General features: G+C 44.8%; 57 protein-coding genes and 1 other annotated feature (1 of these 58 running past the window's edge). Of the genes, 53 read left to right on the top strand and 4 right to left on the bottom strand.

The annotated features are described in order from the left end of the window. Window positions 1-597: the 5' portion of a LacI family DNA-binding transcriptional regulator gene (locus tag ESE_RS0102920; RefSeq protein ID WP_010370979.1), read on the bottom strand. Its footprint begins 336 nt before the window's first position; 597 of the gene's 933 nt are visible here — the first part of the coding sequence; its start codon is at window positions 595-597; its stop codon lies off the left edge, out of view. 223 nt (window positions 598-820) lie between these two features. On the opposite strand from ESE_RS0102920, the gene ESE_RS0102915 reads away from it, so the two are divergent. From ESE_RS0102915 to pgmB, 3 genes are read left to right on the top strand one after another with little or no spacing between them, the layout of a single operon-like run. Beyond that, window positions 821-2,143, top strand: a complete 1,323-nt coding sequence (locus tag ESE_RS0102915) for an SLC45 family MFS transporter (RefSeq protein ID WP_010370976.1) — start codon at window positions 821-823, stop codon at window positions 2,141-2,143. A gap of 15 nt (window positions 2,144-2,158) precedes the next feature. After that, complete coding sequence (locus ESE_RS0102910) at window positions 2,159-4,423, top strand: glycoside hydrolase family 65 protein (protein ID WP_010370972.1); 2,265 nt, start codon at window positions 2,159-2,161, stop codon at window positions 4,421-4,423. Between the two features lies 1 nt (window position 4,424). Beyond that, window positions 4,425-5,096, top strand: a complete 672-nt coding sequence (gene pgmB / locus ESE_RS0102905) for a beta-phosphoglucomutase (protein ID WP_010370970.1) — start codon at window positions 4,425-4,427, stop codon at window positions 5,094-5,096. 105 nt (window positions 5,097-5,201) lie between these two features. Here pgmB and ESE_RS0102900 read toward each other — a convergent pair whose 3' ends face one another. Further along, window positions 5,202-5,873, bottom strand: coding sequence for a GntR family transcriptional regulator (locus ESE_RS0102900; RefSeq protein ID WP_010370967.1), 672 nt, complete (start codon window positions 5,871-5,873; stop codon window positions 5,202-5,204). Between the two features lie 307 nt (window positions 5,874-6,180). On the opposite strand from ESE_RS0102900, the gene ESE_RS0102895 reads away from it, so the two are divergent. The 13 genes from ESE_RS0102895 to ESE_RS0102830 all read left to right on the top strand — a co-directional run bounded on the left by ESE_RS0102895 (window position 6,181) and on the right by ESE_RS0102830 (window position 20,862). Further along, window positions 6,181-7,731, top strand: coding sequence for an MFS transporter (locus ESE_RS0102895; RefSeq protein ID WP_010370964.1), 1,551 nt, complete (start codon window positions 6,181-6,183; stop codon window positions 7,729-7,731). Then, on the top strand, window positions 7,732-9,393 hold the full coding sequence (locus ESE_RS0102890; RefSeq protein ID WP_029237439.1) for a mannitol dehydrogenase family protein: 1,662 nt from the start codon (window positions 7,732-7,734) through the stop codon (window positions 9,391-9,393). Beyond that, entirely contained in the window at window positions 9,386-10,507 is a 1,122-nt protein-coding gene (gene uxuA, locus ESE_RS0102885) for a mannonate dehydratase (RefSeq protein ID WP_010370958.1), read from the top strand. The genes ESE_RS0102890 and uxuA overlap by 8 nt, the downstream gene beginning before the upstream one ends. Before the next feature lie 2 nt (window positions 10,508-10,509). Next, window positions 10,510-11,916 carry a glucuronate isomerase gene (uxaC, locus tag ESE_RS0102880; protein ID WP_010370955.1) on the top strand — a complete coding sequence of 469 codons (1,407 nt, stop codon included), beginning with the start codon at window positions 10,510-10,512 and terminating at the stop codon, window positions 11,914-11,916. Between the two features lie 25 nt (window positions 11,917-11,941). Continuing rightward, a complete protein-coding gene (locus ESE_RS0102875) occupies window positions 11,942-12,604 on the top strand; it encodes a bifunctional 2-keto-4-hydroxyglutarate aldolase/2-keto-3-deoxy-6-phosphogluconate aldolase (RefSeq protein WP_010370951.1) in 663 nt (220 codons plus the stop codon). A 1-nt stretch (window position 12,605) separates the two neighbouring features. Next, a complete protein-coding gene (locus ESE_RS0102870; RefSeq protein WP_010370949.1) occupies window positions 12,606-13,562 on the top strand; it encodes a sugar kinase in 957 nt (318 codons plus the stop codon). Window positions 13,563-13,686: 124 nt separating this feature from the next. Next, window positions 13,687-13,836, top strand: coding sequence for a hypothetical protein (locus ESE_RS12250; RefSeq protein ID WP_010370945.1), 150 nt, complete (start codon window positions 13,687-13,689; stop codon window positions 13,834-13,836). Window positions 13,837-13,889: 53 nt separating this feature from the next. Next, window positions 13,890-14,160 (top strand) — a binding site (T-box leader). 98 nt (window positions 14,161-14,258) lie between these two features. Continuing rightward, window positions 14,259-15,158: a MetQ/NlpA family ABC transporter substrate-binding protein gene (locus ESE_RS0102860; RefSeq protein ID WP_010370942.1), complete on the top strand. Its 900-nt coding sequence runs from the start codon at window positions 14,259-14,261 to the stop codon at window positions 15,156-15,158. 23 nt (window positions 15,159-15,181) lie between these two features. Further along, on the top strand, window positions 15,182-17,053 hold the full coding sequence (locus ESE_RS0102855; RefSeq protein WP_010370940.1) for a S9 family peptidase: 1,872 nt from the start codon (window positions 15,182-15,184) through the stop codon (window positions 17,051-17,053). Window positions 17,054-17,206: 153 nt separating this feature from the next. Next, entirely contained in the window at window positions 17,207-18,316 is a 1,110-nt protein-coding gene (locus ESE_RS0102850) for an ATP-binding protein (protein ID WP_010370937.1), read from the top strand. 29 nt (window positions 18,317-18,345) lie between these two features. Next, a complete protein-coding gene (locus ESE_RS0102845; RefSeq protein ID WP_137636371.1) occupies window positions 18,346-18,837 on the top strand; it encodes a hypothetical protein in 492 nt (163 codons plus the stop codon). 58 nt (window positions 18,838-18,895) lie between these two features. Beyond that, on the top strand, window positions 18,896-19,705 hold the full coding sequence (locus ESE_RS0102840) for a Cof-type HAD-IIB family hydrolase (RefSeq protein ID WP_010370930.1): 810 nt from the start codon (window positions 18,896-18,898) through the stop codon (window positions 19,703-19,705). A gap of 401 nt (window positions 19,706-20,106) precedes the next feature. Further along, complete coding sequence (locus ESE_RS0102830) at window positions 20,107-20,862, top strand: PspC-like choline-binding domain-containing protein (protein WP_010370924.1); 756 nt, start codon at window positions 20,107-20,109, stop codon at window positions 20,860-20,862. 359 nt (window positions 20,863-21,221) lie between these two features. Here ESE_RS0102830 and ESE_RS0102825 read toward each other — a convergent pair whose 3' ends face one another. Continuing rightward, entirely contained in the window at window positions 21,222-21,521 is a 300-nt protein-coding gene (locus ESE_RS0102825; protein ID WP_010370921.1) for a type II toxin-antitoxin system RelE family toxin, read from the bottom strand. After that, window positions 21,518-21,862 (bottom strand): hypothetical protein, encoded by a 345-nt coding sequence (locus ESE_RS0102820; RefSeq protein ID WP_010370918.1) that lies wholly within the window; start codon window positions 21,860-21,862, stop codon window positions 21,518-21,520. The genes ESE_RS0102825 and ESE_RS0102820 overlap by 4 nt, the downstream gene beginning before the upstream one ends. 573 nt (window positions 21,863-22,435) lie before the next feature. On the opposite strand from ESE_RS0102820, the gene ESE_RS0102815 reads away from it, so the two are divergent. The 37 genes from ESE_RS0102815 to ESE_RS0102630 all read left to right on the top strand — a co-directional run. Next, complete coding sequence (locus ESE_RS0102815) at window positions 22,436-23,278, top strand: hypothetical protein (RefSeq protein ID WP_010370915.1); 843 nt, start codon at window positions 22,436-22,438, stop codon at window positions 23,276-23,278. 554 nt (window positions 23,279-23,832) lie between these two features. Next, a complete protein-coding gene (locus ESE_RS0102810; protein ID WP_010370911.1) occupies window positions 23,833-24,909 on the top strand; it encodes a hypothetical protein in 1,077 nt (358 codons plus the stop codon). Between the two features lie 184 nt (window positions 24,910-25,093). After that, complete coding sequence (locus ESE_RS12245) at window positions 25,094-25,270, top strand: hypothetical protein (RefSeq protein ID WP_010370908.1); 177 nt, start codon at window positions 25,094-25,096, stop codon at window positions 25,268-25,270. Between the two features lie 320 nt (window positions 25,271-25,590). Beyond that, the gene (locus tag ESE_RS0102800; RefSeq protein ID WP_010370905.1) at window positions 25,591-25,839 is read left to right on the top strand and encodes a hypothetical protein; all 249 of its coding nucleotides are present in this window, start codon (window positions 25,591-25,593) and stop codon (window positions 25,837-25,839) included. Window positions 25,840-25,996: 157 nt separating this feature from the next. Further along, entirely contained in the window at window positions 25,997-26,359 is a 363-nt protein-coding gene (gene folB / locus ESE_RS0102795; RefSeq protein ID WP_010370902.1) for a dihydroneopterin aldolase, read from the top strand. 3 nt (window positions 26,360-26,362) lie between these two features. Next, window positions 26,363-26,860 carry a 2-amino-4-hydroxy-6-hydroxymethyldihydropteridine diphosphokinase gene (gene folK, locus ESE_RS0102790; protein ID WP_010370898.1) on the top strand — a complete coding sequence of 166 codons (498 nt, stop codon included), beginning with the start codon at window positions 26,363-26,365 and terminating at the stop codon, window positions 26,858-26,860. After that, complete coding sequence (folE, locus tag ESE_RS0102785; protein ID WP_010370896.1) at window positions 26,847-27,392, top strand: GTP cyclohydrolase I FolE; 546 nt, start codon at window positions 26,847-26,849, stop codon at window positions 27,390-27,392. Before folK ends, folE begins: the two co-directional genes overlap by 14 nt. After that, window positions 27,393-28,640: a bifunctional folylpolyglutamate synthase/dihydrofolate synthase gene (locus tag ESE_RS11350; RefSeq protein ID WP_010370893.1), complete on the top strand. Its 1,248-nt coding sequence runs from the start codon at window positions 27,393-27,395 to the stop codon at window positions 28,638-28,640. Then, the gene (gene folP / locus ESE_RS0102775) at window positions 28,603-29,436 is read left to right on the top strand and encodes a dihydropteroate synthase (protein ID WP_010370889.1); all 834 of its coding nucleotides are present in this window, start codon (window positions 28,603-28,605) and stop codon (window positions 29,434-29,436) included. The genes ESE_RS11350 and folP overlap by 38 nt, the downstream gene beginning before the upstream one ends. Window positions 29,437-29,729: 293 nt before the next feature. Continuing rightward, complete coding sequence (locus ESE_RS0102770) at window positions 29,730-30,518, top strand: ABC transporter permease subunit (RefSeq protein ID WP_010370886.1); 789 nt, start codon at window positions 29,730-29,732, stop codon at window positions 30,516-30,518. Further along, window positions 30,518-31,231 (top strand): ABC transporter ATP-binding protein, encoded by a 714-nt coding sequence (locus tag ESE_RS0102765; protein WP_010370883.1) that lies wholly within the window; start codon window positions 30,518-30,520, stop codon window positions 31,229-31,231. Before ESE_RS0102770 ends, ESE_RS0102765 begins: the two co-directional genes overlap by 1 nt. 14 nt (window positions 31,232-31,245) lie before the next feature. Further along, entirely contained in the window at window positions 31,246-32,214 is a 969-nt protein-coding gene (locus ESE_RS0102760; RefSeq protein WP_010370881.1) for an aliphatic sulfonate ABC transporter substrate-binding protein, read from the top strand. 15 nt (window positions 32,215-32,229) lie between these two features. Continuing rightward, window positions 32,230-33,738 carry an AMP-binding protein gene (locus ESE_RS0102755; RefSeq protein WP_010370879.1) on the top strand — a complete coding sequence of 503 codons (1,509 nt, stop codon included), beginning with the start codon at window positions 32,230-32,232 and terminating at the stop codon, window positions 33,736-33,738. Window positions 33,739-33,742: 4 nt separating this feature from the next. Further along, a complete protein-coding gene (locus ESE_RS0102750) occupies window positions 33,743-34,900 on the top strand; it encodes an acyltransferase family protein (RefSeq protein WP_010370876.1) in 1,158 nt (385 codons plus the stop codon). 152 nt (window positions 34,901-35,052) lie between these two features. Beyond that, window positions 35,053-36,306 carry an OFA family MFS transporter gene (locus ESE_RS0102745; RefSeq protein WP_010370871.1) on the top strand — a complete coding sequence of 418 codons (1,254 nt, stop codon included), beginning with the start codon at window positions 35,053-35,055 and terminating at the stop codon, window positions 36,304-36,306. Window positions 36,307-36,478: 172 nt separating this feature from the next. Continuing rightward, the gene (locus ESE_RS0102740) at window positions 36,479-36,817 is read left to right on the top strand and encodes a PadR family transcriptional regulator (RefSeq protein WP_010370870.1); all 339 of its coding nucleotides are present in this window, start codon (window positions 36,479-36,481) and stop codon (window positions 36,815-36,817) included. Beyond that, complete coding sequence (locus tag ESE_RS0102735; protein ID WP_010370867.1) at window positions 36,818-37,864, top strand: DUF4097 family beta strand repeat-containing protein; 1,047 nt, start codon at window positions 36,818-36,820, stop codon at window positions 37,862-37,864. A gap of 201 nt (window positions 37,865-38,065) precedes the next feature. Continuing rightward, entirely contained in the window at window positions 38,066-38,815 is a 750-nt protein-coding gene (locus ESE_RS0102730; RefSeq protein WP_010370865.1) for a hypothetical protein, read from the top strand. Window positions 38,816-38,877: 62 nt separating this feature from the next. Further along, window positions 38,878-39,048, top strand: a complete 171-nt coding sequence (locus tag ESE_RS12240) for a hypothetical protein (RefSeq protein ID WP_010370863.1) — start codon at window positions 38,878-38,880, stop codon at window positions 39,046-39,048. A gap of 105 nt (window positions 39,049-39,153) precedes the next feature. Beyond that, entirely contained in the window at window positions 39,154-40,137 is a 984-nt protein-coding gene (locus tag ESE_RS0102720; protein WP_010370861.1) for a LacI family DNA-binding transcriptional regulator, read from the top strand. Window positions 40,138-40,368: 231 nt separating this feature from the next. Continuing rightward, entirely contained in the window at window positions 40,369-41,115 is a 747-nt protein-coding gene (locus ESE_RS0102715) for a sugar phosphate isomerase/epimerase family protein (RefSeq protein WP_010370859.1), read from the top strand. 2 nt (window positions 41,116-41,117) lie between these two features. Continuing rightward, on the top strand, window positions 41,118-42,404 hold the full coding sequence (locus ESE_RS0102710) for a hypothetical protein (protein ID WP_010370857.1): 1,287 nt from the start codon (window positions 41,118-41,120) through the stop codon (window positions 42,402-42,404). Window positions 42,405-42,424: 20 nt separating this feature from the next. Beyond that, complete coding sequence (locus ESE_RS0102705) at window positions 42,425-43,390, top strand: sugar kinase (RefSeq protein WP_010370855.1); 966 nt, start codon at window positions 42,425-42,427, stop codon at window positions 43,388-43,390. Further along, window positions 43,390-44,010 carry an orotidine 5'-phosphate decarboxylase / HUMPS family protein gene (locus ESE_RS0102700; RefSeq protein ID WP_010370853.1) on the top strand — a complete coding sequence of 207 codons (621 nt, stop codon included), beginning with the start codon at window positions 43,390-43,392 and terminating at the stop codon, window positions 44,008-44,010. Before ESE_RS0102705 ends, ESE_RS0102700 begins: the two co-directional genes overlap by 1 nt. Next, a complete protein-coding gene (gene hxlB, locus ESE_RS0102695) occupies window positions 44,010-44,552 on the top strand; it encodes a 6-phospho-3-hexuloisomerase (RefSeq protein ID WP_010370852.1) in 543 nt (180 codons plus the stop codon). Before ESE_RS0102700 ends, hxlB begins: the two co-directional genes overlap by 1 nt. A gap of 135 nt (window positions 44,553-44,687) precedes the next feature. After that, on the top strand, window positions 44,688-44,885 hold the full coding sequence (locus ESE_RS0102690) for a hypothetical protein (protein WP_010370851.1): 198 nt from the start codon (window positions 44,688-44,690) through the stop codon (window positions 44,883-44,885). Between the two features lie 103 nt (window positions 44,886-44,988). Next, the gene (rbsR, locus tag ESE_RS0102685) at window positions 44,989-45,981 is read left to right on the top strand and encodes a ribose utilization transcriptional repressor RbsR (RefSeq protein WP_010370849.1); all 993 of its coding nucleotides are present in this window, start codon (window positions 44,989-44,991) and stop codon (window positions 45,979-45,981) included. Between the two features lie 176 nt (window positions 45,982-46,157). Then, on the top strand, window positions 46,158-46,553 hold the full coding sequence (rbsD, locus tag ESE_RS0102680) for a D-ribose pyranase (RefSeq protein WP_010370848.1): 396 nt from the start codon (window positions 46,158-46,160) through the stop codon (window positions 46,551-46,553). Between the two features lie 16 nt (window positions 46,554-46,569). Then, window positions 46,570-47,922: an L-fucose:H+ symporter permease gene (gene fucP, locus ESE_RS0102675; RefSeq protein WP_010370847.1), complete on the top strand. Its 1,353-nt coding sequence runs from the start codon at window positions 46,570-46,572 to the stop codon at window positions 47,920-47,922. 9 nt (window positions 47,923-47,931) lie between these two features. Then, a complete protein-coding gene (gene rbsK / locus ESE_RS0102670) occupies window positions 47,932-48,870 on the top strand; it encodes a ribokinase (RefSeq protein WP_108731115.1) in 939 nt (312 codons plus the stop codon). 14 nt (window positions 48,871-48,884) lie between these two features. Next, window positions 48,885-49,577 carry a ribose-5-phosphate isomerase RpiA gene (rpiA, locus tag ESE_RS0102665; RefSeq protein WP_010370843.1) on the top strand — a complete coding sequence of 231 codons (693 nt, stop codon included), beginning with the start codon at window positions 48,885-48,887 and terminating at the stop codon, window positions 49,575-49,577. A gap of 270 nt (window positions 49,578-49,847) precedes the next feature. Continuing rightward, on the top strand, window positions 49,848-50,669 hold the full coding sequence (locus tag ESE_RS0102655) for a DNA adenine methylase (protein WP_050790581.1): 822 nt from the start codon (window positions 49,848-49,850) through the stop codon (window positions 50,667-50,669). A 5-nt stretch (window positions 50,670-50,674) separates the two neighbouring features. Beyond that, a complete protein-coding gene (locus ESE_RS0102650; RefSeq protein ID WP_010370837.1) occupies window positions 50,675-52,087 on the top strand; it encodes a type II restriction enzyme in 1,413 nt (470 codons plus the stop codon). A gap of 155 nt (window positions 52,088-52,242) precedes the next feature. Continuing rightward, a complete protein-coding gene (locus ESE_RS0102645; protein ID WP_010370835.1) occupies window positions 52,243-53,982 on the top strand; it encodes a DUF262 domain-containing protein in 1,740 nt (579 codons plus the stop codon). Window positions 53,983-53,998: 16 nt separating this feature from the next. Next, window positions 53,999-55,744 carry a DUF262 domain-containing protein gene (locus ESE_RS0102640; RefSeq protein WP_010370833.1) on the top strand — a complete coding sequence of 582 codons (1,746 nt, stop codon included), beginning with the start codon at window positions 53,999-54,001 and terminating at the stop codon, window positions 55,742-55,744. A 201-nt stretch (window positions 55,745-55,945) separates the two neighbouring features. Then, window positions 55,946-56,347, top strand: coding sequence for a (deoxy)nucleoside triphosphate pyrophosphohydrolase (locus tag ESE_RS0102635; protein ID WP_010370830.1), 402 nt, complete (start codon window positions 55,946-55,948; stop codon window positions 56,345-56,347). Continuing rightward, window positions 56,347-57,671: DEAD/DEAH box helicase (locus ESE_RS0102630; protein ID WP_010370828.1), on the top strand; the 1,325-nt coding region annotated here is incomplete at its 3' end. The genes ESE_RS0102635 and ESE_RS0102630, both read left to right, overlap by 1 nt.

The raw sequence follows: 57,671 nt of genomic DNA, 5'->3' as shown, positions 1-57,671 counted from the left end.
ATAAATCTCAGTTGTCCGACCGGCTGTTAACATCGCGTCACGGTAACCAACCTCACGATTAATAGCAAATGGTTCAGACATATCGATGCCAAGATAAATCAGGCGCGCATAACCAGCGTCGAGTAGGGCGTTGGTCGCTAATTGGGTGCCGGCCTTATTGTCGATATCCACTGACGGAATCCCCGGTTCAGTACCATAAATGACGACAGGAACGGTTAAACTCTGTAAGAGTTCAAAATCTGACCCGCGTGCGCCACTGACTAAGAAACCATCCACATTCGTTAAATCAAAATTACGATCGTGCCGCATTTCCAATGTGTAACCCGCGTGCCGTAATTCATCCGTTAAATGCATCAATAAATGCGCATAATATGGTTCGATTTCATTGATATCATCTAACAAGATGAAGGCGATATTATAGTGCCGATTGTTGGCAAGCGCTCGACCAGCCCGGTTTTGGACATATCCCAGTTCGGCAATCACTTGCTGGACATCAGCAATAATCTCGGGTGATACCTGATCAGGGTGGTTGAGAACGCGTGAGACGGTCATTTTCGAAACGTGAGCAGCCCGTGCTACGTCTAATAGTGAAACCATAATGATTCTCCTCAAAAATAATGAAAACGTTTTCAAAACAATCTATTTCAATCATAACACGAAAATATGAACGAGATAAGGTCACTCTGGGAAGGCGAAGATGTTACCGGTAACATCAAGAAAACGCTTTCATTTGATTTTAGGGTCGGCTATAGTTGGATTTGTAAATAAAGCGCTTACATTTGCAAACAAAAACACAATGGATTTTATAAGGGGAACGAAAATGACAAATGAGGGGACTCGTCAAAAGCTACCAACGTTACCATTACATACCATTTGGATGTTGAGTTTCGCATTCTTTGGGGTACAAATGGGGTTCTCATTGCAGAGCTCAAACTTGGGACGACTATTACAAACACTTGGAGCTGATCCGCACTCGCTGGGTTGGTTCTTTATCCTACCACCGGCCGCTGGCTTGTTCGTGCAACCAATTATCGGCCGTTTATCAGATAAGACATGGAATCGATTTGGACGTCGTATGCCATATCTGATTATCGGAACGGTTGTGTCAGCCATCGTGATGTTCTTGCTGCCAAACGCAGGAAACTTGGGCTTCAAAGCAACGATCGCGTTGATCTTTGGTGCCATCACCATCATGTTTATGGACACGTCATTCAACATGGCGATGCAACCAATCAAGATGGTCGTCGGCGACACGGTTAACGAAGAACAAAAAGGTTACGCTTATTCAGTGCAATCATTCTTAGCCAATGCTGGTTCAGTGTTAGCCTCAATTTTCCCGTTCGCATTGACGGCGATGGGGGTGGCCAACACGGCTAAGCCAGGCGTCATTCCAGATTCAGTGGCGATTTCATTCTATGTTGGTGCGATTGTTTTGGTGATTACAACCATCATCGCGTTGATTAACGTCAAGGAATACGATCCAGAAACGTATGCCAAGTATCACGGTATTCAAGAAGAAGGGCCAAAAGAAAGCGTGATGCACTTGTTGACGCACGCACCAAGCATTTTCTGGAAGTTGGCAGTTGTACAATTCTTTAGCTGGGTAGCTTTCCAATATCTTTGGACGTACGGAACTGGGGCGATTGCTGATACGGTTTGGCATGCAACGGATGCGCATTCAGCCGGCTATCAAGCTGCCGGTAACTGGTTCGGTGTGTTAAGTGCCGTGCAATCAATTGGCGCTGTACTTTGGGCTTTGGTTTTGACTAAGGTGAAGCCAGCGCAAGAGTGCTTCGCCTATGGCGGTAGTTTGCTACTCGGGGCGATTGGGTTTGGTTCAATTTTGTTCGTCCACAACCAATGGGCTTTGTTAGTGTCATTCATGTTAATCGGATTTGCCTGGTCAGCAATTTTGGCTTATCCATTCACATTTTTGACGAATGCGTTGGATGGTAAGAACAATGGCACATATTTGGGTCTGTTCAACGGGGCCATTACGATCCCACAAATTGTGGCGTCAGTTGCCTCATTTGGCTTGTTCCCATTGTTGGGTTCATCAATGCCACACATGTTGTTAGTTTCTGCAATTGCTCTGATCATTGCAGCATTGTCAGCGGTGCGTTTGCTCCGTGGTCACGTTTAAAAATAGGGGAATATCATGAAGCGAATTTTTGAAGTTAATCCTTGGACAATTACCTCGCATGAGTTGCAACCAGTGGACAAGCGTTTGCAAGAATCAATGACGTCACTTGGAAATGAGTATATGGGGATGCGGGGCATGTTTGAAGAAACATATTCCGGCGACTCATTGCAAGGCGTTTACATTGGGGGCGTTTGGTTCCCTGACAAGACGCGTGTTGGTTGGTGGAAAATCGGCTACCCAGAGTACTTTGGTAAGGCGATTAACGCGTTGAATTTTGTGAAAGCAATTATTCAAATTGATGGGGTCACGGTTGATTTAGCAACGGTACCTTACACTGATTTTGAAGTCTCTTTGGATATGCAAGCAGGTGTCCTGCACCGTCAATTTACGGTTAACGGTGTGCAGGTGCAAGTCGATCGTTTCATCTCGGTTGCGACGAAGGAATTGGCTGATTTGCGGTGGTCATTCACAGCTATTGATGGGCAGACCCACGATGTGCAGTTGACGGCATTGATTGATGGCGACGTCGTCAATGAGGATTCAAATTATGATGAAAAATTCTGGGACGTGCTTGATGCAGAAGTAACCAACGACACGGCGTTCTTAATGACGCGAACTGTGCCCAATCCATTTGGTGTGCCCCAATTTACCGTGGCGGCCCGGCAACGATTTGTGTCAGATTTGCCAGCAATTGATGTCGTGCAAGAAGACAAACAAGTTGGAAACGTTTTTGCGGGGCAAGTTGGTGCGGCAACACAGCGCATTGAAAAGCGGGTGATTGTCACGACGTCACGTGATTATGCAGATGACACGGATGTTAAGCATGCGACTGACACGATTTTTGCTAGCATTGCATCAGCAACCTATGACGACTTGTATGATGCACATGTGGCTGGTTGGGCGGCACGTTGGGAAAAGGCCGACGTTCAGATTACTGGTGACGAAGCGGCCCAACAAGGTATTCGCTTCAACTTATTCCAATTATTTGCCACGTATTACGGTAACGATGCACGCTTGAACATTGGACCAAAGGGCTTTACCGGTGAAAAGTACGGTGGGGCAACTTATTGGGATACTGAAGCCTTTGCGATTCCGGTTTATTTGGGCGTGACCGATCCAGCCGTAGTGAAGTCATTGTTGCAGTATCGTTATCAACAACTACCTGGGGCCTATCACAATGCCCAACAACAAGATTTAGCCGGTGCTTTGTTCCCAATGGTGACCTTCGATGGTATCGAATCACACAACGAGTGGGAAATTACGTTTGAAGAAATCCACCGTAATTCGACGATTGCCTATGCTATCTACAACTACACCCACTTGACGGGTGACCGTTCATGGTTGGAAAACGAAGGTAGTGAAGTGCTAGTGGGGATTGCCCGCTTCTGGGCCGACCGTGTGCACTATTCAGCGCGCAACGACGCGTACATGATTCACGGGGTCACGGGACCGAACGAGTACGAAAACAACATTAACAACAACTACTACACAAACTGGATGGCCAAGTGGGTGCTGCAATACACGTTGGACAATGCAGACACGTTTACATCAACTTATCAGGAAAAGTTGGCCATTTCGGCAGAAGAAAAGGTGCAATGGCAATTAATTGTCGACAAAATGTATTTGCCTGAAGCTGATGTGAAGGATGTCAATGATGTGGATCGGCATATCTTTGTCGCCCATGACACGTTCCTCGATAAGGAATTAATTCCGGTTCGTGATTTGGATGCCTCACAATTACCAATCAACCAGCACTGGTCATGGGATCGCATCTTGCGCTCACCGTACATCAAGCAATCAGATACATTGCATGCGATGTATTATTTCCCAGATGCCTTCACCGAGCAACAAAAGCGAGATAATTATGAATTCTACGAGCCATTTACGGTGCATGAATCATCATTGTCACCATCGGTTCACGCTATTTTAGCAGCTGACTTGAAGATGCCCGAAAAGAGTGTGGCATTCTATCAACGCACGGCGCGTTTGGATTTGGATAACTACAATAACGATACGTCTGACGGGTTGCACATCACGTCAATGACTGGTGCTTGGTTGTCGATCGTCCAAGGATTTGCTGGTATGCGTGTGCGTGATGAACAATTGCACTTTGACCCATTCTTGCCAGCTGAGTGGGACGGTTATAAGTTCCGCTTCATGTTCCGTGAGCGTTTGCTTGAGGTGGCCGTCGATCACGATGGTGCGCAAGTAACGTTAATTTCTGGTGATCCACTGACGATTGACGTCTCAGGCGAAACCGTCGCATTGGAGGTGCAATAAGATGACTAAATTTGCAGACATTAAGGGGTTTGCGTTTGATTTGGACGGTGTCATTACGGACACGGCTAAATTTCATACGATTGCCTGGCGTCATTTGGCGGAACAACTCCAAGTGACTTGGACGCCGGAGCTGCAAGAATCGTTGAAGGGCATTGACCGCATGGGCAGTCTCGAAATGATTTTGCAAGCTGGCGGTAAGGAAAATGCGTATACGCAAGCAGAAAAAGAAGGCTTTGCCGCTTGGAAGAACGAACACTATGTTGAGCTCATCGCTGATTTAACACCGGATGATATCTTGCCAGGGATTGCCGCGTTTATTCAGGAACTTAACGATAAGGGCTACCGGGCGAGTGTGGCGTCAGCTTCAAAAAACGCACCGTTTATCTTGGATCGACTGGGCTTAACGGATAGTTTTGTCGGGATTGTTGACCCAGCGACGCTACATGCCGGTAAGCCTGATCCAGAAATTTTTGTCCGCGCAGCTGAAATCTTAAACTTGCCACCAGACCAAGTCATTGGCTTAGAAGATGCGGCAGCCGGAATTGCGTCAATCAACGGGGCCGGTGAAGTTTCGTTGGGAATTGGGGATGCGACCGTCCTTGCGGCAGCGGACCTTAATTTTGCTAGCACAGCTGAGGTCACCTTAGCTAACATTGCGGCAAAACTTGATTAACTCACAACGGTTGATAATCTCAAAAAAATAAACCACTCAAATAAGTTTTGCCACTAAAAGGCCGCCAGTTTCCATTGCGGAGACTGACGGCCTTTTACTGTGATGTCAAAAATAATCAGGATAACTAGCAATGACGGCCAGTTGATCAGCAATCATGTGCTGTAAGTGGGTGTGTGCGATGCGGTATGCCGTGTCAGCATCATCATGACGCAACGCGGTTAAGATTGCTTGGTGTTCAGCAATCAACGCTTGCCAATCTAAGCGTTGCGATGCCACTCGTAACCAGCGAAACCGGTCGAGTTGTTTCGATAAATCTTTTAACCAGCGCCACAGTAATTCGTGGCCTGTTCGCTCGTAGAAAAATTGGTGAAACGCCTCGTCCCGGGCAAAAAAGGTCGCGGTTTCGTTTGCATCAGTCGCTTGTTCAACTAATAAGTTATCCAACCAATCTAAATCAGCCGGTGTTAAACGGGTTAACGCATCACGCATGATTTGCGGTTCAATTTGTTCGCGGGCATAGCGAGCTTGTTCAGCGATTTGTAAGTCAACTTTCGCAATGTAGGTACCGGACTGCGGCACCACAGTGAGTAAACCTTCAGATTTTAGTTGCAAGATGGCTTCTCGAATGGGCGTCCGACCGTATGGCAAATCAGCAGTTAACTTGGTTTCAGAAATTTTTTGACCTGGTACCAAGTCGAAGGTCAGAATTTGTTGGCGCAACAGGTGATACGCTTGGTCGCTTTGTAGGGGAGTGTGAGTTTTTCGTGTCGTCGGCATGGCGATACTCCTAGTTTAGTGTTTGGTTTTTGGGTGAATTGCAAACAAATTATGAACTGTTTCGTTGATTTTGATACTGTTTTCACAATCCGGAATATAAGAACGAATACATTATAACCGAGCATGGCATGACCTGTATATACGTTTTCACTGGAAAATGACTGACAGTTTCAGTGTGCACTTATTTATTATGTGAATTCAGTAACAAGTTGTCACGGAAAATGCAAACGGTTACAATTCTTTGTGTTGAAACTAATATATCAGTTTCTGAGATTATTTGGTTGATTTTACTTTGAGGAGTGACGATATGTCAAAAAAACGTATTTACCAAGCTAAGCCGATCACATTAGGTCGAGCAGTTGCTTATGGGTTGCCGGATTTGATGGGAGGTGGTGCCTTTACCATCATCGGCGCATTCTTGTTGTATTTCTTTACAACGTTTGCTGGGTTGACTGCCATTCAGGGGGCCACAATTATTGGAATCGCCCGAATCGTTGATGCGGTGACGTCGTTGGTAATGGGAAGTCTTACCGACAATTTCTATCGGACCCGTTTAGGTCAGCGGTTTGGTCGCCGTCATTTCTTCTTAACGATTGGCGCACCACTCATGTTTGCTTATGTGCTGATGTGGATCCCAAACATGGCGTTTCTGTACTACCTAGTGGTTTATTTGTTGTTTGAGATTATTGCCGCCTTTGTTTTGATTCCATGGGAAACACTCCCAACTGAAATGTGCAAGGATTATGCCAGCCGTACCAAGTTGTCATCAGCGCGGATGTTCATTTCAGCCGCTGGAACATTTATGGCGACTTTCGTACCGGGCCAAGTCATTCGCTTGTTGGGTGAAAACAATGCGTCAGCGTACTTCATTAACGCATTAGTTTTTGCTGCAATCTTTGCGGCCGCGATCTTCATTACAAACATGAATACGTGGGAGCGTGAAGTGACGGAAGAGATGATTGCTGAATTTAACAAGCGTCCAAAGTTGAACCCAATCCAGACCGTCCAAAAGGAAATCAAGGATTACCTCTCAACGTTGCGCATCCGTTCATTCCGCAAGCACTTGGCCATTTACTTGTTCTCATTCACCGGTAAGGACGTCTTTAACACCATTTTTGCTTACTTTGTGGTGTCTTGCTTGGGCTTGACGGTAACAGACTCAGCTAACATTTTGTCGTTGAGCTTCGTTGGTATCTTTGTCACGATTGGGGCCGGGGTCTTGATGGTGAAGAAGGGCCCTAAGTTCTTGTTCTTATCAGCTTACAGTTTGATGTTGCTGATGCTGGTTGCCTTCTATGCCGTATTCCAATTGCGTCCCGAAAACATGTTGATGTGGTTGCTGGGAATCGGTTTGGTTTACCAAATCGGTCGCGCCACGCTGGAGTTTACGCCTTGGAACGTCTTTCCGTTGATTCCGGATTTGGATGAATTGTTGACGAAGCAGCACCGTGAGGGAATTTTCGCGGCGGTGATGACCTTTGTTCGTAAGTCAACGGTGGCTGTGGCAACATTTGCCGTCGGTGTCATTTTGGAAAAGGGCGGTTACATTGCTGGTGAAACAACGCAAAGCCTCGCTGCTCAAAACACAATTGCTGGTGTTTTGGTGATTGGAACTGGTGGATTGTTGGTGATTGCGGGTGCATTTGCGATGACATTGCAATTGAACCGTGAAACGCACGGTATTGTCGTGGCCGAAATTGATCGTTTGAAGGCTGGCGGTGCGAAAGCAGACGCCACACCAAAGGTTCGTGCGGTGGTTGAAGCACTAACTGGTTTTGATTATGACGATGTTTGGGATGACAAAAATGTCCCAACAGTGAAAACAGCGCGGGCTCGCGTAGACATTGAGGAAGATTAAATCATGAAACTAACTGATAACTATATGACAGAACGAGAAGCGTTCACTACGATGGGCATTGAAGTGCCAACGTTTGACCAAGTTGACTTGGTAAAGACCGCTAAGGTGACCCCAACGTGGGTGCACTTTGGGGGTGGTAATTTATTCCGTGGTTTTCACTCGGAAGTGGCCCAGAAATTAGTTGCTGCTGGTGAATTGCCGGCTGGCGTGATTGTTGCCGAAACCTACGATGATGCCGTGATTCAAGATGTGTACCGACGTTTTGATAATCGCCACTTGAACGTCACGATGAAGGCGGACGGCTCATTGAAGCGCGAGCTAATTGCCTCGGTTTCGGGTAGCTATACTTTTAATCGCGATCACAAAGCCGATTGGCAGACGATGATGACTATTTTTGCCAAGCCATCATTGCAATTAGCAACGTTCTCGATTACAGAAAAAGGCTACAATCTGCGCCAACCAGACGGGTATTTTACTAATCAAGTTTTGGCTGATTTGGCGACAGACCCACACACTACTGCGCCAGGTAATAACATGGTTGCGACGGCCGCGTTACTATTGCACCGTTTTGAAACCAATGCGACACCGATTGCAATGGTTAGCACGGATAACTTTTCGCAAAATGGTGACCGGTTACGTGAAACGATGCAAACCATTGCCAAGATGTGGGAAACGAATGGTTTTGTGGGCGCAGACTTCATGACGTGGCTTAATCAGGATGTTACGTTCCCGTTGTCGATGATTGATCGCATTACGCCAAATCCGGCTGCGTCGGTGGCTGAAGCGTTACAAGCAATCGGCTTTGCTGATACGGAGTTGATTCGTACGCCGAAGGGCACCAACGTGGCGCCGTTTGCAAATACTGAGGAAGTCCATTATTTGGTTATCGAGGATAACTTCCCAAATGGCCGACCTGATTTTACCAAAGCCGGGGTGTTCTTAACTGACCGGGCGACGGTGAACGACGCAGATGCTATGAAGGTAACGACGAGTTTGAACCCGTTGCACACGGCTTTAGCTATTTTTGGATCATTGTTAAATTACGATTCAATCGCCGAAGAAATGAAAAATGTCGACTTATTGAAGTTGATTCAAAACATTGGCTACGTTGAAGGATTACCTGTTGTGACTGATCCAGGCATCATCTCACCAAAACAATTTATTGATGAAGTGATTAATAAGCGGTTGCCAAATCCGTACATTCCGGACACACCGCAACGAATTGCCACGGATACGTCACAAAAGTTATCGATTCGCTTTGGCGAGACGATCAAGGCTTATGTTGCCGATGAGCACCGGGATGTGAATGATTTGGTCTTCATTCCGTTGACGCTAGCTGCTTGGGTGCGTTACTTGATGGCGGTCGATGATAACGGGCAGCAAATGGCTTTGAGTCCTGATCCGTTGTTGGCGACGCTGCTACCAAAGGTTGCGCCGTTACATCTTGGTTATGCCGGTAACTTGCATGATGTCGTGGTTGATATCTTGCAAGATGAACAAATCTTTGGCGTTGATTTATATGAAGTTGGTTTGGGTGTGCGGGTTGAAAATGACTTGGCCCAATTGTTGAGTGGTGAAGGCGCGGTTGCCTGCACCTTGCATAATGCATTGGCAGCGTACGGTCGATACGACGTTGCAGAAGGAGTAGTAAGTTATGGTTAAGATGGGATTTCGTTGGTACGGTTCACAAGATGATCCAATTCCGCTCAAGTACATTCGTCAAATTCCTGGGTGTGAGCAGGTGGTCGGCGCGTTGTTTGATATTCCTGTTGGCGAAGTTTGGCCCAAGGAGCGTATCAAGGCGCTTAAGGATGAAGTTGAGGCAGCCGGTTTGAAGTTAGAAGTGATTGAGTCGGTTAACATTCATGATGACATCAAAATTGGCTTGCCAACGCGTGACCAATATATTGAAAACTACAAGCAAACGATTCGCAATTTAGCAGAATATGGCATTAAGGTGATTTGCTACAACTTCATGCCAGTTTTCGATTGGGTCCGCACAGATATGCGTTTTGAGTTGCCAGACGGTTCGACTGATTTGGCTTACCGTCATGAAATGGTCCAGGGGACATTGCAAGAAACGCTTGATATGGTGACGAGCCAATCAGAAGGGTTTACCTTACCAGGTTGGGAACCGGAACGTTTGTCAGATTTGAAGAGCCTGTTCGATGCCTATGCCGATGTTGACGAGGACAAGTTGGCGGCCAACATGGCGTACTTCTTGCAAGCTATCATGCCAACATGTGAGGAGATGGATATCAAAATGGCCGTTCACACGGATGATCCACCACGCCCATTGTTTGGCTTGCCACGGATTGTGAAGAACGCAGCTGATTTGCGACGAATCGCTGCTATGTGGGACAGTCCTTACAATGGCTTCACAATTTGCACGGGTTCGCTTGGTGAGAATCCAGCGAATGATGTGCCAGCGATTATTCGTGAGTTTGGGGCACAAGACAAGATTCCGTTTGTCCATGCGCGTAATATCAAGTTCATGGGTGACAACGGTGATTTCCACGAGTCAGCCCACTTGTCTGCAGAAGGTTCACTCGATATGTATGAAATCATGAAGGCGTTGCATGACGTTAACTTCGATGGTTACATGCGTCCGGACCACGGCCGTGATATCTGGGGTGAAGTCGGGCGACCTGGTTATGGGTTGTACGACCGTGCCTTGGGCCTATCATACTTAAACGGTTTGTTGGAAGCATTGGCAAAAGGATCAGCTGATACAACGGAAACGGTTGTCATGACCGAAGAATTTGAGATGGTGTAAGCATGGCATTTTTAGATGATAATTTTATGCTTAAAACGACAGTGGCGCAGCGTCTTTATCACGAGTACGCGGCTGATCAGCCGATTGTGGATTACCACTGTCATTTGAGCCCAAAAGAAATTTATGATAATCAACAACCGGCCAACTTGACCCGGTTATGGTTGAGTGAGGGGACAGTTGGTGATCATTATAAGTGGCGGATTATGCGCGCAAACGGCGTGCCAGAACGTCTGATTACGGGTGACGGTGATGACTATGACAAGTTTGTGGCTTGGGCAGGTACGTTAGAGCGCGCGATTGGTAATCCACTGTTTGAATGGTCACACCTTGAATTGCGCCGTTATTTCGGCATCCATGAGGTACTGAACCGCCAGTCGGCACCGCAGATTTGGGCCCGTGCCAATGAATTGTTGGCCGATCCAGCATTCACACCACGTGAGTTAATCAAGCGGTCGAATGTCGCTGTTGTTGTCACGACGGATGACCCGGCTGATGACTTGTATTATCACCAATTGTTGGCTGATGAAGAAGATGCTTTTCGTGTATTGCCGGGGATGCGTCCAGATGTTGCCATGGCCATCGAACAACTAGATTTCGCATTGTACATGGAAAAGCTGGCAGCGGTAAGTGGGATTGCCATCGATAGCTTCGCCAGTTTGGTAACGGCGTTGGATCAACGTTTTGAGGCATTCCATGCACTGGGGGGACGTATTTCAGATTATGGCCTAAATACGTATCATTATGCAGCCGCAACGCCGGCTGAGATTGAGGATATTTTTGCCAAGGGACTCGCAAATGAGCCGTTAACGGAGTTGGAAATTGCACAGTACACAACCGCCTTTTTGCAGGTCGCGATGCGCCAAAATAAAGCACATGGTTGGGCAATGCAGTACCACATCAATGCCGTGCGTGCAGCGAATAAGCCACAATTTGATGAACTTGGGCCAAACGTTGGCGGTGACTCGGTTGGGACACAGGCCGACATGCCGGACCAGATGCGCTTACTATTTGAAGAGGCACAACGCCAAGGCATTTTGCCAAAGTCCGTTGTCTACTCATTGAATGATAAGGACTGGTTAGAGTTGGTTACGTTGTTAGGTTCATTCCAAGAAGGCCCCACGCAGAAAATGCAGTTTGGGGCAGCATGGTGGTTTAATGATACGCACGATGGGATGGTGAAGCAACTCAAATTATTGGCGAGCCAGGGATTACTTGCTAATTTTGTGGGGATGTTGACGGACTCACGGAGTTTCTTGTCATATCCACGTCATGAATATTTCCGCCGCATCCTGTGCGACGTAATTGGCGATTGGGTGGCAAATGGCCAGGTGCCTGATGACATGGCGTATCTCGGCCAAATTGTGACCGAGATTGCCGGGCAAAATGCCCATGATTATTTTGATATTTAATACACTTTACTAAAGAGGGAAAACAATGAAGCGTTTGAACATTCTAAACAAGTTGCAACAAGCTGGTGTGATTGCCGTGGTCCGAGCCGAGTCAGTTGAAAAGGCAGAGTTGATCGTCGACGCCTTGGTCGACGGTGGCATTAAGGGGATTGAATTGACTTTTACAGTACCGCAAGCGGACGTCTGCATTAAAAACTTGGTCGACAAGTATCGTGGTACCGACGTCATTGTCGGCTGTGGGACGGTGTTGGATGCGGTGACTGCCCGTTTGGCAATCTTGGCCGGGGCGGAATTTGTGGTGAGTCCCTTCTTTGATGTTGAAACAGCCAAGATGGCCAACCTCTACCAAATCCCTTACATGGCTGGGGCGATGAGCATTACTGAGATGAAAGCGGCACTTGAATATGGGGTGGACATCGTGAAGTTGTTCCCAGGTTCTGAGGCATCACCGTCAATGGTTAAGGCGGTTAAGGCGCCATTGCCACAGGTTAACATCATGCCAACTGGTGGTGTGAACTTGGATAACATGGGCGATTGGATTGCAGCTGGCGTTGTGGCCGTTGGTGTTGGTGGCAGCTTGCTAAAGCCAGCAGAATTTGATGATTATGCGGGCGTAACGGATAATGCACGCGCTTATGTTGAACGTTATCAACAGTTAACGGCGGCAAAAGAATTAATGGGGGTCTAGCATGAGTGAGGTGTTAACAATCGGCGAGCCAATGGCGGTTTTTGCGTCAACGGAAGCTGATGTGCCATTAGCAGTTGCTTGTAACTATGATAAGTTCTTAGCGGGTGCGGAAGTAAACGTGGCCGTTGGCGTTGCCCGCTTGGGTCACACGGTTGACTATGTCGCACAGGTTGGTGCAGATCCAATCGGTGACTTTGTACGCGCTGAGTTAACGAAGGCCAATGTCGGGACAGATCACGTTGTTGTCACGCCGACGCATACGACTGGGTTGATGTTCAAGCAACGCGTCACGGCGGGCGATCCCGCGACTGCTAATTATCGAAAAAATTCAGCGGCGGCAAATTTGATGACTAACCAAATTGAGACACTTAACTTAGATGGCGTTAAAATTGCACACTTAACTGGTATATTTCCAGCCATCTCAGCAACGGCACGCGAAACAACGTTAGCACTTTGCCAACGTTTGGCGATGCACCCAGAAATTGTGAAAATCTTTGATACAAATTTGCGACCGGCACTGTGGGAAACCACTGAAGAGATGGTGGCGACAACGAACCAGTTTGCCAAGATGGCCAATATTGTTTTGCCAGGAATTAACGAAGGTGAAATCTTGATGGGGTCGCGCGATCCGGAAACGATTGCGGATTTCTTCATTGGCCAATCGGCGGTCACAGATACGGTGATTGTTAAATTGGGACCAGCAGGCGCGTTCGTGAAGACACGTGATGGGCAAACAATGACGGTGCCGGGTTTCCGTGTTGCTGAAGTGATTGATACTGTTGGTGCAGGCGATGGCTTTGCCCTGGGGGTAATCACCGGCTTACTGGATGGTCTTGATTTATACCATGCGGTGCAGCGGGGCAATGCGGTTGGTGCAATGGCCGTGCAGGCAGCCGGCGATAATGACGGATACCCAACACTAGTTGAACTTGAAGCGTTTATGGCGCAACCCGTTTAATGACGTAACTTCATCAGTTTGCCAATAAAATATAAATGGTACGTCATCACATGAGCTACGTCGTATAGACACTTGTTTTTGTTATAATTAAATTAATTATATGTTTAAGAAAGAGGTCGGTGTAATGGCGTATGAAGGCTTGCATAATGATGGACAAAAATTAGCAGACTGGGCAGATGTGCGGTCGGCGGATGCTGCGTACCAAGCATGGATTGAAACGGGCAAGAAAACATATTCTCACGAAGAAATGTGGTCGCGATTATCAGATGATTAAAACTCAATGACAAAAGTTGTTGACAAATTAGAAGGACGCGCATAATATAATCAACATCGACGAAGACGAGATGTAGTAGCAACGGAAAAATCCGCAGAGAGCTAGCGTTTGGTGAAAGCTAGTGTTTGGCAAGTTGTGAAAATGGTCTCTGAGTCTGTGTGGTTCTGCGAGCAGTGATGTAAGTGGTACCCGGGTGCGCCCGTTATAGCGCAAGCGTATATCCGGCGGCCGTTGACTAGTCCGGCCACAAGGCGTACGTCTCAAGCTTATTTGGGTGATCAAATAAGGAAACTGGGTGGTAACACGAGTCATTTCGTCCCGGGAATGCTAGCAATAGCGTTCCCGGGCTTTTTGTTTATTCGGCCAAATAAGCAAACTTGGTTATCCCAATATATTATTAAAAAATCATGGGGATTATTATTATGAGTAAGTTTGTAACAAGTGCAGTTTTGACGTTGGCAGTCGCTGGTGCGGTGGTACCCGCAACGACAATCGTGGCCTCAGCTAATAGCCACAAGGAGCTTAAGACGGTGAAGGTCGGAATCAATTCACCATCAAAGACAGACCAAGCCGTTTGGAAAATTGTCGAGAAGAATGGTGAAAAGCACGGCATTAAGATCAAGTTGGTGACCTTTACTGATTTCAATCAGCCAAATGCCGCTTTGAAGCAGGGGAACATCGACGCCAATGCGTTCCAACACTATGCATTCTTGGCTGATTGGAACAAGGCGCACAAGTCTAATTTGCAACCGGTTGGTGAAACGGTGCTTGGCCCAGGTCGCTTGTACTCTGACAAATATAAGTCAGTTAAAGACATTCCAGACGGTGGTACCGTCGCTGTGGCCAATGACCCAACCAACGAAGCACGTGCCCTTTTCTTGTTGCAAGCAGCTGGTTTGATTAAGATTAAGGCTGGCGTAACGAGCCCAACAGTTAAGGATATTGTCTCAAGTGCTAAGCATTTGCACGTTAAGGAATTGGCGGCTGACCAAACATTGGCTAGTTTGAAGTCGGTCGACGCGGCGGTCATTTCGGCAACCTTCGTAGAAGCAGCTGGGCGCAACCCAAACTCAGCTATTTATGTTTGGAATGCGAACAACAAGCAATCACATCAATGGGTTAACATTATTGCTGCGCGCCACGATGACGCGAAGAAGTGGTACATCAAGGCGTTGGTAAAGTCTTACCAAACGAAGGAAGTTGGTCAGTACATCAATGATCACAACAACGGCACAGAAATTGCCGCTTGGCAAGGTGCCCCAAAGGCTAAGATCGTCACGGCCGACACCGCGTCATCAGCTACTACGGCATCATCAAAGTAAAGTTATTTAACGGGGGGATCACAATGGGGGCAACACAACTAACGGCACTTCGGTCACTATCACAGCCGGTTTTACTGGCTGGTCAATTATACGCAGCGCAAAGCTATGTAGATGACATCGCGAACGATTATCAGACGGATTTGATTAGCATTGTTAATCAAACTGCCACAACGTTGGCAACAAATATTTCGCAGTTAACAGCTACTGATCACGCATTGTTTTATCAACAAGCGGGCCAAGTTTATCGGCGCACGGGCGATGGTCAAGTGACCCAGTTAACGCAAACAAGCCATAAAATTGTGAGCTTTGCGCCCACACCGGACGGTACTAAAATTGTGTTTGCCGTCCTAGTTTCAGACGCAGAAGCATTTAACACGGTGAGTGATCGACCACAAGTACGCCACTACACGAAGCGTCGTTACAAGGCGGATGGGGGTGGCTTTATTGATGAGCAACGTCACTTCGAAGTGTATGTGGCAACGATTGCCGGTGAGACACGCCGTTTGTTGACGACGGATTTGCCAGTGCAAGTGGCTGACACGACGACGACACAGGCATTGTTGATTGCACAAACGACTACCGAGGATGCGGATGAGTTACGCTCAGCCTTGCGGTGGTTGGATCTGGAGACCGGCGATATCACACCGCTGACGACGGAAGTTGCGGAAGTCCACGAGGCGACGATTGCGCCGGATGGGCGACAGGTGTTGTTCATCGCTAATGATGACCAATATCCTAATCGTCGGGTTGCCAGTTTGTATCGTTTTGATGGTGAGGCAACGACTATTGCGTTTGATCAAGAAGAATTGTTAGCAGGGCCGAATTCAGATATCGTGGTGCAAAATCAGGCCCGACATGTCCGTTGGCTGGATAATGACACTTGGTTATTTGAAACCGGCTTCCATGGTCACACCCGTGTGTATCAAGGGTCAGCTACAACGAATCAGTTGTTGCTTGATACACCGCAATACTTGCAGGACTTTGCAATCGGTAAAGGGACCGTCATTTTGGCACAGCAAGATACGGCGCACCCCAGTCAATTATTGGCGCTCGATTTAGCAACGAAGGGCACGCAAATTGTTTTTGATGCCAATGCCACCTTGCAATTCCCACGGGCTGAAAAGTATGTCTTCAGTAGCGAGGATGGTTCGCCAGTAGATGGTTGGTTCTTGGCAGCACAAAGCGAGGGTCCAGCACCGGTTGTGTTGTACGTGCATGGCGGACCGCATGGGGCTTATGGGGATGCCTTTTTCTGGGAATTCCAGCGTTTTACCGAAGCGGGGTATAACGTGGTGTTCACGAACCCACATGGTTCAACCACGTATGGCCAGGACTTTATCAACGCCGTGGTTAACCACTATGGCGAACAAGACTTCCGTGATGTGATTGCCGGCTTGGATGTCGCATTGCAACGTTTTGGTGAGTACATCGATGCCAGTCAGCAAATCATTATCGGTGGTTCGTATGGCGGCTTTATGACCACTTGGGCGATCGGTCACACTAGTCGATTCGAAGCGGCGATTTCACAACGGCCGGTCACCGAGTGGTTACACCTGACCGGTGCCAGTGATATTGGCTACAATTTTGTGCAAGACGAAATGGGCGCCAATCCTTACAGGCCAGCTGGTCGTGAGGAATTGATTAAGCGTTCACCAATTACGTATGCCGCACAAGTGAAAACGCCACTGCTCATGTTGCATGGTGAGTATGATCTCCGAACGCCCATTGCACAAACCGAGATGTATTACACAGCTATTAAAACATTGACAGATACGCCGGTTGAAATGGTGCGGTTCCCGCAAGCTTGGCATGGGGTATCGCGAAATGGCTTACCAAACCTACGCGAGACTCGTTTGACCGTCATGTTTGATTGGCTACAAAAGACACTAGCATAGCAATAATATAAACACCGCCTCCGCACAAGCAGTGTGCAGAGACGGTGTTTTTCGTTATATAACTATATATATTTATGCGAATATGAATTTTTGTCCTTATATATATTGGCGTGGGGTATAATAGAGGAAACATTCGGAAATGAGGCCACTTATATGGCAAAAGTAAATCCGTTTTCACCTAATTTTGGGAAACTACCTAATGTGTTTTTGGGTCAGGAAACGTTAATGCGATCTTTATTAGATGCTGCCAAAAATAGCAATAGCCCTTGGCGCACCACGTTATTGACTGGGGCAAGGGGAACTGGTAAAACGGCTGCGATGGAAGAGATGCGAGTTAAATTTCCTAAGAACACGGTTTTTGTGAACACCGCGGCGGATGATAAATTACTAGATACTATGTTGGATGCATTGGAGTTGGCGACAATTAGTGAACTAGACGTCCATTTAAGTGTTGATCTGGGAGTGCTTAAACTGGGGACCCAGGACAAGAAGTTGGCGACTTTTTATGGTAAAGCCACCCCGATTATTCAGCAATTGTCAGTTGGCAATCGTTTGATTGTGTTTACGATTGATGAAGTACAGACTAATGTCGAGACGTTGATCGAATTTGCTAAGGCGTATCAACTTTGGGTTCGAGATGGCTATAACGTCATGCTGGTTATGGCGGGATTGTCATTCTATATGGACGACCTATTGAATAATAAAGCGGTGACATTTTTACGTCGGTCACAGCAATATAAATTACGACCCGTATCGACCCCTAAAGAAATTGCCGCAACGTACATCACTGAGTTGCAGAAAAACGGGATAACGCTGTCGCAACAACATGCGTTGTACTTGGCGAAAGAAACCCGGGGCTATCCATATTTGATTCAATTATTTGGTGCTAAATTGTGGGATTTAGGTGTAAAAGTGATTGATGATGAGGCAATTAGTGCCGTTGAGAATTATGCGAAGGATATGATGTTCAGCAATGTTCACCGGTTAATTTTGCATGAATTGTCAGCACAAAGGTTGCTATATGCACAAACCATGGCAAAATTGATGGGTGATGGCGATATTGCAACGACAAGTGCAATTGCCGAGAGTATGGGAAAAACAACGTCAGCACTCAGTCAGGCACGCGAGGCGCTTTTGAATTTTGGCTTAATTGCTAGTCCGAAACGTGGGGAAGTTATGTTTACTATTCCGTACACGAAGGAATTCTTTCTAGGTGAATTATCTGAATTGCATGACGATTATGACTACACGATGTGGTTATAAGGATTGAAAAACGTGGGTTAATAAGAGATATGAAAATAACGAAAAATACGGTCATGCTGGGAATTGCGACAATCGCAGTGCTAGTTGTCGCGATGCTGGGTGTTGCGAAGGGCACTAAGCATGAATCAACAACGACGAAGCATGTGGCGGCAAGCCTGTCAGCAGCTAAATTACCAAGCAGTAGTCAATCGATTGCCTCGTCACAATCAACGAGTAGTCAAGCCGATGACGTATCGGCTTCATCAGCAACGTCGGTGACAACAGCCACGGCGACGATTGATGCTAAGCCAACTGACGCTGATCAGAGCTACGCGGATGCGGTAGCGTTGGCAACACGTGAGGCCCGTCAAACTGTGACGTCAGACCGTTACCGCTTTGTGGGACCTAAGGGTGGTCGTAATACAGATAAAGAAATTAAGATTGGCTTCCAGAAAATCAGTAACAACCAAGATAGCGCCCAAGGTTATGCCTTTTTAGTTTATGATCGCGCGGGGAAATTATTACGTCGCGAAGGATTCTAAGATATTACTAGCATCTGTCAGATTTGTATGCGAAACTGGCAGTACGGAGGGGTATCTTATGACATTACCAAAATTAATCGCCGTCGATTTGGACGGCACATTTTTTGATGACCACCAGCAAGTTAACGCTGCCAAATTTACGGCGTTATTGGATCGTTTAGATGCAGCTGGTGGCCATTTTGTTGCAGCAACGGGGAATAGCCGCGACGTGGTGGATCATTTTTTGGCACCGTTTGTCGGTCGATTTGACTATGTTATCCAGAATGGTGGTCAAGTTGTCACCAAGGACAACGAGACGTTAGCCTTACACGGTTTGGACCAACGCCAACTGGAACTTGTTAAGGCGACGGTTGAGGCCGACGATTTGGCACCACGCCACGGAAACGTCTACAGCACAGCAACGGATGGGTATATGATGCGCGCCGATAAAGGTCAGGGTGAATTGTATCAGAATATGGTGATGGAGTTTCCAAACTTGATTTTTATCGATGATTTATCGGAAATTCCTGATCCAGTAATCAAGATTATTTTGAACTGGCCCGAGTCTGAAGCGACACCTTTTATGGCCAAGTTGAACGCCGAACTCGCAGGTACGGCGCACGTCACAACGTCTGGCTTCGGCATGATTGATGTGGTGGCGCCCAATGTGAACAAGGCAGTTGGATTGCAGACGTTGGCGAACCACTATGGGGTGACGTTTGATGACATGATGGCCTTCGGGGACGGCGCAAATGACATCGAGATGTTGCAGGCGGTTGGCCAGCCATTTGCAATGACCAACGCAGCGCCTGCTTTGCTTGAGCAGTTCCCCCAGACCGTCGCCGACAACAATCATGACGGTGTATTAGACACAATTGCGACATTCTAGACGGTTCATTTCGTTAGTAAAGGTATCAGGCCTGATAATAACGACATGGAGGTACGGGGATGAAAGGATTTGAATTGGTATTTGAGACAACAGTTGTGAACCTTGCAACAGCCACCTTACGACTGCGGTCGGTGACGAAAGTTGAGAAGACAGGGTTCAAGTCCGAGAAGAAGTGATTAAAAAAGGCTCTATACCCAATAGCGTTGGTAGACAATAAAATTGGAGATTAACGTGATTTGAAGGGTCGTAAAAATCGGTGATGACAGAAGTGTTATTACCGATTTTTTAGAATTTTACATACTTCATTTGGATACAGACGATGTGTGTGACTGCTTGACGTAAATCCATGATTTGATAGACTTATTATTAGTTAGAACTGCATAAAGTTTAAGGAGTTAAATATGAGTTTTGATATGAAGAAGATTGTTGCGGGTGTAGCAGTGGTTGCTACATTGGCTGGCGTCAGCACTGTGGCAACTACGCAAGCAGCAAGTGCTGCACGCATTACGTCTCACACGACCGGTTACATCAAAGATGGTTCACAATACAACGGCGGTTACCGTTGGTATGATCACGGCAAGTTATACACTGGCTTCCGCTTCTACATGGGTACGTACTACTGGTTTATCAATGGTGTTCGTCAAAACCAAGGTTGGCGTTCTGCTTGGGGTATGACGTACTACACAGACAATACTGGACGTGCTGTCCAGGGCACTTACAAGGTTGGTTCAACTGTGTACGACTTTGGTAACAACGGTACATTCTTCTCACGTGGTGTTGTGAAAGATGCGTACGTAAATGTTCCTGGTGTTGGTTGGCGCTGGGTTCAAAATGGAAAGATGTTCACTGGATTTAAGTTCTACATGGGTACCTTCTACTGGTTTGAGAATGGTATTCGGCAGGACAATGGTTGGCGCCATGCATGGGGTATGACCTACTACACGGATAACCAAGGACGTGCTGTCCAAGGTTGGCGTAACATCGGTGGCAAGAACTACTACTTCGGTAACAACGGCACATTCTTCTTGCGCAACACCCAGCCAGCACAACCAACGACACCATCTGATCCTAACGCTAACGGTAAGGGTGATAACTTCAACCCAGGTGCTGTTGTTGACAGTGGGAACAACAACGACAAGTGGGACGTTTGGGGATAATCTAATCACAGATTGACTAAACTACCCTATGATTGAATTTAAGGGAATCGCCGTGGCGCTGTCTGTATACATCCACGACAATTCACAGTACAACGGTGGATACCGTTGGTACTAAGACGGTAAGCTATACACGGGCATCCGCTTCTAAATGGAATCTTGACTGTTTCATTGACGGTGCTCGTCAAAACTCTGGTTTTCATCGACTTTCGAATACATTTGAGCTATTGGTGTTTTTATTTTTTTGAGAATGTTTGTAAAACATAAAAAACGGCGTTGGTGATTTCTTAGCGAGACCTAAAAGAATAGAACCTTAAAAAAGCAGTGCGCATCCAAATTTCTGGGTACGCACTGCTTTTTGTTTAAAGGTTTATCCGTCTAGCAGCCTGCTTGAAGGCGAGGTCATCAGAGCGTTTTCCGATAACGATTATTTCTGCAACGATTGGACCTTCATCCGTTGGCATAAAAATAATTCTTAAGCCTAGTCGTTTCATTTTAATTTCCCTCAGCATAATGAGGTTACCAGCTAACGGCTTGCCGGCATTATACGGATCATTTTTAATTTTTTCTAGTCCCTTGTCTACTTGGACTTTCTGAGAACCGTCAAGTTTCTTATAGTCAGAAACTGCTTCTTTTAGCCAGGCTAGGCCACTATTGGTCATGACCATTCATCCTCGATTTCTGATAAATCAGTATTCACGGCATCACCACGAACTTCAGAATCTGAGAGTCGTTCTCCATTGTCGTTTAATAAGCGTTGCAATGCGATGATTTGGTAGGCCTGTTCATTTACTAGGTCTGTTAAGTTTGAATTTTCTTCTTCAAGAATTTCTTTTCGTTCAACGTAGCTAGTTGATACTAGGTTTGCAACTGGCTCATTCCGGTTGAGGATGTAGATGGGCGTATTGGTGGCATGTTGAACGTTATCAATTGCCTGTGTTGGAGACTTTTTTAATTCAGACACACTCATGAGAATGGCGTCTGCGTGTACTTTAGTTGCCATAAGTTACTCTCCTTTTTTGATTATCGTTATTATACCATGAAAGGTACTTCTAATAGCACTTTTAAACGTACGATAGAAGTTAATGAAGTGCGTTATTCAAACGCTAGAAATATAACGTCGCATTTAAATTGATAGTATAGAACTTTGCCAGAATATACATGAATTTACTGTACTCAATATAAAATGTTAAATGGTCATTCTGGTGTTGGATATACACTTATACGACAATAAGAATAAATATTTAAGGGCAATAGAACGTGATACGGAACCTGTGACCGATGAGCAAGGTCGCTGGACTGGTGATTTTAGAATAGGACGGACAACCAGGTCTTATTACAAGGGATCGAAAAATCCATTCTTTAAAATTTCTGAATAAATGACGTGTTTTATAAAGGCCAAATTGGATTGCTAAAATAGCAAATTTTATTGGATTTGTATGTGACGTGACTTTCTTATTCTAAATAATTGGACTGCACTTCAAGGTGACTGCCTTTTTTAAGGATTTTTATTATAAAACAATACTATTAAAGTATAATCTAAATCATCTGTTTTAATATTGGAGGAATTAGAGAGATGGCAGAAGAGAATACGGTGACGGGTTTAACGCCTACAGAAACGGACAAAAACACAGCATTATATATGTATGGTATTTTTGATCGAAAAGAGAATTTGGAAAAGAATATATCTGACGCCAATGCGGAAGTTGCAGAGTATGGCGCTCAAATCAAAAATGGTGAGGCGATTCTTAAGCAATATACATACGGTAAAACATTGTTATTGCAAAACAGTAAGGTAGTTGCAGCAATCGCATACATTATGTTTATTACTGTTGCTACAAGCGTCGAATATGTTGGTTTAATTTTGGGAATTGTGGTAGCTGGCGCTATTGTATGGGGTTACACAAAGTTTAAAACTCGGGGAGTAAAGGAGTATGTGGCCAATGCTCGTGAACAGTCTCAACTTTGGCAGAATCAATCAAATCGATACCAAAGTCTATTGAACGAATTCTTGCATGATGAGGAAGTCGCTAGCGCACTAGCCATTTGGCCTCACGATATGCAAACTTCTTTTGACGCTGCAAATGTATTTGACCTAATTCGTGTTGGGCGAGCTGATTCTTTGAAAGAAGGGTTTAACATTTGGAGTACGGTTTCACATCAGCAACGAATGGAACAACTTCAAGGTCAATCAGTCAATTTGTTGAACAACATGAATGGCAACATGAAGCAAATGGCACAACAACAACAAGTGGTTATCCGAAAGATCGACGAACAAATTGTATCTGCACGAGCTAACACAAAGAGTTTGATTGCTGCACAAGCGGCATCAACTGCAGCAATTGTTTCTTCAATCGGCGCTGCCTCGGTTAATAATGAAAACGCTATTGCTTCAGCCGCACGTTCTCTTCGTCGATAAGTGAATCATAGGGTTGTTCATGTTTTTAATAAATGAGTACTTCTAAAGTAACGATTTGAAAATTGAATCAGACTTCAAACATTCCAGCAATGTCAAATCTCGTGTATGACATTGCTGGTTTTATTTCCCCGTTTTTAAACCTGAAAAACATTATTTTGTAAACAATTCGATAAAAAATGATTGTAAATGATATTTTTTTCATATATTTTTAGATGCAGATTAACCAACTGCTTATAAGTGACTGGTGAGTTACATGAATCAATCACATCTTTCTTATGAGTGTTTAATGCTCGTATAACCAGCATTCTAACGCCTGTCCTGTTGGATAGGCGTTGTTTGTTATGTGAGTCCATTCGAATATAGAAGTATAAATTTTCTGATTAATTGTATTGATTTATCCAGTAAAAAAGACCTCTTTAGTATGCAATTTGAGTTGAATTTTATTTAATCTTGTGTAGAAAAAACACTGAGCCTAGTTTAAACTTAAAAAGTTGGTTTAAGTTATTCTTAAGCTGATAAGAGAAAAGAGAATCTATGTTACATAGGAGAGAGAAATGAAGAAAGCTATTTTTTCAGGGATGATCGCCATTAGTAGCTTGGCTATGTTTGCTGGACAGACTAATGTGTCAGCGAATGCTAAGTATAAGCCAGTGCCTAAGGTGAGCGTAACGTATCGTATGGTTGATTCGCGGACCGGAGCAGTTCTACGTACGCAAAAAGTCACATACAACAAAAATGCTAAGGCGGTTAAGAGCTACTCGGCAATTTATGGGTACAATACACCGCGTACAACAAATTTCAAAGTGGCGTATTCACAAACTAAAACGATCGGTTACACACCTAAACAATTTACGGTTACGAACCGTTTTTATAACACAGTGACGCATATGTATTTGGCAAATAAGACGGTGAGAGCTTATTACAACCAAAACTTTAATGATGCGCCAACTGTTGCTGGATACATCCGTCCGGCCGCGCAACGTTTTGTTGTAAAGGGAAATGTAACTCGAACTTTTAATGTGTTAGCAAATAAGGGAACCTTGCAGAACCCGGTAACGGTTGGTACAGCGACAACATTGGATAATAATTCAGTCGGTTTTTCTAATGATCAATATACTTGGGGTGTTCTTAAGTTGATAAATCCGGGTTATCGCGCAACTAGCACACGGACGATGAATGATTATTTGGCGAACAACCAGCAATCCAACTATAACAAGTGGCGCAATACGTACCTTTTCGGAGCGCAACAACTAACGCTTCCAGCCGGAAATGCTTGGTTATCGGTACCAGTAGACAAGATAGATACTGATCAAGTAATTGCCGTTCGTCTGTCTACTAAGGATGGTGCAAACATTATGAGTCCGCTATCCGTACAATCTGATCGGTTGATGTATTTAAACGGGTATAACCAGGCCACATTAACAACGAAGTTATACGGTAATGATGATAATGCTGCTTGGACGAGTGGGGGATTTACACCGTATTTTGACTATTATATTAATAATAAAGCGGGTAACGCCTTGTACTTCCGAGTGCCTAACACGATAATGACACAAGATTTACGTGTAGGGTTCCAATTGCGTACTGGACAGTGGGTTTACTACCGTCCAAGTGCAACATCGGTATATTAAGCTAGAACAATTTTTAGACTAATTAATACATCTTCTGATATCTGAATTTCAGTAGATGTACCAAAATAAGTCAATAAAGTGAGGGAAATTTGTCTAAAGACAGTAATGAGTAAACTAATCGTTTCTCCATTTAAGCTTTCACTGATAAAATAATAGTAGAAACAAGATTGGAGGAACGAATGTCATGACATCATCACTATATATGTTGTTCAATCAAACGACAGGGACTCCGGAATTAGGGGCCTACTTCGTGACTGAACTAGACGCCAAAAAGTATATGTATGCTCACGGCATGCAAGGTTACACGGTTGTGAAGCCAGCACGATTGACTTTTGACAAGCCAACTCGTAAGCGTGCATAAAATCAGAATGATAGGGGACTTAGGCAACTAGGTCCTCTTTTATTTTGCCTGCATGATGTTGAATTTCGTCTACCAGCTACCTTGGATGATAATCAAAAAAATCATGAGTGGATCTCGGCTGCTGGCATGGTGGTTGGGGTGTGACGGAGCGATTTGCCCAGGTAAATCTTTGGCGGAGTCACACCCCAACCACCATGCCTCGTGCGGTAGCACGACAAACAACATAGAACTGAATTCCCGCCGTTTGTGTTAATCAGGCTACTCGCGTTATAATTGTAAGGATAATAAGTAACTGTTGAGAAGTTGGAAACGAGAGTGGTATGTTAACAGTCATCAAACAGCACGAAGATGAAAATGTGATTGTTTACGATTACTACATCGAAGGGCGACAAGATGTTTACGAAGATACCGGCCATATTGTCATTGAGTCGATGGGTGGTTCTGCGACTTGGCGCGCCGTAAACGATGATACAGAACAGTATCTAAAGCAAGCCATCACCGCGTTGATCATGAAACGCAACGAAAACGGTGGTGTGTACCCAGATAACTTAAAGGTTGTGCAGGGTTAACAAAATTGAATAAGAGAGTCAGCAAGAGACATAAAACCGCTGGCATGGTAAACAGATGATGTTTATTATGCCAGTGGTTTTTTTATTAGCTATTTTCGAGTATGATTATTAATAATAATTACTAAAAATAACAATAAAGTTTTTGACGGGGAGAATAATGGGGAAGATAAAATTACCAAACATGCGGTTTTACACCTTTAATGGCGTGCATGCGGAAGAAAAACAGTTGGGGCAACAGTTGAGCGTGGATGTGGTTGTGCATTATCCCATTGAGCGCCTGGTACACGGGGATGACTTGGCAACCACGATTTCTTATAGTGCGGTGTATCGCACTGTCGAACGCGTTGTGACAACGAATCAATTTGATTTAATCGAGTCCGTCGCATTGTTAGTCATGCGCACCTTGCAAACTGAATTTCCGCAAGCCACGCAGGTCGATGTTGCGGTTACCAAGCACGCCTTACCGGTGCCGGGTATCTATGACCCGTTTACCGTTTCCGTATCGACGGCGGAGGAATAACACATGACTACGGCATATCTGAGTATCGGTAGTAATCTTGGCGACCGCCAGCAGCACTTACAAACTGCAGTGACCCTGTTAAAGGCCCATCCCGCGGTTAACCAGGTGGTGGTATCGGGCCTGTATCAAACTGAACCGGTTGGACCAGTACAACAGGATGATTTTTTGAATATTGCGGTGCGGTTGGAGACGACTTTGACTGCGCCGGCGTTGTTAGCTCTCCTGCATGAAATTGAACAGGCTGGTAATCGGGAACGTCAAATTCATTGGGGTCCTCGGACAATTGATTTAGATATTTTATGGTTTGGCGAGTCAGTAATTAACACTACCACGTTACAGGTGCCACATCCGGAAATGGCTAATCGGTTATTTGTCTTGGCCCCCTTGCGTGAAGTGGCAACACCAGAACGGGTAGCGACCGTAACCGACTTAATTGCAGCGACAACGGATACGAAACAAGTCATGAGAATAGGGGAGTTTGAAGACCATGCAAACGAGTGAAGAAGATGTGCGTCGGCTACTTACGGCGATTGGAGATGATCCGACCCGCCCAGGTTTGATAGAAACGCCCGCCCGAGTCGTGAAAGCCAACGCTGAAATTTTTGCGCATACCGGTGAAACCACGTTTACTGACTACAAATTATTTGAGGTAGCTACAGATACTGATATGGTGGTGGTGGCCGACATCCCGTTTTATAGCATGTGTGAGCACCATTTGCTGCCATTCTTTGGGACGGTCACGGTTGCCTACCAACCAAAACAGCAGGTAATCGGGTTGAGCAAAATTCCGCGCCTCGTTGATTGGGCAGCCCGTCGACCAAGCGTCCAAGAAGGTCTAACAACATTGATTGCAGATGAGCTATCGCGCATTGTGTCAGCTGAAGGCGTCGCGGTACACATTTCGGCCCGGCATATGTGCATGGAGATGCGTGGCATTAACCGGCCTGGTACAACCACGACGACTCAAGTCACGCGCGGAATTTTCAAGACGGATGCCATGCTGCGCCAAGAATTTCAACAACAGGTGCACTAAATGCGGACCTATGAAGAAGTACTTAACTTGATGGACAGCGGTTGGCGCGTTGATGATGCGGGCCGTTTGAATTTTTTGCGCCAGGTGAATAAATGGTTGGGTCAGCCAGACCGGCAACTTCGGATTGTCCATGTGGTTGGAACGAATGGCAAGGGATCGGTTGTTGAGATGACAGCTCGCATACTAGAAGCGGCTGAGTATCAAGTTGGCACGTTTACATCACCCGCCTTGTTTGATGCGCGTGAACAGGTACAACTAAATCATCACAACATGTCAAAATCAGCAGTGGTCCATTGGTACGAACACATTCGCACGGTCTTAATGGCCCATGGTGAGGAACCAGCCACATTATCAGCTTTTGAATATTGGACGTTTATGGCCTTGCTTTATTTTGCTGATGCCCACGTTGATGTTGCAATTATTGAGGCGGGCTTGGGCGGTAAACAAGATGCCACCCATGTGATTAGTCGGCCGGCCGTGGTTGCGGTTACGCCAATTAGTTTGGACCACATGCAATGGTTAGGCGACACGCTTGAAGCGATTGCGACTAATAAAGCGGCGGTTATTCAACCAGACAGTCGTGTGGTGAGCGCGCAACAGGAACCGCGCGTTGCGGCTATTTTGCAACACGCTACGCAGCAAGCCCAAGCAACCTGGCAGGCAATTGATGTACCGGTCGAAATCTTAGTAGATACGCCAGCGCAACTACGACTTCAAATTGCGGGGGTGCCTTATGAACTCGGTTTACGCGGACAAATGCAGGCTGAAAACGTTCGGCTAGTTTGGCAAATTTTAGCCCAACTCGACTTGCCAACGACACCTGAAAAGCGGCAATTTGGCTTATCACAAGCGACGTTATTTGGTCGGTTAACGGTGACTGGACAGGTGATTTATGACGGCGCGCATAACCCAGCGGGTGCTCAGCAGTTAGCTAATGAATTGGATCGCTGGGGGTTACGGGGACACGTTATTTTGATTCTGGGGATGCTCGCCGATAAAGATACCACGGCAATTCAAGCAGCGTTAACACCGTTAGCGCGCCAAGTAATTGGGGTGACGGCGGATAATCAACGGGCAATGTTGGCGGCTGACTTCGCCCAACAGACTGCTACGTTGGGTGAGGCAATGACACAGGCAAAACAACGAGCGACAGCGACGGATTGGATTGTTGTTGCCGGTTCGTTCTATACGATTAAAGGGGTAATCACACATGGCGATTTGGCAAGTGAACACGACGCGTTTATCTGATGATGCAGGGCTAATTATTGGCATTTTAAATACCAGCCCGGAATCGTTTTACGACGGTGACCAGGTAGCCACAGCGACCGCCTCAGTTGCGCGAGCGTTGCAATTATACGCGGATGGGGCCGACATCGTTGAAGTGGGTGGTCAGACAACGCGACCTGGCTTCCAAGTGCAGGGACTTGAATTGACGCCTGAACTGGAGATTGAACGCACGATACCCATTATTACAGCGATTAAGCAGGCGCAACCGCAGGCATTAGTGGCGATTGATACGTATAAGTTTGAGGTGATGGTCGCAGCGGTGAACGCTGGTGTTGATGTGATTAATGACGTGAATGGTTTTACGGATGATCCACGCAAATTGGCGTTCTTGACGACAACGACGGTCGGGTTGCTGACGATGTGGAATCCCCGCCAAGCGCATGTCCCTGACGTGCGGTCCGGTCTCCGCGACTGGGCAATGGCTAATTTGAACACATTAATGGCAGCCGGTATTGCTGCGGATCGAATTTTACTTGATCCGGGGCTTGGTTACGCCAAAGATAGTGCACTAGCGCATGATTTGGCGATTATGAAGCACGTCGACGTTCTGAAAGATCTAGGACGGCCAATCTTGGTTGCAGTCTCGAATAAAGGATGGGCCAAGCAATTGCTCGGTTTAGATAAACAGCATCGCACAACGGTATCACTTGTGGCAGCGCAAGCGATGATGGGCCGTGGTGCCCGCGTTTTGCGAGTGCATGATGTCAAACAAACTCGTGATATGTTACAGGTGCTGGCAGCCATTGATCACATTTAAGCCCCATTTTAGGTACCATTAGCCTTGCTTTAAGGAACTACCACTATAGTTAATCATGTTGACAGGGGGAACACCTAATCAACACAAACCAAAAGTGACAACTCATAACTCTCTCTAAATAATGATCGCCTGTCGCCCAGCAGGCTGGATCCGAAAGACCCGTTAGCTAAACAGCTAACGGGCTTTTTGTTATAGGAAAATGAAAATATTCACGTTGTTGTCATTTAGTTTTCATTAAGGGAGAATTGCTATATTAGTTGAATTGAAAATTCTGAATTAAAGGAGCGACTGTTGTGAAAAAATCAAATAAGCAGGACAAACGACAGGCGGAAAACCTTTTACCGTGGTTAATTCCCATTGCATTGATTATTGTTTGGCAGGTAGCGGTCGATGCCAAGTGGATTGACGCAACCTATGTGCCGAGCCCATTAGCGGTCTTGGAACAAGGGGTGACGTTATGGCAAGCCGGCACGCTACAACAAAATATGGGGATTTCGTTATACCGGGCCACGATGGGATTGCTAATCGGCGGTGCGGTTGGCTTTGTGCTGGGTGTTGCGAATGGTCTATCCCGCATCAGCCACGCATTGTTCAACTCGACTATCCAAATGGTGCGTAACATTCCGCACTTGGCATTGATTCCGTTAATCATCATTTGGTTTGGAATTGGCGAACCAGCCAAAGTCACACTGGTTGCCATCGGCGTCATGTTCCCGATTTATATCAATACCTTGCATGGTATTCAATCAATCGACCCGAAGTTAATTGAAATGGGGCAATCGTATCGATTAACGAAATGGCAGATGTTTACGAAAGTGATTTTCCCTGGCGCAATGCCAACTATCTTGATGGGCTTACGGTATGCGCTTGGGGTGATGTGGACGACGTTGATTGTTTCTGAAACGATCTCGGCCAGTTCCGGTATTGGTTACATGGAAACGAATGCCCAACAATTTTTGGACATGCCAACCATCTTTTTAGCCATCATTATCTATGCCATTTTAGGAAAAGTATCGGATTGGATCGCGGCATTATTGGAATCAATTTTGTTAGACTGGCAAGCTAGTAAAGGAGGCCGTTAATGGCAACGGATGATTTAATACAACTCACGGATGTGACGAAAAGCTATCAGCAACACACGGTGTTACATGACGTCAATTTAACAATTAAAACGGGTGAGTTTGTGGCATTTGTTGGTGAATCGGGTGGTGGTAAATCAACGCTGCTCCGATTAATAGCGGGTCTTGAACCAGCCACGACGGGTCAGCTAATGATGGATGGCCGAACAATTAACGGGTTGAATACAGTTGCTCGGGTAATGTTTCAAGATGATCGTCTCTTACCTTGGATGACGGTCCTTGAAAACTTGTCCTTTAAGTCACGCGATATGAATGAAAAAGTGCGTGCCCAAGAGTTGCTTGACCTTGTCCAACTCCACGATTTTGCGAATTATTATCCTAATCAATTATCAGGTGGGCAAAAGCAACGGGTTGCATTGGCACGAGCTTTAATGGCGTCGCCTAAATTGCTGTTGCTAGATGAGCCGTTGGGGGCACTGGATGCCTTAACGCGTTCACGCATGCAAGAGCTGATTGCGGACATTGTGGATCAAGAAAATCTCACCACGATTTTAATTACCCACGACGTTCGTGAAGCCGCAAAAATGGCGGATCGGATTGTGGCCATTAAACATGGCACAACTGGGTTAACCGTCCCTGGTCATCGTCATCAAACTGATGAAATGGCCATGATAGCGGTGGCAAATGAGGTCCAAGAATTTATTCTGTCAGATTAAGGTGAGGCATGAACATGAAAAAACGATGGCAAAAAGTAATTTTAGTCGTGCTCCTGTTTTTCTGGGCAGGTGGGACTTACTACGGCTACCAACAGACAACCGGTTCACGTGATAAGTTGCAAAAGGTGACGATTGGTTACCAAAAAGGTGATCCAGTTGACGTGTCACGGTCGCGGGGCGTGCTTGTTAAGAAGATGAAGGAACTTGGTTATCGAGTGGTCTTTAAAGAATTTGCAGATGGCGCATCTGAAATGCAAGCGCTGGCAGCGGGAAGCATTAACTACGCGCGGACGGGTGATACGCCACCAGTGACAGCCGCGGCATCCGGTACGGATATTGCCTACATTGCAGCCGGTGCGAGTCGATCATCTGGGTCAGGCATACTGGTACAAAAGGATTCGGACATTGATTCAGTGAAGGCGTTGCAAGGTAAAAAGGTGGCGTACACACAAAGTACATCTTCACAATTTTTGTTGCTGCAAGCCCTGTCGAAGGCGGGGATGTCAGCTTCAGATATTGAGTGGGTTAACATGAAACAGGCCGACGCGGCGATTGCCTTCTCTAAGGGTGACGTTGACGCGTGGGTCACATGGGATCCGTACACGGCACAAGGTCAAGTGACGCAACAAGCCAAATTGTTAACGAACGGAGATGGTTTATCGCAGAATCGTGATTTCATCTTATCAACGCAACAGTATGCAAAAAAGCACGAAGCGGTTAACGAATACCTCGTGAAATACTTGTCTGAAGATATGACGTGGGCAAATGAGCATCCCAAGGCGTTGACGAAATTGCTCACGAAGGCATTGGGCATGAAGCAAACGATTGTCGCTAAAATGGTTGATCGGCGCGATTGGACATTAACGCCGATGACCAAGGCAATTGCAAAGGAAGAACAGACGATTGCCGATGTTTTCTATGAAAATGATTTAATCAAGCAACGTATTAACGTCAGTGATGATGTGATTTACGTGTCAGAATAACGAAGGGAGCATGAGATGACAGTTTTAACGAGGGACTTGCAGGCACAATTGACGGCGCATGCCGATGATGTGATGTTAGTCTCGTTGACGGATGAACGCCAATATACCGGCCAGCAGGTGACTGCGCTGGTCGAACAAATGAAACAGACGTTGGTCGCGCAAGCAATCGGTGCGGGGGATGTCGTCCTTATCGCCTTGGCCAATCATTGGCTGTACCCGATTTTGGAACAAGCCTTATGGGAAATCGGCGCAATTGCGCATCCAGTAGCACCGACTTCGGGGGTGCGTGAAATTCTCGATGAGTTTGCAGATTATCACTATACAGCCGGCATCTTTGCGGAGAGTTTTCGACCAGCCCTTGCCACGCAACCGGACTTTTTGGATCAGACGTTCGCAATTCATGAGCAACCGGTCTATTTTTATCGCTATCAGCAGGGTGAATCGTTTCAGGATGATATGACGCTAAGTGATGACAGTCCGGCCGTTATTCTAAACACCTCAGGGTCTACTGGCAAGCCAAAGCGGGTTGGGTTAACGCACGCGCAACTTGCGAACTCTGCGCACCACATTGCTGCCTCACAGCGTTTAACAAATCAGGATGCCACAATGGTGGTGATGCCGATGTTCCACGTCAATGCGCAAGTGATTGCGATGCTGAGCACGCGTTTGTCGGGTGGCAAGCTGGTCGTTGCTGAAAAATTTTCGGCTTCCAAATTTTGGGAAGCTGTGGCGGATCATCAAGTCACGTGGGTCTCAATTGTGCCAACTATAGTGCAGATGTTGCAGCAAAATGAACGCGCTCGGACGGCCTTCGCGCGTCGCCAAGCGGACGTGCAGTTAAAATATGTTCGTTCGGCATCCTTTTCACTACCGGCAGAACAATTGGCTGCGTTTCAAGACCAATACGGTATTCCAGTCATTGAGGGTTACGGGATGACTGAGGCAGCTTCGCTAATTGCGTTAAATCCATTTGACGCCCCGAAGCCTGGTAAAGTTGGCTTACCAGTGGCAACTGAGATTGCCTTATTGGTGGAGAATCAGGTGACCAATGTACCAAATCAAACTGGTGAAATCCTATTGCGCGGGGACCATGTCATTACAGATTATGTTGATCCAAAGCCAAGTGCATTTCATGATGGTTGGTTACGGACGGGTGATTTAGGTCGTTTTGACGATGATGGGTACTTGAAAATTGTTGGTCGCATCAAAGATATCATTAGTCGTGGTGGCGAAAAAGTTGCGCCAGCTGCGATTGAGGCAGTCCTGCGACAACTCGACTTTGTGGCTGACGTGGTAGTAGTTGGGACGCCGGATGCATTGTATGGTGAAGCGGTGACGGCGGTGGTGATTCCAACGGCAACTGACCTGACTGAAGCTGAGATGACAACTAAACTGTTGGAACATGCCAGCACGCAGTTGTCACAACCGGCGCGACCAACGCAGGTGTTCTTTGTCGCGGATTATCCACGTAACCCAACTGGCAAGGTGGTTCGGCCACAACTAGCCGCGACGATAGGAAAGTAGGCGCATGGCAGAAAAAAAGAAACGACCTTATCTATATGAGGTGGATATCTTACGATTGATTTTTATAACGGGTGTGTTGTTAAATCACACTACTAGTATGATGGGTGGCCATATGGGAGTTGGGTCTTGGGAAAATCATTTCCTGGACGCGACGCACTTATCGCTACACTTTACCCGGATGGGCTTTATGTTCATTACTGGCTTAGTGTTATTCCTACAGCATTATCATAAGGAACTACATGTCTGGTCATTCTGGAAAAAACGTTATTTAGGCGTTGGCATTCCCTTTGTGAGTTGGACCGCTATTCTGTTAGCCGGTGACTTAATCGGCACAGGCAATTTTTCATGGGCGGCATTCTGGCCTAAGTTTGGCTATCTGGTCACGCACGGAACGGATTACTATATGTATTACATCATCGTGACGATGCAACTGTACCTGATTTTCCCAGCTTTGGTTTGGCTATTTAAGCATTTCAAGCATAGCCACGGTCAAATTTTATTGGTGTCATTTTTATTCCAAATCATCATGTTAGTGTTTATCAAGTATGGGTTGCCACACCTTGATACGTCGGGGTTGCCATTTTTGTTTAAAAACTATGGCTTTAGTTTGCTGGTCTACCAGTTCTACTTTGTCTTGGGGGCGTTTGCGTCAATTCATTACGATGCCTTCAAGCAATTTATTACGACCCATCATCGCTTCATTGGGTGGAGTACGGTGGTGTTGGCCGTGGGAACGATTGGTGAGTATTACTACAATTTGAATGTACTGGGGTTGAGCTTGAAAAAAACGTTGGAAATTCACCAACCGTATATTTTCATCTATGACCTGTTTATTATTGGCTTTATCATTTGGATCGGACTGCAATACGCCAAGTATCGTGATAATGGTTTGCCGCAATGGTTTGTAAGTTTCGTCTCAACCGGGGCTAAAGTTGGCTTTGGGATGTACTTGGGGCAAACAGTGGCGCTTGAAATTGTCGATTTGGGCGTGACGGCGCTTAGTTTGCCAACGGTTTGGAATTTTGTAACGTTACCACTGGTGTTTATCATTGTGGTGGCGGTCGATTATGGCATGTCACTATGCTTCTTCAAAATCCCACCATTTGGTTTTTTGGTCGGACGGCCCCAGTGGCATGTGTCACGTTTGTGGTCAGCAAAATAAATAGCAATACAAGAAGGCTGGACATGTAGATGTCTGGCCTTTTTGATAATTGCCACGAATGATCAAGTCTGACGGAATTCGGTGTACACCAAAAGTAAGTGCGTGATACAATGTACCCGCAGAGGGAAAGCGCTTACATTTAGGAGGTCGTTATGACAGGGGAGTTAAAATCAGCAGGGTACAACCGCTGGTTAGTTATTTTGGGGACTGCATTAGTGCAATTAGGTGTGGGAACGTTCTATGCTTGGTCAATATTCAATACGCCAATTTTGAAAATGTTTGGGGAACTAGCGCTGGATAAGCAGGGACATGTCGCAGCGGTGCAGCCGCATCTGGGATCGGTATCATTGATATTTTCAATCGGGTCATTAACACTTGCATTATCAACAATTGTTGTTGGACGTTTAGTTAAGCGCTTTGGTGTTCGACGAATCACGGTGGTTGCTGGGCTGGTATTTGGTTTATCAGCGTTTATTGTGGCACAACTACATTCGCCCTCACAATTGTGGCTGTATTATATTTTTGCGGGTGTGACACTTGGCGCAGCTGACGGGATTGCTTACATGGCAACGCTGTCAAACGCAATTAAGTGGTTTCCTGAAAAAACAGGGTTTATCTCAGGAATTTCGATCGCCTTTTATGGGCTGGGGTCGTTTGTCTTTAAATACATCGATGCCGCCTTCTTAGGCAATGATATCGTTCATAATTTGCCACGTGCGCTTATGGGGTGGGGTGCGTTGGTTACCATTTTGATTTTAGTGGGGTCGTTGTTCCTTCGAGATGCACCAGAAGCGCAGGTCACTAAAGTTTCCAAGCAACATCAATATACGACGGCGGAAATGTTACGTACACCGCAAGCGTATATGCTATTTATCGCCTTGTTTACCATTTGTTTGAGTGTTTACCTAACAGGAATCGCGACCAATCTTGGTACGAACCTCGCTGGGCTATCAATTGAACGAGCAGCGACGGTTGTGGCCCTAATTGCGATTTCAAATACTGTGGGTCGCTTCGTAATCGGGACATTGTCGGATCGTTTTGGCCGTAAGCCGATGCTGATGCTCACATACAGCGCAACGTTAATCGCCGTTTTGGTGTTGACCTTTAGCAGTCATATTGCTGTACCAATGTTCTATGCCATGATGATGATGGTCGGTTTCTTCTTTGGTGGGACGATTACAGTTTTTCCGTCGTTAGTTGGTGACTACTTTGGTCTGCAAAATCACAGCCAAAATTATGCGATGATTTATCAGGGGTTTGGGTTTGGTAGTTTAGCTGGGGCAATTGTTTTGTCACTGGCTGGTGGCAATCTTGCCGTCGTCTTTTACACCTATATTGTGCTATTGATTGTGTCATTAATCATTTGGTTAACAATCAAAACACCTAAATATGTGGAATCAAAGTAATGAGTTGATTAGAGCTACTTGAAAATCATGTGAAGCGCGAGGATAACTCGCGCTTTTTTTGATCAACCGGTCTATGAATCATGGGCTAAATACCTTGGCTGAGCAATTACCTTGACACGCACAGTAATCCGGTGTAAATTACTGTGTGTCGCAAAGTAATGGAGAAAACAACATGGCAGAAATATCAAAAGATTTAATTCGCGGGCACACAGATACGATTGTGCTTAACATTTTGGCCCAGGGGGATTCATACGGTTACCGTATCGTTCAAGATATCAAGACGATGTCGGGTGGCCAGTATGAAATTAACGAAGCCACACTGTATACCGTGTTCCGGCGTCTAAAAAAGGCCGAGTACGTGACACCATACTACGGCAATGAAACGCAAGGCGGTCGGCGCAAGTACTACGCTATTACCGAGGCTGGTAAACAAGCGTTGGCCGAAGCGCAGGCTGCATGGGACGTGGCGAAAGTTGTCATCGATCAACTCATGACCGGAAAGGTAAATTAAATGATGAATGAAATTATTGAACAAGCATTGGCGCCGGTATTTGCAGGCGTTAAGCGAACTGATGAAGTAAATGATTTTTATGATGAAGTGCGTGCTGATTTAGCCGAAGCCGCTCAAGATAAAATGGCAACCAATGCGATGTTGTCACAAGAAGCGGCAGTGAAAGCGGCGTTGACTGAAATGGGCGATTTACATGAAGCCGTTAAGATGATGGCGGATGATGAAACGCTAACGCCGGCGCCACAGATTGAACCTATTACAGGTAAGCCGGGCAATGTGGAACTGACGGTTGAAGCAGCCGGCCTTCGCAAAGTGAAAATTGACGGGCATTATACAGATGTGCGATTGACGATGAGCGAAACAGCTGAGTTTACGGTTAAGACCATGCAACGTGGTTATTTCAACGGCGAAGTGGCGTTTAAGACAACTGACGGGCAACTAAAAATCACGATGCCGGAACCAAAGAAGTGGTCATTTGTGGTGCCGTTTGCTCACCCACATCAAACGATTGAACTCGGGGTCCCAGCAGAATTTGCTGGTGAGTTGATGGTTGAAACCAAGGCGGGCAATGTGTGGATTGAAAACTTAGTGACCCCAGCATTGACGTTGGTATTGGAAGCTAAGACCGGCAATGTCCGAATCGCTGACGCGGAGATGCACTTAACCCGGGTGAAGATGAAGGCGGGGAACTTGCACATGGATAATGTGACGACTGAGTTTGAGACTGATGTGAAGAGTGGTAACACGAAGGTAGTCGATGCAAAGGGCTTCGGCCAACTGGCTGGTCAAAGCGGTAATTTGACGGTTGATTGGGATGAGTTGCAGGGGGATGTCCACTTGCGCCTGCGTTCCGGCAATATCAAGAATGTTTTGCCACAAACGGCGTCATTTAAGTTCGATGCTCAGAGTGAATCCGGCGTGGTAAAGGTCAAACGCGACGGTGAATTCGATGTGAAAACCATGTCCTACGTGAAGGGCGAAACGGATGACCGGGCTGAGTATTTGGTAAAGGCCCAAGTGAAGTCTGGTAATGTCAAAATGATGTAAATAAAACGGTGCAATCAGGATGGTTGCGCCGCTTTTTATCACCGCTCATCAGACAAAAGCCCATAATTGCCAGACAAAACAGTGATTAATTGCAAGATGCTTAAATAATTCGCAAATGGTGGTGATGCTAGGCGCTTTCGTGCATGATAGTTCAGTCTCACAAAACGGGTGAGACTAATTTTTTGATGTGGGGGCGTACTGATGACAACAACTATTGTCATTAATAAGCAGGGTTATGCAGTGAAAGACCTGCATGTATTCGGGGAGACGGTGACGATTTCACCGGAACGAACAGTTATGATTGTGGCCTGCCAAGTCAATGGGATGACAACGGCTGCCGTGGTGTACCAAGCAGACGGTACCTTCATGGGTATTGCACAATCAAGCAATACGTTGATGCAACAGTTAGAAACGGAGTCATGTTATTTTCGCCGACGCCAAGTCCAAACGATGCAACGTTTGTTACCGAAAACGTTGGATCCTGATGCGAAATCATTACCGTGGGTGAAAGGGCAGGATGCTTTTATGCCGATTACCTGTTATACCGATGGACCAACAACGTGGGTGAATACGGCCTTTTTGACAGCAATCGAAACGCAGGGGTTTCAAACGCGATTAGTCATGGATGGGGCACCAGATATCGTGACCAGCAAGGGACGGAACAAATTTATTAAGCAGCTGACGGCCATTAAAATCATGAGTTTGTGGATGTGCCAAGATCTGTATGGTCGCGGGTCGCAGTTAGAACGGGCGATTTTGCCAATGATTAGTTGGCCAGATAATGTCCCGATTAATGTGGACCAGGCTGCTTTACAGGCCTCACGTGATTTAACGTGTCTAACTACCCTTGGCGAACGCCTAAAATTACCTGTCGATGAAGAGACCACTTTAGCGGACCTACAACGACGGGCGCGTCTAAATATTTCTCAACGTGATATGAAAACGTTTTAACGGTAAAAATTATTGTTTTAGGATAAAATCGGAGGTAAGCATACAGAGAGTGGGTAGAAAAGATGTACGTGATTAAATGTTCAGATAGTTACTTAATGGGCGCAGCTGTTAACCATACATGGCAAACGGCCACCAGTGCTGATTTGGCAAAGCGATTTGAAGCAAAGTCAGATGCTGAAGCCTTTTTAGCAAAGTACGAGTTAGCCGAAGTTGGTAAGATTGTAAAACTGTAGTGATTAGTTAATGCGTCGACGCGAAACCGTCGGCGCATTATTTGTCTCATTTGGATTAAATGCTATACTTTGAATTATCACAATCTGAAAAGGGGATGTTCTTCAATGGCAAATGAAGAGAAATTGAATATCAATGACATTGCAGAACGGGCAGGGGTCAGTATTGCCACAGTGTCACGATATCTCCATGGCCGGCTTGAGAAAATGTCGGATAAAACGGCGAATCGCATTAAGCAAATCATCGAAGAAACCGGCTACGTGCCTAACGCCTCAGCGGTCCAATTGATGACGCAACGCAGTGGTCTGATTGCCATCGTGGCTGCGGATGTGGATGATTATTTTTCAACGGAATTCTTCAAAGGGGCCTCATCGATTCTTGAAGCGGAATCGTATACCGGGGTGCTCTTTGACACAAATTCATCAGTTAAGCGGGAAGCATCATTGCTTGATCGCATCAGCCAACAAAATTTTGATGGTGTGATTATGCAACCAATCTCGGCTGATAATGAAGTGCTACAAAAGCACATTAAAAAGAATTTACCGGTCGTTTTGGTTGACCGTGAGACAACGGGTGGCGACTATGACATGGTCGTGACGGATAATGAGCAAGCTGCAAAACGGGCGGCGCAACACTATCGTGACCAAGGCTTTGCGAACGTTGTTGTGATTTCTGAACCAATTGCCAATGTGTCAACGCGTACGGCGCGTTGGCGTGGGGTGCAGGCAGTTTATCCAGATGCCCAAATGATTGAAATTGCGCATGCAGGGATCATTGGTGCGGAACAGGTGCAAGCGATTATTAGTCAATTGCCAACGGATGCCCCAACCGTCGTGTTCTTCTTTAAGGAACGGTTGATGTTGGAAATCTTACCGCACATGATTCGTGAAAATGTATTGACAGCGCAATTACAAGTGACTGGTTTTTCAGACACGAAGCTCGCACGTGACCTTAATCCAAACGTGAAGTTGATCCAGCAAAACCCTTTTCTGATGGGGGCTTCGGCGGCTGAGTTGCTCTTACGTCGGTTGGATAAAAAGGCGGCCAAAACACAAACTGAAAAAATCGTCATTGCGGCGACTTATGAATAGACTGTTTACAACACCCAACTTGGGTGTTATTCTTTTCACGTAAGGTTAAGCGCTTACCTAACTTGTGAGTAAGCAAGATTAGTTAGCGACTTAATTTTAACGGGCCATTGTGCCCATATATTTTTGGATATTGGTTAAGCGCTTAACCTAAAATGACAACGGATATTTTAGAGATTAGGTGAGCAATGGTGCGGTTTGACGAAATGGTGCCACTGTTCTTAGGGGAATGACATGGCAAAGCTATTTTTGAATACATGGATTTTTGAGGATGCGGTGAAGCAGGGACGTACGCAAGCCGAATTAGTTGCCCAAGTTAAGGATTTAGGTGCTGATGGGATTGAAGTTCGACGCGAATATTTCCACGACTTAACAACGGAACTGGCCGCGGTGCGCGAAGCAGCCACGGCAGCGAATTTGGCAGTCGCATTAAGCATCCCTGATGAATTGTTCGTCAACGGGGTAGTTAATGAAAAGTTACCGCAGTACATTGCGGAGCTACAAACACTAGGCGCGGTTAAAGCGAAGTTCAATTTGGGTGATTACGCCAACTTTACTGGCGACCTGGCAATGGCCTTTAAGGACTGGCCAGCTGATATCACCATCAACATTGAGAATGATCAAACGGCATTAAGTGGTCATCTGGAACCAATCCACGCCTTCTTGCAAGACGCAAAGTCAGCAGGTGTCGAAATTGGGTACGTTTATGACTTGGGCAACTGGGCGTTTACGAAGGGGGATGCCGTAAAGAGTGCTGAGCTATTGGCACCTTACACTGATTACGTGCACTTTAAGAATGCAGCTGACACGGACAATGGTTTGATTGTAACGACTGATTTGGCTGAAGGCTTGTTCGATTGGGAAGCCATTTACAAGTTATTCGACAATACTGTTGATGTTGCCTTGGAATTCCCAATGGCAACTAACGAACAAATTGCCGCACAAGTGACGATGTTACGTCACGCGATGGAGGCCCGTTAATCATGGTTAACACGATTATTGCAATTTTGCTGTTGCTGACATTTGTCGGCTTTATCTTCTACATCTTCAAGGGTGGTAACTTGATGGTTGGGTTCTTTGTGATGGCAATCCTCTGGGCAGTCATCGGGTTAGTACCATTTGATGTTGCCATTAAGAAGGTTTTCGCTGAGCCAGCCTTGAATTACGGGCCAACGATTATCTACATTGCGTTTGGGTCATGGTTTGGTCGTGTCTTGGTTGATTCGGGTATTGCGCCAGCCATTTCACAACGCACGGCGAAGGCGGGTAAGAAGAATGTGATGCTTGCCGCCATTTTGGTTATCTTAGTTACGGCCTTGATTTTCATTAGTGCGTACGGGGTTGGGTCAGTTATCGCGATCGGAGTTATCTTGTTGCCAATTCTCTTGTCACTTGGTATTCCACGTAAGATTGCTTTGCCAGTCTTCTTGATGTCGGTTGGTGCACCAATGTACTTGAATCTGGTGCTTTTCAACCAAATCAAAGCCTTCTTCCCAAAGGCTGACTACAGTGGCAAGTATTTGATTTTCGGTATCACAGCCATGGCTGTGCAACTGTTGGCGGTTATCATTTACCTCTTTATGCACCGCAAGTCATTTGATGCCTCAAAGGCGGACGAGAACTTGAAGTTGGTTGGTGCCGAAGTTTCCACAGAAGAAATTAAGATTCCATGGCCTGCCTTTATTGTGCCGGTTGTGCCAGTCTTTATGAATTTGGCGTTTAAGTGGGATGCCGTACCATCATTGATTTTGGCAACCCTGTTGGCGATGTTGCTAACGGGAAAGATGCGCCACTGGAAGTCATTTATTGACTTTTTGAACGATACCATTCAAACAGCGATTTCAGATATTGCTGGATTGATCATGTTCTTGATGGCACTAATCATGTTCTCCGGCGCTGCCCAAATTAATGCGGCGCGTTTCCAAACGTTGTTGACGTCAATTTTGCCATCAAACATTTGGATTTTGGCCTTGGCACTTGGAATTGCCGCACCATTGGCATTGTTCCGTGGGCCATTGCACGTTTGGGGTGCTGGGGCTGCCACAGCTGCTGTTTTGGCGGGAGCACACATTTTCCCAGATGCCTTGTTGTTGCCTTTGATGTATGTGCCAAGTTTGATGGCGGTGTCGACTGACTTGACGCAATCATGGAACGTTTGGGCCTTGAAGTACATGAAGGTCGACAGTCGTGAATTGTTGAAGCAGGGTGTACCGGTAATGTGGATTGTTTCAATCATTAACGTTATTTTGGCCGTTTTGATTATCAAGTAAGAGATTGAAGGATTATAATCATGAGTGAATTTTTGACGATTGGTGAGCCAGTTGTGACGTTCATGTCGAAGGACGCGGACGCTAGCTTGGTCGACACCATTAATTACTTTAAGTTGTTGGGTGGCGCAGAATTAAACGTGGCCATCGGGGTACAGCGTTTGGGTCACACAACGGAATATGTGAGTCGCTTAGGTGCTGATCCATTAGGTGGTTATGCCAAGAAGCAAATCTTGGAACACGGGGTTGGCACGACTTTCGTGACCGAAGATGCAGATAACTGGACGGGATTCCAATTGAAGCAGATGGTGACGACTGGGGATCCACAAACGTTTAACTACCGGACAGGTTCAGCTGCAGCGCACTTGTCAGCAGATGTGTTGGATGACGTGAAGTTGGACGACGTGAAAATTGCCCACATGTCAGGGATTTTCCCAGCGTTGTCAGAGACCTCAAACAAGGCCTTCCGTCACTTGATGAATCGCTTGGTCGCAGCCGACAAGTTGATCACGTTTGACCCTAACTTGCGGCCAGCCCTTTGGAACGATGATGCTCGTATGATTCGTGAAATTAATGAATTTGCGAAGTCGGCGGATATCATTTTACCAGGTAGCAACGAAGGTAAGATCTTGATGGGTAGTGAAGACCCTAAGGATATTGCGGACTTCTACTTGAATCAAAGTGAGCGGACAAAGGTTGTCATCGTGAAGGTTGGGCCTGCTGGGGCATACGTGCAAACACGTGATGCAGAAGGCTTTATGGTACCCGGCTTTAAGGTTGCGAAGGTAGTTGATACAGTAGGTGCTGGTGATGGTTTTGCTCTTGGTGTGATTACGGCCTTGCTAGAAGACAAGTCATTGCGCGCTGCCGCCATGCGTGGAAACGCAGTTGGGGCCTTGCAAGTGCAAACACCAGGTGACAATGATGGTTATCCAACACCAGCGCAATTGGCAGCATTTTATGCCGCAGAAGGAGTAAGTGAAGACTAATGAAGTTACAAGTAGCAATTGATCGTGTGTCATTAGCACACGCCATTGCATTGGCGAAGGACCTTGATGGTATTGCTGATGTGATTGAACTCGGTACATCTTTGGTAAAGGACTATGGCTTGATTGCCTTGTCAGATATCAAGGCAGAAATTAAGCATTCAGAATTGTTGATGGACTTGAAGGCCATCGACGAAGGTGTTTATGAATTCAACAAGGGTTTTGAAGCCAATGCTGACATTTTGACGGTCATGGGGTCAGCCGACTTATCAACGATCAGTGCCGTATATGAGGTGACAGAAAATGCGGGCAAGACAATGTTGATTGACTTGTTGAACATGACGGATGAGGAGATTGCACCATTGATGACGTTTGACCACGCCATCTTTGGATTGCACCACTCACACGATAATGCCGCCAACTTCGATGCAGCCGGGTCAGTTAAGCACTTCCATGAACAATTCCCAGTGGCCAAGCGCATTGCCGTGGCTGGTGGGATTGATTTGGACCAAGTGAAGAAGTTGTCAGCGGATGGTATTGCTGAAATTGCCATTGTTGGTGGAAAGATTGCTGGTGCAGCTGATCCAGTTGCAGCCGGTCGTGAATTTAAGGAGGCGCTATAATGGCTTTAGTAAATGAAGTATTGTCAGAAATTCAAGAAGTGATGACGCAAGTAGATGACGCCCAACTGGACGCTGCTGAAAACATCATCACGAAGGACAAGCGCATCTTCGTATTGGGCGCTGGCCGTTCAGGTTTGATGGTGAAGGGCTTTGCCATGCGTTTGATGCACATCGGTTACACGGTGTTTGTCATTGGCGAGACGATTACGCCGTCAATTGCTGAAGGGGATGTCTTGGTTGCGGTCTCAGGTTCTGGTACAACCGGCTCAGTTGTTGGCCCTGCGCAAAAGGCAGCTGACAATGGTGTCCACGTGATTGGTGTGACGTCAAACCCAACCTCACCATTGGCAACTTTGGGCGAGGCCACGATCGTGGTACCTGGTGCTACCAAGGCTGGTGACGGAGTGAAGTCAATCCAATTATTGAGCACGTTGTTTGATCAAAGTGTGCACATTACGTTGGATATCTTGACGTTGATGATTAGCCGTCGTGACCACGTGTCAAATGACACTGCCAAGGCCACGCACTCAAACATGGAATAGTATTACATTAAGTTTCAAACCTTTACTCAAAAAAATCTCACTGAAAAAAATAAAGCGGCGCCCTGGTGATGCGGGGCGCCGCTTTTTTGCAGACCTCAAAACCAGTAATTACCGGATAAGAGGCGTAAGATTGATATGACAATTTTTGAAATGGGGTTAATGAAGATGTATGTGATTGAATATTATGGTGGGTACGTTGGCGATGCGGTGAATGGTCAGATCCAGACGACCTTTAGTCCGTTTACGGCGAAGCAGTTTTGGTCTGAGATAGATGCACAGAACTTTATGTATCAACATGGCATTGCGTTTATGGGCAAGATTGTACGGATGTAGTTGGGCACTAATTTCATAAAAACGTTCGCAAGACAGCTATTTAGTAAATGGTTTTACAGGTATAATGATAACCATACTAGATTGTGGAAGGAGACTGATCGTGATGAAAAAAGCGTCGATTAAAGATGTGGCAAATTTAGCAGGTGTGTCACCGACAACGGTCTCACAAGTGCTGAATAAACGGAATGATCATTTTCCACAGGAAACGATTGATAAAGTGCTTGCTGCACAGAAAGAACTGGGCTACGTGCCAAATCAAAGTGCGAAGAGCTTGCGTGGTAATGCGAATCCCTTAATTGGCGTGTTAGTACCCAGTTTGCGGAATCCGTTCTTCTCAGATTTGATGCAAAGTATGCAAGAACACGCGCATGGCGTAGCTGACCTGGCATTTTTTTCAGCGACGGATGACGAGATTGACCAAGCTATTTTGACGTTGATTGGGCGTGGCGTTAATGGCTTGGTAATCGCACGCATGTTGCCACACGTGCAAGATGTGAACACCTATCTCAATAAGCAGAAGCTGCCATACGTGGTTTTGGACCAAACCAATGATGATAGTGATGCTGATTCCGTGAAGACGAATGAATATCAAGGTGGGGTGACAGTTGCTGAACATTTGCTACAATTGGGCCACCGTGATGTTGCGCTAATTTTGCCTGACTACCTAACAGAAAATTTGCGTGAGCGTATTCAAGGCTTTGAAGATACGGTCAATCAGACGGCGAACACTAGTATTACGCGCTTTGAAACGTCGATGTCAAAACACGGCGGCTTAGCAATTGCCTCTCGCGTTAAGCGAGCAAACGTGACAGCGGCATTTGCCCTAAACGATGAATTGGCCATTGGCTTATTACGTGGTTTGAAAAATGCCGGTGTGGACGTGCCCAAAACATTTAGTGTGGTTGGTTATGACAATACGGACTATTCAGAATTTATGGTACCCTCAGTAACCACGGTCACGCAGCCAGTTTGGCGAATGGGGCAGATTGCTCTAGACATGGTATTAGCTCGGATTAACGATCCGAGCATCGCCAAGCAGACGGAAATTTTAGATACTCATTTAATTATTAGAGAATCAACAGATTCGATTAAATAACATTGATATGATGCCAATCAAGCATTAAAAACGACGCGTTTTTAGTGCTTGATTTTTTTATTTGAGCAAATGTAAGGGTTTACATTGTGTTTATTCGGTGTATATTAAAATTTGTAAAACGATTTACAAAAACGATTTACATAGAAATTATAACGTTTGTTTGGGGGACATTCATCATGAAGAAGGTTGGAATTTTGAATTCTGAGCTAGCTTACACGGTAGCACAAATGGGACATAAGGATACGTTGGCGATTGGGGATGCCGGTTTGCCGGTACCAGCGGGGACCAAGAAGATTGACCTGGCCGTGACGTTCCAAACGCCAGATTTCCAAACGGTACTTGAAAATGTTTTGACGGAAATGCAAGTTGAAGCCATCACGTTAGCCGAGGAAATCAAGACGGAAAATCCAGATCAATTAGCGGCAATCTTAGCAGTTTTGCCAAATGTTGATGTGACGTTTGTACCGCATGAGGAATTTAAGCAACAATTGGGGGCCACACGGGCAGTGGTTCGAACGGGTGAATCACATCCGTTCGCTAATATTATTTTGCGTAGTGGCGTGGCATTTTAGTCGAAGGGGATAAATCATGGAAAACATGGGGGCGAAGGTTGTACGACCTTTTACAAAGCATATTGATGAATTGTCGGATGGGTATTTAACGAAGACGCCGTTGTTCCAATTCATTGTGATTTCGCTAATCTTCCCAATGTGGGGAGCGGCAGCCAGTCTGAATGACATCTTAATCACACAGTTTAAGACAGTCTTTCAACTGAATGATGCCTCAACCGCATTCGTGCAGTCAGCGTTTTACGGTGGGTATTTCTTAATTGCGATTCCGGCATCATTGGTTATCAAGAAAACATCGTATAAGTTTGCGATTATGCTGGGGCTAATTGCTTACATTATTGGCGCAGGATTATTCTTCCCAGCTTCACGTGTTGCAACGTACTCAATGTTCTTATTTGCCATTTTTGCTATCGCGATTGGGTTGTCATTCTTGGAAACGGCCAGTGATACCTATAGTTCGATGCTTGGACCTAAGAAGTATGCGAACTTGCGTTTGAACATCTCAGCCGCATTGACCCCATTGGGAGATATTGCTGGAATTCTACTTGGAAAGTACATGATTTTTAGCACAGGTGGTAATTTGGCGACCAAGATGGCGGGGATGCATGGTGCTGAACGAATTGCCTATGGTGAAAAGATGTTGCAATTAACCTTGCAACCATACAAGTACATCATCGGTGTCCTGATTATTATGTTGTTGATCTTGGCTGTGACCAAGATGCCAAGCGCTAAGCCAAAGGTTGAAACACTGGCTGGTGAAGAGGCCACTGAAAAAGCCACTTTGGGTGAAACCATCAAGTACTTGTTGGGAAACTTCCGTTACAAGAAGGGGATCCTCGCCCAATTCGTTTACGTTGGAATGCAAACAACGGTTTGGTCATTTACAATTCGTTTGGCCTTGGATTTGAATAAGCAAATTAGTGATGCGGATGCCACGACCTTTATGGTCTATTCATATGCGATGTGGTTCGTCGGTAAAGTAGTTGCAACCTGGTTCTTGGGACGTTACAAGGTCGCAACCGTGTTGAGTATCTACTCAGTGTTGGGAACTATTACGTTACTGGTCACGACATTCGGCCAAGGTATGATTGCCGTGTACGCGGCTGTGTTTGTGAGCTTCTTCTTTGGTCCACAGTGGCCAACGATTTACGCCCACACATTGGATAATGTCGCAGATAAGAAGTATACCGAAACGGCCGGTGCCATTTTGGTGATGGCGATTGTTGGTGGTGCAGTATGGCCACTATTCCAAGGGTTGGTATCTGACTGGTCTGGTTCAATGCAATTGTCATTCATTGTGCCGACTATCGCATTTATGATCGTGTCATGGTACTTCATCTCTGAAATGAAGTATGCAAAGGAAGAAAAGTAGGTGATTGTGATGAATAAGATTGTTGTCATTGGTAGTTTGAATTTGGACATTATTCAAAACATTTCGCGTTTACCATTGCAGGGAGAGACGCTTCGAGTTGATTCGCGTGGCACGAATTTAGGTGGTAAGGGTGCGAACCAAGCTGTCGCAGCAGCCCGTCAAGGTGCCGACGTGAGTTTCATTGGGGCTATTGGTCAGGATGCTGCGGGTGTGCAATTCAGGAATTTGCTTGAAGATGAAGGCATTAACACAGCTGGCCTGGTTGAAAAAGAAGACGCTACGGGTACCGCAACGATTTTGCTAGAAGAAGATGGCCACAATACGATTTTGGTGTATGGTGGTGCGAACATGAAGCTGACAGCAGACGATGTGGTGAAGTCAGAACAACTTATTGCGGAAGCTGATTTTGTGATTGCACAGTTTGAAGTTGCCCAAGAGGCGGTTGCGAAGGGCTTCTATCTCGCCAAGAAATACGGTGTCACGACAGTGCTTAACCCAGCACCGGTCTTGAATTACAAAGATATTGATCCAGCAATTCTTGCTGCAACGGACATTATTGTGCCGAACGAAACGGAAGCAGCCGCTTTGCTAAACTGCGAACCATCAACTGATTTCGATGATTTATTGGATATTAGTGATCAATTTGCGGACCTATCAATTACGGGTACAATTGTGACTTTGGGTGAAGATGGGGTTTACTACAAGTTAGCTGACCAAGATGCACGCACCCAACCGATTTTTAAAGTGAAGGCGGTCGATACAACCGCTGCGGGCGACACATTTATTGGGGCGACGTTTGCTTACCTAAATGCTGATTGCACGAATATTGATGACGCAATTCAATATGCATCCAAGGCGTCGTCAATTGCGGTTTCACATTCAGGGGCTATTCGGTCAATCCCAACGAAGAAGGCTGTGTTGGCATCATTAAATTTGGTACATGCATAGTTGGAGGTGATCTGATGGACACATTAGAACAAAAGCGCGCGGCTGGAAAGTACGCTGCAACGTTAATTGAAAATGGCATGGTTGTCGGTCTTGGCACAGGTTCAACGGTTAAGTTTTTCGTCGAAGAACTGGGGCGCCGTGTCAATGAAGAAGGATTAGACATTGTCGGGGTGACCACATCGACGCGTACAGCTGAACAGGCCAGGACGTTAGGCATTGCTTTGGCAGATGTAGATGATGTTGACCACATTGACATTACCGTCGATGGCGCTGATGTTGTTGATGCACAATTGAACGGGATTAAAGGTGGTGGAGCGGCGCTGTTGTACGAAAAGGTTGTCGCTAAAAACTCTCGCCGGAATGTTTGGATTGTTGATGCGTCAAAGGTGCACGAGGAACTGGGTCATTTTCCATTGCCAGTTGAAGTTGTCACTTATGGTGCTGAGCAGCTGTGCCGGGTCTTTGATAACCATGGCTTGCACCCGGTGCTACGTCGTACGGCTGATGGGGAGCCGGTGAAGACAGATAACGGGAATGAGATTGTAGATTTGCATTTAGATACGATTCCGTTTCCAAGTGAATTAGCGAATTGGTTAGCCAATCAAGTAGGTGTGATTGAGCATGGTTTGTTCTTAAATGTTGCTGATGAAGTTATTGTTGGTGGGGATGAAATTCAGGTGCTGAAGTCGCCAGCTTTGATGTATTAGATGGTAGAAAGTCTGTTGAGATATGCTCGACGGACTTTTTTGTGAATATAGCTAAATGATGCAATAAATCAAAGTTATAAAGCTTGTTGTTAATAAGTTGATCCATTTAAAAAAGTGATCAACAATTAAGATCCAATTTGACGAGAAAGAGGATCACGCGCATGCTTAACCAACCAACCAACCAACCAACCAACCAACCAACCAACCAACCAACCAACCAACCAACCAACCAACCAACCAACCAACCAACCAACCAACCAACTAGGTGAGATCCGTCCATTTATCAAATGGGTCGGTGGAAAAAGGCAGCTTCTGCCAGAATTGGCTAAGTACGTTCCAAAGCAATTTGGGACGTATTTTGAGCCGTTTCTGGGAGGAGGTGCCTTTTTGTTGTCTTTGGAACCCCATGATGCGGTTGTGAATGACTTTAATCCGGAATTAGCAAACGTTTGGCGCATTGTGCGTGATCGACCAGATGAACTATTAGAAAAATTGGTAGAACACCAGGCTAATAATTCAAAAGAATATTACTTGGATTTGCGATTGACTGATCGTGATGGTCGTCTTGAAGAAATGACAGAGGTTGAACGAGCAGCGCGATTCATTTATATGATTAAGGTTGGTTTTAACGGTTTGTGGCGTGTAAACAGTAAGGGGCAAAATAACGTACCTTATGGGAAATACAAAAATCCAAAGATTGCAGATGAGCCAACAATTCGACGCGTTTCCGAGTATTTGAATAACGCGAATGTAGACGTTATGACTGGTGATTTTGCAAAAGCGGTCGAAAAGGCACAGACAGGAGACTTTGTGTATTTTGATCCGCCCTATATTCCAGCTAGCGAGACGGCTAGTTTCACAAGTTACTCAAGTGAATTTGGTTACGACGAACAAGTGCGGTTACGTGACTTGTTTAAAGAGTTAAAAGATCGGGGTGTCTTCGTACTGCTATCAAACAATGATGTGCCACTGCTTCATGAACTATATGAGGGAATTGGTGTAATCGAAACAGTAGAAGCACATCGTTTCGTTGCAGCGAAAGCAAGTAGTCGAGCCAAAGTTTCTGAAGTGCTTGTGCGGAGTTGGGAGTAAGATGAATGGCAAAAGCAAGAACTAGAAAGCAAGATATCGCCTGGCGTTATTTATTTGACCGCTTTGATATACCAAAACAAATTGAGCAAAACGGGGCGTATGAAATTACCAGTAGTGACATTAATAAATACGTACGTGAATATTATGCCGATCGGCCTGATAATGCGCCTGACGCTCGAAACTTATTGAAGTTTGATTTTAGTAGTGACTTGCCAGAAGTTTTTAAAGATTCGGTCGATAAGAATATTTTTGGTAAAAGCGCACAGTTTACGTTAATGCCAAAGGGACGGGATAGGTATGCCATTTCTGATTTTAAGACGTTCGAGAGTTTGAAATATGAAGTACTTGAACCAGTTCGAATGACCTTTCCAAAGTGGATTTCAGGTATTCGCCCAGAAAGTCCGGAAACAATTAATAGTGAGGCTGTTGCACAATCTGTCGCTGAAATGAGTGGCATGCTGAAATATGTGATGGATGATTTAAATGCTGATGTTGTGGCAACGTTAAGTGGTAAGAAGGGAACAGGACTGATTGATTTTCAAATCAGTCATTATCGTAACGGCCAAACTAATTTTGTGATTGATGGATGGCAGTCTGAAATTGATGGTGTTTATGAGTCGCCAAGTCGTGTCTTGATTGTCGAATCGAAAAAGAAACGACCTGAGGATTTTAATATTCGTCAGTTGTATATACCAACGCGTATTTATCATGATCAGATGAAGTTTCCTAAGGAAATTTATTCAGCGTACTTTACATATACTGATGATGTATTTTCATTTCACGTTTATCAGTTTACGGATATTGATGATTTTAATTCGCTAAAGAAAATTCGTGAGTATGAATTTGTATTTGAAGAAGAATCGCAGCCAGTAACGCGTGAAACTTTGAAAGTTTTATTGGCACAGCAACAAGTTTCGGTAGAGCCAAGACGTCTGGATGGTGAATTAGTACCGTTTATTCAAGCTAATGATCCTGAAAAAATATTTGAAATACCAGTTGTTCTTAGTGGTAAACCGCTTACGAGTGAGCAAGGGGATGTATTTGAGATAGGTACGAAGGAGTTTTTCGCGGAAGCGTTCAAGTTTGATGTGAGACAATCAGATTATTATGCAAACGCGGCCGAATATTTTAGCTTAGCTCAGAAAGTAGATGGGAGATTTAAAGTCTCTCAATTAGGACGCGTGTTTATTGATGCAGACTATAATACGAAGATTGGGCTATTTGCTAAAGAGTTGGTACAACGGCCAATTTTTAGAGCAATGATTGAAATTTGGGTGGCTACAGGACATTTACCTGATAATAAAACAGTTGGTGAATTAATCAAACTACATCGACCGGATATTGGTGGAAGCACAGTTCCTCGTCGGGCAAGTTCGGTGAATGCGGTGATGAATTGGTTTGTGATGAGAATACAGTAAAAAGGAGTGCTGCAGTTTTGCAGTGCTCCTTTTGTTGAATAAAGAAATTTGAATATACTTTATATTGCAAGAAAAGAAATAAAGTATTTATTTGCCTCTGGATCCAAATAATGATCTAATTATTGTAGTTAACAATTATGGGGGTATATATAATTATGGGCGTTCCAATTAAAATTCCACAACCAGCTGGATTAACGATGGAGATACTTTTTCAACAAAATGTATTTTCTGTTCCTGTGTATCAACGAAACTATTCTTGGAAGCAAAATGAAGTTTTGGATTTTTGGCGGGACTTAGAAGATTTGATCGAAGAACGACGTGATAATCATTTTTTTGGTCAGGTGGTGACATTTAATCATGATAATATTCAAGATTTAATTGATGGACAGCAAAGAATGACAACTAGCACAATTTTTTTGGCGGTTATTCGAGATATTGCTCAAAAAATGCTAGTTGATGAGGCGGAGTATCTGACACAGGATTCTCGAGACAAACTCCGTGATATCATGCGAGATATAAACCAACGATTAATTCGCGGTGAAAATGGTGATCAGGCAACGTTAAAGTTACAAGTGTCGTCTGAATCTGATCGAGCATTGCAGGATTATTTTTACAAACGAACTCATTCGCAAGATGTGGACTACGTAGATAGTCATCAAAAGACAGAACCAATGAAAAATATGGATGCGGCGTACTTTGAATTTCAACGCGGTGTTTTAAATTCACTTTCGAAGAATAAGACGTTGGTTGAACGTATTAATTTACTAGATAGAATTTTGAGAACTTTTATCGAAAAATTTTATGTCGTTATGATTTCTGCTCCAACTCAACGGGATGCGTTTATTATTTTTGAAACACTGAATAGTCGTGGCGCTGACTTGAAACCATCTGATATCATCAAGAATCACATCATGTTCTTATTAGAAGATGATTTGGAACAGACTAATCTGTTGTGGGCAAAGGTTTCTGATCAGTTGAATGCAGATAGTGATCGGATCACATCGTATATCCGTTCTTATTGGACCGCTACGCGTAGGTTAGTAACAGAAGGTGCGCTGTATCGTTCCTTAAGCCAAGAGCTAAACTCTAAGTCAGAGGGTAAGAATTTCTTAGATGATTTGGTTGAACTTGTACATGCCTATGATGTGCTAGAAAATCCGTGGAGTCCGGTTGCGAACAGAGATTTATTTAAAAATAGCATGTTACATGCAGAAATAGACATACTGGATAAAATGAGCGTAAAGCTGTATTATCCAATATTCTTATCAATGCGGAAGCAACGGTTTGATGAGCAACAAATCGCGCAAGTTCTGCATCAAGTGATTTCAATCTTTGTACGACACCGAACAATTCTGAATAACGGAACTAACACGTTGGAAAACGGGTTTGCGACAACGGCAAATAAGATTTATCGGGGTGAGCTAACTAATGTTGACGATATAAACGCAGACTTGAAGCGTCCTGTTATGCTACATTCTGATGCAGATGTTCTTGCTGCCTTTTCGGTTTTGTCTAAAGAAGGTGGAAAACGTGGGCAAAAGAAGTGGGCGCTTACGTATTTATTGAGTGAGCTTGCATATGCAAATAGTGAGGAGAACTACTATGAAGATGTTTTCCGAGAAGACAAGTATGAACTAGTTCGCATTGCGGAGTTAAATAATATTAATGATGATGTAGATACAGATCACGAGTCCCGAATTGGAAATTGGACGCTAATTGAGAAAGCGTACAAGTTTGATGAGCGCGATATTGATGAAAAATATCAAGCGTTACATGGGTCGTTGTTCCCAGGAAACAATTATTTGGCTGAGCAAGTTAAGCAAGGTTGGAATAACGATACAGTAGAAGCTAGGCAGAACGAAATGAATAATAAAGTTGTCGTGATTTGGCGATGAGACGGGGAAGTTAAGCATGGATATTACACCAAAAACATTGCCTTTAGCATCTGTTTTTCAAATTGGCGCTTCAAATAAATATATTGTACCTGTATATCAGCGCCATTATTCTTGGCGGGCAGAGCAGATTGAAACTTTGTTCAATGACATTGCTAATGAAGATAGTGGATACTATGTAGGAAATTTACTGATTAATACTGAAGAAGGACATGACAGTATTATTGATGGGCAGCAGAGACTTACGACGCTTAGCATGCTTTTATTAGGTCTTTATTCTAATATGAAGTCTATTGCTAATAAACCAGAAACTTCTGAAGACATCAAGGCGTTGTTGTATCAAGACATCGGTGATATAAAGAGACAATTATTGGTGGATAGCAATATTGAAACGCCTAGATTACAACTACTAGACAAAGATCAGGAAATTTTCAAAAACTTGCTGCAGCAGTTGGAGGGGCAAAAAATAGTTCCAGGCTATGGGAACTATGCCTTTTTTAAACGATATAAGTACATTGAAGATAATTTGTTATCGGATATGACGGCGCATCAACTACATGATTTCTATCAAAATAAGCTTAATAAAATTGAACTTTTACAGATTTCTGTTCCAAATCTAAATGATGCATATCAAGTTTTTGCAAGTCTAAATAGTAAGGGCGTTCCGTTAACGCCACTGGATCTTTTAAAAAATATCTATTTATCAAAGCATGGAGATGCTGTTAAGTGGCAAAAACTTTCTGACGTGTTTGTAACTGATAACGACCAACCGGATGAGCAAAAAATGACTCGTTTTGTTCAGAATAATTATGATGCATTTGAAACAGAATCGGTTTCAAGTTTGACAAAAGGAAAAATTGTAAAATCATATCAAAGGCTTTTTGACAAGAATGGTGCAGAGTATATAGATAAGTTAATCGAACGAGCTAAGGTATATATGAAAATTGATACTGATAGCCCTGAATATACATACTCACTAGCAGGCTTGGCTAAACTAGACGCTACAACTAGTTATCCCTTTTTATTAAACGTTTTAGTGAATCAGGTGGAGTATCAGATCGATGAATCTCAAATTGACCAAGTAATTAGAATGGTTATTAACCTATTTATTCGTCGAAACTTTGTGCTTACACCAAAGGCTTCTAACTTAAGAAGCGCCTTTAATGGAATGCGTAAAGACATTACGGATAATAAATTTAGAGGTGAGAATCTAGTGTCGTATATCGCACGTAAGATTAACGTTATCATGCCTAGCAACCAGCAATTTGAAAATGCTTTGAATGAAGGGATTTACGATAAAAACGTGCATACAACACGATTTTTGTTAATTTCTCTCGAAAGAAAGTTTGGAAATTATTTTCATAATGGGAACCCGGATTCTCTGGATGACTATAAAGGCAACAAGTTGCGTTGGTCGATTGAGCACATTTTGCCACAAGGAAATCTGCCAAAATATTGGGTTGATATAATTGGAGATGGTAATGAATCTGTAGCCGAAGAGAATCAAAGGAAAAACGTTCATAGGTTAGGCAACTTGACGTTAACACCATATAATTCAGGGTTAGGGCAAAAGACCTTCCAAGAAAAATTATTGTATAAGGATCCAAGTAATGATGCTAAAGTTGGACTGACTTTACCATTGTTTTTAAACGATTCAATTCAAAAGAATGTAAAAGAATTCAATATAGAGTCTATCGAACAAAGAAACAACGAGTTGATACAAAAAGTACTTGAAATAGTTCCATCTAAAATTGAAGCTAATTAATATACCAGTATACTGGTATATTAATTGGTCAGAGTTGCTCAAATAAAATAGAATTGTATATTTATCAAATGGTGCGACTGTGCGTGAACAGGTAGTACCAGATTTGATTAGATTTTTACCTTAAAAGATTGGATGTTTCGTCCAATCTTTTTCTATTGCTGCTAAAATGAATACAGGAATATGACACGAGAGGTAATCGATATGACAAAGCGTATACCAGTTGTTGGAGCGGCAATCATTGAAAACGGAAAATTACTCGCGGCTAAGCGAACAGAAGGACGTTCATTAGGTGGTTATTGGGAATTCCCAGGTGGAAAGATTGATTCGGGTGAAACGCCAGAAGAAGCTTTAAAGCGTGAAGTTTTTGAAGAGTTCGGCGCTAACGCAACTATTTTCGAAAAGATCGATGAACCATTTGAAAAAGAATATGATTTTGGCGTTGTGGTGCTTGAAATTTTATACGCACGTTTAGACTCAGAAATAACCAAAACAATTGAACATGAGGAATTACGCTGGGTTTCAGAACAAGAGGCTTTGGAATTAAGTTGGGCCCCTACTGATGTGCCAGCAATTAAAGAATTGGTTGAACGGGGTTTTAACTAATGGCAACTAAAGAAGAGCTTAGAGCTGGAGCGGAATTTGGCTTTATTGACGATGGGGTTGAAGCGCAAGAACGTTATCAGCCAATGTTGCTAACAAATCAGGGTGGAGACACGGTTCTTGACCATCTGTACGACGAGTTACAGACAACTCAGGGATTTACTTTTGCAGTGGCGTTCGTCACTGAAGGTGGACTAATCGATATTAAAAGTACATTGAATGATCTGGCTAATCGGGGCATTCGAGGTCGACTAATTACGTCTAACTATCTTGATTTCAATCAGCCAAAAGTTTTTAAAGAGTTGCTAAAGTTACCCAATGTAGATGTTCGAATTATTAATGAGAATGGTTTTCACACCAAGGCATATTCTTTTAATCATGGTGACTACACATCAGTCATTATTGGGAGTGCAAACTTAACTCAAACAGCTTTAAAAAAGAATTTTGAATGGAACTTACGTGTAACATCCACCGATCAGGGAGATATTACAAAGCAAATTCAAGAGAGACTTGATGACTTATGGGATCAATCTGTGCCGCTGACTGAGAAATGGATTGCTGAATATTCTGAGCACTATCAGGAACGCAAACCCGAGTTCAGAATTGATCGTTCTTTTGTGGATAATTCAGCAGAAATTACACCAAATAAAATGCAGGAACCAGCTTTGGAAGCTCTTGCTGACTTGCGGCAACGCGGTGCAAGAAAAGGGTTGGTAGTTTCAGCTACTGGAACGGGTAAAACATATTTGGCAGCTTTTGATGTAAAACAGTTTAATCCAGATCGGATGTTGTTTGTGGTGCATCGTGAGCAAATTTTGAAGAAATCGATTGAAAGCTTTAAAAAAATATTAGGCGGGTCGGATTCAGACTATGGACTGTTATCAGGGACTCAAAAAAATTACGATGCAAAGTATTTGTTCGCAACTGTTAATATGGTTTCACGCCCTGACATAATGGAAAAGTTGGGTTCTGATCGCTTTGAGTATATTTTAATTGATGAGGCTCATCGTGTAGGACATAATCAAGATTCAGATCGAGAGACAATGTACCAACGGTTCATGAATTACTTTAAGCCGGAATTTATGTTGGGTATGACCGCCACTCCAGAACGTACGGATGGTGTTAATGTCTACGAATATTTTGACTATAATGTTGCTTATGAAATTTCCTTGTTGGATGCTTTGGATTCAGAACTTTTAGCACCATTTCATTATATTGGTGTCACTGATTTCGAAAAAGACGGTGAAATTATTGATGATACCACCGAACTTCGCCGTTTGGTTTCGGATGAACGTGTTAATTATTTACTTGAGAAAACAAATTACTA

It is taken from the genome of Weissella cibaria KACC 11862, from assembly GCF_000193635.1.
Taxonomy (GTDB): domain Bacteria; phylum Bacillota; class Bacilli; order Lactobacillales; family Lactobacillaceae; genus Weissella; species Weissella cibaria.
Note: the sequence above shows the minus strand (reverse complement) of the source record. Positions and strands in the feature narration are given on the sequence as shown.

Excerpts from the sequence above, each read along its gene's own strand:
- ESE_RS0102915 (WP_010370976.1), top strand. The coding sequence starts at position 821 with ATGACAAATGAGGGGACTCGTCAAAAGCTACCAACGTTACCATTACAT.
- ESE_RS0102910 (WP_010370972.1), top strand. The coding sequence starts at position 2,159 with ATGAAGCGAATTTTTGAAGTTAATCCTTGGACAATTACCTCGCATGAG.
- pgmB (WP_010370970.1), top strand. The coding sequence starts at position 4,425 with ATGACTAAATTTGCAGACATTAAGGGGTTTGCGTTTGATTTGGACGGT.
- ESE_RS0102900 (WP_010370967.1), bottom strand. The coding sequence starts at position 5,873 with ATGCCGACGACACGAAAAACTCACACTCCCCTACAAAGCGACCAAGCG.
- ESE_RS0102895 (WP_010370964.1), top strand. The coding sequence starts at position 6,181 with ATGTCAAAAAAACGTATTTACCAAGCTAAGCCGATCACATTAGGTCGA.
- uxuA (WP_010370958.1), top strand. The coding sequence starts at position 9,386 with ATGGTTAAGATGGGATTTCGTTGGTACGGTTCACAAGATGATCCAATT.
- uxaC (WP_010370955.1), top strand. The coding sequence starts at position 10,510 with ATGGCATTTTTAGATGATAATTTTATGCTTAAAACGACAGTGGCGCAG.
- ESE_RS0102875 (WP_010370951.1), top strand. The coding sequence starts at position 11,942 with ATGAAGCGTTTGAACATTCTAAACAAGTTGCAACAAGCTGGTGTGATT.
- ESE_RS0102870 (WP_010370949.1), top strand. The coding sequence starts at position 12,606 with ATGAGTGAGGTGTTAACAATCGGCGAGCCAATGGCGGTTTTTGCGTCA.
- ESE_RS12250 (WP_010370945.1), top strand. The coding sequence starts at position 13,687 with ATGGCGTATGAAGGCTTGCATAATGATGGACAAAAATTAGCAGACTGG.
- ESE_RS0102860 (WP_010370942.1), top strand. The coding sequence starts at position 14,259 with ATGAGTAAGTTTGTAACAAGTGCAGTTTTGACGTTGGCAGTCGCTGGT.
- ESE_RS0102855 (WP_010370940.1), top strand. The coding sequence starts at position 15,182 with ATGGGGGCAACACAACTAACGGCACTTCGGTCACTATCACAGCCGGTT.
- ESE_RS0102850 (WP_010370937.1), top strand. The coding sequence starts at position 17,207 with ATGGCAAAAGTAAATCCGTTTTCACCTAATTTTGGGAAACTACCTAAT.
- ESE_RS0102845 (WP_137636371.1), top strand. The coding sequence starts at position 18,346 with ATGAAAATAACGAAAAATACGGTCATGCTGGGAATTGCGACAATCGCA.
- ESE_RS0102840 (WP_010370930.1), top strand. The coding sequence starts at position 18,896 with ATGACATTACCAAAATTAATCGCCGTCGATTTGGACGGCACATTTTTT.
- ESE_RS0102830 (WP_010370924.1), top strand. The coding sequence starts at position 20,107 with ATGAGTTTTGATATGAAGAAGATTGTTGCGGGTGTAGCAGTGGTTGCT.
- ESE_RS0102825 (WP_010370921.1), bottom strand. The coding sequence starts at position 21,521 with ATGACCAATAGTGGCCTAGCCTGGCTAAAAGAAGCAGTTTCTGACTAT.
- ESE_RS0102820 (WP_010370918.1), bottom strand. The coding sequence starts at position 21,862 with ATGGCAACTAAAGTACACGCAGACGCCATTCTCATGAGTGTGTCTGAA.
- ESE_RS0102815 (WP_010370915.1), top strand. The coding sequence starts at position 22,436 with ATGGCAGAAGAGAATACGGTGACGGGTTTAACGCCTACAGAAACGGAC.
- ESE_RS0102810 (WP_010370911.1), top strand. The coding sequence starts at position 23,833 with ATGAAGAAAGCTATTTTTTCAGGGATGATCGCCATTAGTAGCTTGGCT.
- ESE_RS12245 (WP_010370908.1), top strand. The coding sequence starts at position 25,094 with ATGACATCATCACTATATATGTTGTTCAATCAAACGACAGGGACTCCG.
- ESE_RS0102800 (WP_010370905.1), top strand. The coding sequence starts at position 25,591 with ATGTTAACAGTCATCAAACAGCACGAAGATGAAAATGTGATTGTTTAC.
- folB (WP_010370902.1), top strand. The coding sequence starts at position 25,997 with ATGGGGAAGATAAAATTACCAAACATGCGGTTTTACACCTTTAATGGC.
- folK (WP_010370898.1), top strand. The coding sequence starts at position 26,363 with ATGACTACGGCATATCTGAGTATCGGTAGTAATCTTGGCGACCGCCAG.
- folE (WP_010370896.1), top strand. The coding sequence starts at position 26,847 with ATGCAAACGAGTGAAGAAGATGTGCGTCGGCTACTTACGGCGATTGGA.
- ESE_RS11350 (WP_010370893.1), top strand. The coding sequence starts at position 27,393 with ATGCGGACCTATGAAGAAGTACTTAACTTGATGGACAGCGGTTGGCGC.
- folP (WP_010370889.1), top strand. The coding sequence starts at position 28,603 with ATGGCGATTTGGCAAGTGAACACGACGCGTTTATCTGATGATGCAGGG.
- ESE_RS0102765 (WP_010370883.1), top strand. The coding sequence starts at position 30,518 with ATGGCAACGGATGATTTAATACAACTCACGGATGTGACGAAAAGCTAT.
- ESE_RS0102760 (WP_010370881.1), top strand. The coding sequence starts at position 31,246 with ATGAAAAAACGATGGCAAAAAGTAATTTTAGTCGTGCTCCTGTTTTTC.
- ESE_RS0102755 (WP_010370879.1), top strand. The coding sequence starts at position 32,230 with ATGACAGTTTTAACGAGGGACTTGCAGGCACAATTGACGGCGCATGCC.
- ESE_RS0102750 (WP_010370876.1), top strand. The coding sequence starts at position 33,743 with ATGGCAGAAAAAAAGAAACGACCTTATCTATATGAGGTGGATATCTTA.
- ESE_RS0102745 (WP_010370871.1), top strand. The coding sequence starts at position 35,053 with ATGACAGGGGAGTTAAAATCAGCAGGGTACAACCGCTGGTTAGTTATT.
- ESE_RS0102740 (WP_010370870.1), top strand. The coding sequence starts at position 36,479 with ATGGCAGAAATATCAAAAGATTTAATTCGCGGGCACACAGATACGATT.
- ESE_RS0102735 (WP_010370867.1), top strand. The coding sequence starts at position 36,818 with ATGATGAATGAAATTATTGAACAAGCATTGGCGCCGGTATTTGCAGGC.
- ESE_RS0102730 (WP_010370865.1), top strand. The coding sequence starts at position 38,066 with ATGACAACAACTATTGTCATTAATAAGCAGGGTTATGCAGTGAAAGAC.
- ESE_RS12240 (WP_010370863.1), top strand. The coding sequence starts at position 38,878 with ATGTACGTGATTAAATGTTCAGATAGTTACTTAATGGGCGCAGCTGTT.
- ESE_RS0102720 (WP_010370861.1), top strand. The coding sequence starts at position 39,154 with ATGGCAAATGAAGAGAAATTGAATATCAATGACATTGCAGAACGGGCA.
- ESE_RS0102715 (WP_010370859.1), top strand. The coding sequence starts at position 40,369 with ATGGCAAAGCTATTTTTGAATACATGGATTTTTGAGGATGCGGTGAAG.
- ESE_RS0102710 (WP_010370857.1), top strand. The coding sequence starts at position 41,118 with ATGGTTAACACGATTATTGCAATTTTGCTGTTGCTGACATTTGTCGGC.
- ESE_RS0102705 (WP_010370855.1), top strand. The coding sequence starts at position 42,425 with ATGAGTGAATTTTTGACGATTGGTGAGCCAGTTGTGACGTTCATGTCG.
- ESE_RS0102700 (WP_010370853.1), top strand. The coding sequence starts at position 43,390 with ATGAAGTTACAAGTAGCAATTGATCGTGTGTCATTAGCACACGCCATT.
- hxlB (WP_010370852.1), top strand. The coding sequence starts at position 44,010 with ATGGCTTTAGTAAATGAAGTATTGTCAGAAATTCAAGAAGTGATGACG.
- ESE_RS0102690 (WP_010370851.1), top strand. The coding sequence starts at position 44,688 with ATGACAATTTTTGAAATGGGGTTAATGAAGATGTATGTGATTGAATAT.
- rbsR (WP_010370849.1), top strand. The coding sequence starts at position 44,989 with ATGAAAAAAGCGTCGATTAAAGATGTGGCAAATTTAGCAGGTGTGTCA.
- rbsD (WP_010370848.1), top strand. The coding sequence starts at position 46,158 with ATGAAGAAGGTTGGAATTTTGAATTCTGAGCTAGCTTACACGGTAGCA.
- fucP (WP_010370847.1), top strand. The coding sequence starts at position 46,570 with ATGGAAAACATGGGGGCGAAGGTTGTACGACCTTTTACAAAGCATATT.
- rbsK (WP_108731115.1), top strand. The coding sequence starts at position 47,932 with ATGAATAAGATTGTTGTCATTGGTAGTTTGAATTTGGACATTATTCAA.
- rpiA (WP_010370843.1), top strand. The coding sequence starts at position 48,885 with ATGGACACATTAGAACAAAAGCGCGCGGCTGGAAAGTACGCTGCAACG.
- ESE_RS0102650 (WP_010370837.1), top strand. The coding sequence starts at position 50,675 with ATGGCAAAAGCAAGAACTAGAAAGCAAGATATCGCCTGGCGTTATTTA.
- ESE_RS0102645 (WP_010370835.1), top strand. The coding sequence starts at position 52,243 with ATGGGCGTTCCAATTAAAATTCCACAACCAGCTGGATTAACGATGGAG.
- ESE_RS0102640 (WP_010370833.1), top strand. The coding sequence starts at position 53,999 with ATGGATATTACACCAAAAACATTGCCTTTAGCATCTGTTTTTCAAATT.
- ESE_RS0102635 (WP_010370830.1), top strand. The coding sequence starts at position 55,946 with ATGACAAAGCGTATACCAGTTGTTGGAGCGGCAATCATTGAAAACGGA.